A 55,285-nucleotide genomic window follows, 5' to 3' on the forward strand; every position below is an offset into this window, starting at 1 on the left:
CTCTCCAAAAAAGAGTTATGAGTTAGCTCATAAGTTAAAACGTTGGCTCATGTTCTTCTATAATAGAAGCCATGAATAATTTATTGTTTGTTGACGCTTGTTTGTTTAGTTTTCAAAGAACAATTTCATTGTTCGCCGCTCGTAAGCGACTTTCATAATATATCATGCGACCAACTTAATGTCAACCACATTCTTTATTATTTTTCATCGCTGATTCATCGTTTTAGCGATTCGCTCAGCAGCGACGTTTATTAATATAACAGGATAATTTATTCCCGTCAACATCAAATATTAAAAAACCTATCTTTTTGTATCTTACCCTCTGGACGTGCTTTTCTTGGCCGGCATATACTTCAGGCATTCCTTTGGAGGCGCCACTCTTTTAAACAGTGAAAACAAAATTTGATATCGCTCTCTCATTGATCTTTTTACAATATGATCGATGCGTTCATCTCTGAGATCAAACAGAATTTCATCCATCTCTCTTTTTATTAAGTATTCGATTTCCTTTAATTCCTTCTCATTGACCAGAACACCAAGCATACATACACTCCTGTTCGTTTTCACATAGTGATTGTAGTGTTATCTTTTTTCCTGATTTTTATAATCATAATTATCATATCTTTTGAAAGCCTGAATAAAAATTAGACAAGGAGTGCAGTGGACGAGGTGGTGAGAAAAATGAATTTCTTTTATGTGATGAATGCGAAGTCAATTAAAACCGTTTTTGTTATAGTAGTCGCAGCCTTTTTTACAGCATGGTTCTTCTATATGGAAAACATGGTCCAGGTACCGGCTTTTTCTGCAAAAGATGGTCCTAAAGCAATTTATCAGGGAGAAAATGATCTGGCTTTAACCTTTAATATTGGCTGGGGTGATGAGAAGGCTGGACCGATCCTCGATGTGCTGGCCAAGCAAAAAGCTGGAGCGGTTACATTCTTTTTGTCCGGCTCCTGGGCAGAAAGGCATCCTGACCTTGTCAGCAGAATGGTGAAAGAAGGATATGAAATCGGCATGCTAGGGTACGAGTATAAGGATTACACTGAACTCGAGGAAGAAAAAATCAGGCGGGACATCCTGAAGGCGCAGGAAGCTTTTAAGAAGCTGAATGTGAAGAACATTGAATTGCTTCGTGCTCCAACCGGCCACTTTGACCAGCGCACCTTAAAGATTGCTGACCGGCTTGGGTATACGGTCGTCCACTGGAGTCTTGATACAAAGGACTGGACGAATCCGGGAACCACGGTAATTGCCGAAAATGCTGCAAAAGCAAAAAAAGGGGATATCCTGCTGATGCATGCTTCTGATTCCGCCAAACAAACTGCAGAAGCCTTGCCTCTTGTACTTAAAGATATCCGGTCAAAAAATTTAAAAATGGTCACCGTATCCGAGATGATTGCAAATGGTGACTCTAAATCATCAGAAGTAAAATAACCGCCCAACTATGCGTTGGACGGTTTTTTTTGTGCTTTTTTGTTTGTTGTTCTTTTTTTCTCAAGGGCTTTCCGTTCCTCGATGGATTTCTGGTTAAGCTTATGCAGCACCATCAGCTGGTATGCATTGCAGACTAACAGCGGGAAAAGCATAAGATATACCCAGCTTTGCTCATTAACTCGAAGGATCGGTACCCATTCAATTACTGTTACGACAACCATGAAAAACAATGCTGGTATAAAAGCTTCTTTATTTGTTTGTCTTACCTTCAGCATTGCAACGATGATTCCGGCAACAAGGACGATTGCGGCAAGCCCTATATATGGCAGGACGCTTTCACCTTTCTCGGCAAAGACATCATACCTGAGATAAACAAGGTCAAACAGTACAAAGGCAATCAGGAGCATCTGCACTGCGTTCCATAATGATTTAAAAATCCCCAGTCCAAAACGGTGGATCGTCAAATATGCAAAGAACCCCATTTGGCTAAGAATACTAAATATAAGACCGATGCCCATAAGCCATACTAAAATTGAAAGGAATTCAAGAATGTTAAAATCACTTAACAGCTGCTGAAATTCGCTCCAGCGAACAATAAAGCCAACCACAGCGGTCGTTACGGCTCCAACAACCAATGTAGTGACAAACAAGTGTACCCAATTACGGCTAGTCACGATTTTTTCCCCCAGAAACTAAATTAAACTGCACTATTTGATTGTACCAATGCGGGTTTGAAAAATCTAGGTGTCGCTTTTTGTGTATAACAATTTGTCTTATTACTCATCCTAAAATTAGGGCTGTCTATGTGAAAGGGGATCAAGAAATGAAAAAATGGATTAAAGTAGTCCTCCCCGCATCCTTTTTATTATTGGCTGCCGGCTGTGCTCCAACCGAGTCAGGCGGGGGACAGGTTGATTATGAAGAAACAAAGAAAATGGTTGTCGACATCCTGAAAACTGATGATGGCAAAAAGGCGATCCAGGAAGTTATGGGTGACGACGGCATGAAGGAAAAGCTAATCATGGACCAGCCGGTCGTAACCGATACAATCGAGAAGACACTAACATCTGATAAAGGCATGGATTTCTGGAAAAAGTCCTTTGAAGATCCCAAATTTGCGGAAAGTGTCGCAAAAAGCATGAAAAAGGAAAACGAACAACTGCTGAAGGACCTTATGAAGGATCCGGAATATAAAGGCATGATGATTGAGGTCATGAAGGATCCTGAATTAGAAAAAGAATTGACCACGGTCCTTAAAAGCAAAGAGTACAGAGAACACTTGCAGAAAGTAATGACCGAAACGTTTGAAAGCCCACTGTTCAAAGCAAAGCTGCAGGCAATGATTATCAAATCTGCTGAAGAAATTCCGACTCAAAAGCCAGAAGGCGGCGGCGGTGGCGGTGGTTCCGGCGGCGGCGGTTCTGGCGGCGGCGGTTCTGGTGAATCTGGCGGCGGTTCTGGAGGACAATAAAACCACAAATAAAAGCCTCTCCAAAAAGGAGAGGCTTTTAATATTACTTCTTCTCAAGCATTTGTACAACTTCTTGTGCGATGTTTGTATAAATAGCGCCAATTTTATCGTCTTCCTGATAAATGGAAGGAGCAAAATCCTCTTCATTCCAGGTTGGCTGTCCAAGAGGAAGCTTGCCCAGCAGCTTAGTGTTCAGCTCGCCCGCCAGCTTTTCACCGCCGCCCTGACCGAAGACATATTCTTTCTCCTCAGTCAGTCTGCTTTCAAAGTAAGACATATTTTCGATGACACCAAGGATTTCATGTTCTGTTCTAAGTGCCATTGCTCCTGCACGTGCTGCAACGAATGCAGCTGTTGGGTGTGGAGTGGTGACGATGATTTCTTTGCAGGAAGGCAGCATTGTATGTACATCCAATGCAACGTCACCTGTTCCTGGAGGCAAATCCAATAGCAGGTAATCAAGCTCGCCCCATTCTACTTCATTGAAGAAACTATTCAGCATTTTGCCAAGCATTGGGCCGCGCCAGATGATTGGTGCATTATCCTCAACAAAGAAGCCCATGGAAATGACTTTTACACCATGTCTTTCAACCGGGATGATTCTTTCCCCTCTTACAACAGGACGCTTTGTGATTCCCATCATGTCAGGAACACTGAAGCCATAAATATCGGCATCCACAAGTCCAACCTTTTTGCCTAATCGTGCGAGAGAGACAGCGAGGTTAACGGAAACGGTAGATTTTCCGACTCCGCCTTTTCCGCTCGCAATGGCGATGAATGTTGTTTTGCTGTTTGGAGAAAGCAGGCCTTCCTCTTCTTCAGGCGCCGCTGTCTGGAATTTAGATAGAACTTCGGCTGGAAGGTCGAAGAAGCGCAATCCTACTGACGCTGCTCCAGCACTTTTCAAAGTGTTTACGATTACGGTTTGCAGCTGCAGCTGTTCCGCTGTACCTGTTTTCGCAATGCCGATTTTAACGCTTACATGGTTCTTCTCTTCTTTTATCTTTATTTCTTCGATTGCATTTAGCTCTTCAAGTGTTTTATGTAAAAATGGATCTTTAAGGTCTTTTAGACTTTCACGCACCTTAGCTTCAGTTAACATAATGACACCTTCCTCTGTAAAATTTATCTACAATGCCAGTATACCATAATGATAAAATTCCCTAGTGTTAAACCTATCACACATTTCTGAAAGATATTTTTACCAATGAAAAAAGAAGGATCCTGGACCCTTCTTACTTTTCCCAAAATTTTTGTTCGTCAGTAAAATACCTGAGCATTCCCTCATAGATGGAGGCAGCCACTTTCTCCTGGTAGTCTTCCTGTCTTAGGTTTGCAGCTTCTCCTGGATTAGATAGGAAGCCGATTTCAACCAGGACTCCCGGTTTGTTCGTATGCTTGAGAAGGTAAATACTGTTTGCCGCCTTCGCATCACGGTCGGTGTTTTCGAGATTCCGGCGCAATTCATCCTGGATAAGTTTGGCGGCTCGTTTGTTTTCTTTATAATTCGTTGAGTAGAAGGTTTGCGCACCTTTCCACTTCGAGGATGGAATTGCATTTAAATGGATCGTCGCGAAAAAGTCTGCTTCAGAATCGTTAATTAAATCCAGCCGCCTTTTTAAATCCTGGACCTTTCGTTTGCTGTATCCCTTAAGGCCCTTGTCGGCAAGATCCATATCTGTTTCTCGCGTCATGATAACCAGGGCTCCCTGCTGCTGAAGATAATCCCGCAGCTTGAGGGAAACATTCAGTGCGATTTCTTTTTCAAAAGGATCTTCATCACCTGCACCGGGATCTACTCCCCCATGACCGGGATCTAGATAGATGACTTTCCCAGTAAGAGGCAGGTTCCAGGATTCCCATGAATCGTTTTCAGTAAAATCATACTGCAATATAAGGAACAGCACGGCAAGTCCGGCTGCAAACAATCCAATCTTAAGGTTCTTCCGCATGTTCTAAACCATCCTCCCGCTAGTCCCTGATAATAAACTATATGGGACAGGTAGACGGTTTAGAACTATGCTCTTAATGGAGTCTTAGCTTATATTTCTTTTCACCCTTCATAAACCCTTCTCTCCACCAGCTGTCGACATATTGTTCGCACAGATAGTAAAGCTCTTCTGATCCCACACCCTCTTCACCCTTTCCCCAAAACAGGAAAAAGTTATATAAGGTGTCAATCAAATGGCGCTCTTCTTTTTCACAGCGGGGTTTCACGGCTGATATGTTTTCCCCGTAATAGCCAAAACGGCTGAATTTCGCGCCAAGCAGATAAGCTTCGATCGCTACATCGTAGCAGGCTTCTTCAATTCCCGAGTTCATTATGAGGTTTGAGGTAAGCCTTGACGAGCTGAAATATTGTTTCACCCTGTTTTGCAGGATGTTGATGGATAGTTCACGGAGCATTGATCGCTCATATTTCACTTGTTTTTGCTTTCTTTTATCTATAAATGTCGTTACGACGTTCAAAGTTAATTCACCCCTTAGGAAATAGTGTTCAACCTGCAGGAGACTGTAATGCAGCCATTACGGACGTTTCCGTTTCCAGTTTTCACAGACGTTTACTGTATAATATAGTGATCCACCCATTAGGATGAAATGCCCATATTTGGTTATTCTCTTACTATTAAAAACCCTACTATTGAAACTGTTCTTTAATTTTCAGAATTGTTAGACTTATTATTACAACTAGAACTCGCTTCAATTTTATCTCTAAGGAGGGAAAGATATGGAGCAAGATGTTCGCGTTATACCTTACAAGGTGATCGAGGAGTCAGAGGAAATCAAAGAGGTGCCCCAAGGAGTCGAGTTGATTCAGGCACCGAAGCTTTGGGACAGAACCAAAGGGAAAGGCGTTAAAGTTGCTGTTCTTGACACAGGCTGCGAATCAACCCACCCTGATTTAAAGGACCGAATCATTGGCGGAAGGAATTTTACAGATGACGACCGCAGCAATCCTGATATCTACACAGATTATAACGGCCATGGAACACATGTTGCCGGTACAATCGCCGCCCAGGAAAATAATGATGGCGTGATTGGTGTTGCGCCCGAGGCTGGGCTATTGATCGTAAAAGTATTGAACAAGGCTGGCTCTGGAAAATACGAGTGGATCATCAAGGGCATTCAATATGCGATTGAACAAGAAGTGGATATCATCTCGATGTCACTCGGCGGACCCGCTGACGTTCCGGAATTACATGAGGCAATCAAAACCGCTGTTGCTAAAAATATTCTCGTCGTTTGCGCTGCCGGCAATGAAGGCGATGGGGATGACTCAACCAACGAGTTTGCCTATCCAGGTGCCTATAATGAAGTCATCAGTGTCGGTGCGGTAAACCTTGAACGAGGTTCTTCCGATTTTACAAACTCACATAATGAAATTGATGTCGTAGCTCCGGGTGAGCGAATTACTTCCACCTATCTAAACGGAAAATATGCAACCTTAAGCGGAACTTCAATGGCCGCACCGCACGTATCCGGTGCACTTGCATTGATTAAATCATACGCAGAAGCCCAGTTTGAACGGGAACTGTCAGAACCCGAATTATACGGTCAATTGATTAAGCGGACCGTACCGCTAGGCAATTCACCTAAGCTCGAAGGCAATGGACTTGTTTACCTTACTGTACCGGAGCATCTAGCAGAAATCTTTGACCAGAGCTTTAAAACCATGGCCATGGATGCTATATGATCCTGCCATCAGTCGAGTTTTATATTGAAAGCATTGAGAATAGAACGTATTATGAGGCTGAACTGGACTCTGGAATCCGGGACAAGTATTACTGCAATGCAGTTTTTACACCTGAAGAACTTAGCTATCTGCTTATCGAAACCCATACGTCCTATTTGAGATATTCGCCACATGAATATGTATATCCATGGGTGGATCTGCAAGAGAACCTTCAGTTAAAGAGCTTATACTCTGGGCGGGATCTGGATCCGGTGAAGGTAATTAAAGAAGATTTGCAGCAGATAGAAGCTCTGCAAGATGCAGGCATGGCTGCCAATTCCAAGGCTACATTCAATACCGAACACGTTGTGCCCCAATCATGGTTCGATGGCAATGAGCCTATGCGAGGTGATCTTCATCATCTGTTCGCCTGTGAGCCAGGCTGCAACAGCATGAGGAGTAACTTCCCCTATCACGATTTCCAAGGTTATGAGCCAGATATTCAAGCCCAGAGAATCCGGACAGGCTGCGGTATGGCAGAGGAAGGGAAATTCGAGCCAGAATACGGAAAAGGAATTGTCGCCAGGGCTGTATTCTATTTTGCATTAAGATACATGAATGAAGTCGATATTACGAATCGTTTCGACTTTCGCTTGCTGCTGCGATGGCATTTTGTGAATCCAGTTACCGTTTACGAAAAGCATCGAAATTTCTCTATACAGGAACTGCAGGGAAACCGGAACCCTTTTATTGATTTTCCAGAGCAAGCTGAAAAAATGCTTGGACTATAAGTGAAAACCGCCTGCACTCGGGCGGTTTTTGAGTTTTTTATGTGGTTTATCTTCTAACGAGTGCCTTCTTATACTCCTAATACCGACGCGCTTGCTGGATCATTCATGAGTTTATTATCCTAGTTCTCCTCTTTTCTGCTGTCCAATTCTTACCTTCCCGTAACAGATATATAATTTCCTCCCTTAGCAAAACCTAAAAATAAAAAGGAGGATCAAGATGGAGGATCAATGCTTTTATTGCGCAAACTCTTTAGGAGAAACCAGTCATCATGGCATTTTTACCATTGCTGATGAACAGGTAGACAAACCACTCTGTCCAGAGTGCTACCAGGATTGGCTCGAAGGTATAAAAGAATAACGGGAGAAGGCCATAGCAAGATTTATTCAAGTAAACACTCATAGGGAGGAACTTGAATAAATCCTTCAATGCTCGGCTGCCTCATCGCTCCTGACTCGGTCCATTCCGCAAATTTAATTTTCACTGTCTTTTTGGGCCATACCCAGATGGCATTGGCATGGTGCCTCGGTTTCTCGGTAAAGGGATGTTCCTGTACCTGGATTTCTGTCAGCTCTTTTGTAAGCTCCCTCCAGTCACCCTGTGTCATTTTGCCAATTCCGGTATGGCCGACATAATAAAAATTTCCCTCAGCATCATATAAACCAAGCAGGATTGAGTTTATGGTCCGATCTCTCAAAGTAAAACCGCCAATGACAGCAATCGTATCACGATAATTTTTAACCTTAAGCCAGTCGGCCCGTTTCTTCCCTATTGTATATGGGGAATCTAACCTTTTTAAAATGATGCCTTCCATTCCTTTTTCCTTTATCGCATGAAATAAGCCTTGCGTCTCTGTGACTGTAGGAACAACCTGGATATGTGCATTCGGCTTAATGATTTGCTGAAGTATCTCATTCCTGTATTGATAAGGCTTTTGATTAATCCACTCCCCGTCCAGATAGATAACATCAAAAATCATATAGACAATCGGTATAGATTCTGCAGCCATTTCAATCCGCTCTAAAATTCTCAGACCATCCCGCTTCATTACTTGCTGGAACGAAGGCAGACCGTTTTCATCTAAGGCTATTACTTCTCCATCTAAAATTACGGACTGACTGGTACAGTAGTCATTTATCTTTCTGATTTCCGGGTAATGCATCGTTCTCTCATTTTTTTTGCGGTTAAAAAGCTTAACACCGAGATGATCAGCATACGTAAGAATTCTGACTCCATCCCATTTGACCTGCGCCACCCACTCCTCGCCATCCGGAATCGTTTCAGTGCTGACCGGTTCCATTGCAAAAATAGGTTCCAAGTTGATCACCCCAATGAGATAAATAATAGCTAGTATGAGCAAAATAGACGGAAATAATATGTCAGTATCCACCTGGAGGTGAATTTGGTGAATGAGCTATTAGTGGATGGCAAAAGTATTGAAATAGTGAACCCTGATAAAATCCTGTGGGAAGATGAGGGGGTTACAAAAAAGGACTATATAACCTATTTGCTCGAAGTTTCGCCGTATTTGATTCAACATACGATGGAAAGGCTGTTAATGATCTGGATGTATCCGCATGGCATCAATAGCATGAAAATCGAAAAAAGGTCGGTCCCTGAACAGGCGCCCATATGGGTTAGCAGCAAATTTTATAAAAATAAAAAGAGGATATTGCTCAATGACAGGGCTACCCTTATTTGGGCTGCAAACTATGGCGCCCTTGAATTTCACGTGCCATTTGACCGTTATGATAAACCCGGCTATCCTCTCGAAATCGCATTTGACCTTGATCCGCCGGATACGGACAGCTTTCACTTAGTATTGGACGTATCCATCAGACTGAAGCAGCTGCTTGATTCATTAGGTCTTTTATCGGTGCCCAGGACGTCAGGCTCTTCTGGCATGCAAATTTTCGTACCCATCCAGCCGATTTATACTTTCGAAGAAACAAGGAAGATCAATACTTTTATTGCTCATTATTTTGCTGAGCAATTCCCTAAGCAAATTACCCTTGAACGAACCGTTTCAAAAAGGGGAAATAAGCTTTATTTTGATTATTTGCAGCTTTGGAAAGGCCGGACGATGCCTGCAGTGTATTCTGCCAGAGCAAAACCAGGAGCAACAGTCGCCACTCCCCTCACCTGGGACGAGGTAGAAATTGGGATTACGCCAGCCAACTTTACCATATTGAATATGACAAAAAGAATCCAGGAGAAAGGAGACTTGTTCAAAGTCATCACTTCAGCAAAACAAAATCAGTCTCTGGAAGAGATACTAAGGTTTATTAAGAAGAAGGAAATTTAAACTCTTATACCCTGCCCTTTTGCTCCCTAATTGCTTAAAAGCAAGCACTCAGGATTACTTAAGCTGATTTTGGTACCGTTTTATACTATATAGTGAACATCAGCATCAGCAATTTCCTGATACTGGCTATGAGGATTTTTTTTTGGCTGGGCAAACTATTCCTGATTACTGATGAGAGGAATGGTTTCTATGTCAATGGAATGGTTTGACCGAGTAGTCGGAGAGTTGCAGGATCATCTTGAATCCATCTGTGAAAAATATGACCAGGAAGGCCAGATGGCTGTTGAGAGAGGTTCGAAACACCCAAGAATCGAGTTCTTTGTGGATTACGAGGATGGCGAGAGAGATTACTTCTATACCTTGTATTTCGATCCTCACAACGAGGAATTTTATACAGAGACAATAGATGACGAACTTGAGCAGCCGGCAAGAGTCATTCTTTCTGATATTGATGATATCGTCGATGCCGTACACGAAGGGTTTCATGATTACATAAACGATGACGACGAAGATATCGAAGTCGTTTATGAAGCGGATGATGATAACACCATATATGTAGACACCAGCGATGATGATATGGATGATATGGATGACGAAGAACTTTACATGACGGAAATCATCGACGAAGATGACATCCTTGAAGAAATTGATGTGGAATGGGAAACTCCTGAGGTAACTGCATTCTTTATGGAAAATGATGTAGAAGTGACCTATCAGTTTGGATTGGTCCAGGAAACAGGAGACGGTGTCCTTCGCCGCATCAACCGTATTTGGACTGAAGATGACGATCTGATTAAAGACGAAACAAACTTCATCTTTACTAAAGAAGAAGCTCCTACAATTATTGCGATGATCGCAAGCCATATGGATTCCATGCAAGGTTACGAAGATTAGGTGTTAGGCGGGGGCATAGTCGTAATGCCTCCGTTTATTTGTATGAAATCTGATACCTGATATATTTTATTGGGGAAGTTCATTGGCGAAATGGAAATTCTGAACGTTTTTTTCAAGTTCATTATAAAACACCTCATTCCCACCATATAAAAAAGACCCCCAACCAAGGTTGAGAGTCTTTCCGAAGCGTAAAATTAACGCTTTGAGAACTGAGGTGCACGACGAGCGCCTTTAAGACCGTATTTCTTACGTTCTTTCATACGAGCGTCACGAGTAAGAAGTCCTGCACGCTTAAGTGTTGGACGGAATTCTGGGTCAGCTTGAAGTAACGCACGAGCGATACCGTGGCGGATTGCGCCAGCCTGGCCAGTGTATCCACCGCCATTTACGTTAACGTGGATATCGTAGCTTCCTACAGTTTCAGTAGCAACAAGCGGCTGCTTAACTACTTCACGTAGAGCTGCGAATGGGATATAATCTTCAATTTCACGATCGTTGATTGTAATTTTTCCAGTGCCTGGTACTAAACGAACTCGCGCAACGGAGCTCTTACGACGACCGGTACCGATATATTGAACCTGTGCCAAGTTAATTACCTCCTTAATAATTATCCGCGAAGTTCGTAAACTTCAGGTTGTTGTGCTTGATGTGGATGCTCATTGCCAGCATATACATGAAGCTTTTTAAACATTTGGCGTCCAAGAGAGTTCTTTGGAAGCATACCTTTGATTGCAAGTTCAAGCATCTTTTCAGCGTAGTTAGTACGCATTTCAAGAGCTGTTCTTTGCTTCAATCCACCTGGGTGCATTGTGTGGCGGTAGTAGATTTTGTCAGTAAGTTTCTTACCAGTAAGTTCGATCTTTGAAGCGTTGATGATGATTACGTGATCACCAGTGTCAACATGTGGTGTGAAAGTTGGTTTATGTTTACCACGCAGAATAGCTGCAACTTCAGTAGAAAGGCGACCTAGAGTCTTGCCTGCAGCATCAACTACGTACCATTTACGCTCGATATTGTTGGCATTAGCCATAAACGTTGTACGCATGAGTTTCCCTCCTAAATAGTCAAAAAAAAATCAAGTTCATTTGGTATATTTTCAAACACGATAAAGCTCTTCCGGGGCTGATCGTGGGTTTAAAATACATACATATGATATCTTAACCTGTGGTTGAGAGATTGTCAACACCAGGATTAGTTGTCATATCATTTTTTTAAAATTAATTTTCGAATTGAGGATCTTTATTTTCATAAAAGACTTTCCAAAGGTAAAGTCCGTGTCCAGGAGCGGTCTTGCCGGCCCGCGTACGATCCAGGTTCTCGAGCAGCTCTTGCATGCTGCCGGCATCCCTTCTGCCTGTGCCGACTTCCAGCAAGGTCCCGACGAGTATCCTTACCATATTGTACAGGAAGCCATCTCCTGTGAACCGAAATACAAGCAGGCCATTCTCTTCGTAAATATCGATTTCCCGCAATGTTCTCACCCGGTCTTCCACCTCAGTTTTAGCCGAGCAAAAACTAGTGAAATCATGAGTACCCAGCAGCAGTCTGCCCGCTTTCCTCATTGCCCCATAATCTAGTTCATATGGAAATTGGTAGGCATAATTCCGCTGAAATGGATCCCGATGCTTTGCCAGCAGCAAGAAATAACGATACTCCTTGCCAATTGCATCGAATCGGGCATGGAAATCCGGCTGTGCTAACTCCACTGAGCTGACGGCAATATCATCAGGAAGCAGGGAATTGAGCGCAATTTGCCATCTGGATGGCTCAATTTCGAGTTTTGTATCAAAATGGATCACCTGCCCGCGGGCATGTACTCCTGCATCAGTACGGCCCGATGCAATCACCCTGATGCATGTTCCCTTATTCAGCTTCTCCAGGGCCTTTTCCAGCTCTCCCTGGACAGTCCTTTTGCCCGGCTGCACCTGATAGCCGGAAAAGCCGGTACCGTCATATGAAATTGTACATTTAATTCGCGGCATAATGACTACCCTCTTAAAACGATTAATAGAACCGTGACGGCTGCCAGAAAAAGAATCATAGAGGTATCAACCATACCCCATGTCAGCTGGCGATATTTCGTGCGGCCTTCGCCTCCCTGATAGCCTCGTGCCTCCATTGCGACTGCAAGCTCCTCTGCGCGTTTAAACGAGCTGATGAAGAGCGGGATCAACAAAGGTACGATCGCCTTGATCCTTTCCTTGATGGGACCGCTGTTATACTCTACCCCTCGTGCTGTTTGGGCCTTCATGATTTTATCGGTTTCCTGCATGAGCGTTGGGATGAATCTGAGGGAAATAGACATCATCAAGGCAAGCTCGTGTACAGGGAACCTGAATTTCTTCAAGGGATTCAGCAATGTCTCAAGTCCATCGGTAATCTCGATAGGCGTGGTCGTCAGTGTCAAAAGTGACGTCATGAGGATCAGCAGCAGGAAACGCAATGAAATAAATATCCCTTGCCTCAGACCTTCCTCGTAGATTTTCAGCCAGCCTAAATCGAGAATAATTTCCCCTTCTTTTGTCATGAAAATGTGAATTAAAAACGTAAAAAGGACTAGCAGGAAAACTGGTTTAAGCCCGCCATACAAGAATCTGAGAGGAATCCTGGAGAGTCCTACCATAATAAGCGTGTAAGCGGCTAAAATACCATAGGTCAGCACATTGTTCGCGATAAATACGACGATGACGAACAGGAAGACTATGATCAGCTTCGAGCGCGGATCCATCCGGTGAAGGACTGAATCTCCCGGTACATAACGGCCAAAAATCATCTTCTCCATCATTTTGGACCGCCCCCTTTCAGGAACGCCGCGACAATTTCGGCGAGCTCCTCTTCAGAGAGGCTGATCTTGCTGAATTTGGTCTGGAAGGCTTCTTCTATTTTCAGCTGCAAGCCGACTACTTCCGGCACATCAAGCCCAAGCTCCAGCAATGCTTTTGGATCGGAAAATATCTGATCGGGTGTCCCTTTTGTAAAAACCTTGCCCTGGTGCATGACAACAATTTCGTCCGCATATCTGGCTGCGTCCTCCATACTATGGGTGACAAGAACAGTGGATAGGTTTCTTTTTTTATGAAGAGTATAAAATAAGTCCATAATTTCTTTCCGCCCACGCGGGTCCAAACCCGCAGTCGGCTCGTCAAGTACGATGACCTCTGGCTCCATTGCAAGCACACCGGCAATTGCCACGCGCCTCATCTGGCCGCCGGAAAGGTCGAACGGCGACTTTTCAAGAATGTCCTCAGGCATGCCTACGAGTTTGAGAGCCGCCCTTGCACGTTCCTTTGCTTCCTGTTCTGAAACACCGAAATTCATTGGGCCAAACATGATATCCTTTTCAACCGTCTCTTCAAATAATTGATGCTCCGGAAATTGGAAAACGATGCCCACCTTTTCACGGACACCCTTCAAGTTCTTTTCTTTCCGTCCCGCCTTGATTTCTCTGCTGCCGATCAGGACTGAGCCTTTTGTGGGTTTCAACAGTGCATTCAAGTGCTGAAGGACAGTAGACTTTCCCGAACCAGTATGGCCAATGACAGCAAGGTAGGTTCCTGAAGGGATATTAATTGAAACATCAGAAATCGCAAGACGTTCGAACGGGGAATCGGCCTGGTAACGATATTCTACATTTTTGAGTAAGATGTCCATAATTCCGTCACCAGCTCTTCTTCTGTCAAATATGTTTTGGTAAGTCCAATTCCTTTTTGACGGATGATCTTGCTCATTTTTACCGGGAAAGGAATATCCAGACCCAGCTTAACCAGCTCCTCATCCATCTCAAAAATCTCTTCGGGAGTTCCTTCACGGTATAGCTCTCCCTTATTCATGACAATGATTCTGTCGGCTTTCGCAGCCTCCTCGAGGTCATGAGTAATCGATATTACCGTAATCTTCTCGCGTTCTTTCAATTCTCGTACTGTTTCTATTACTTCAGCGCGTCCGCGTGGGTCAAGCATGGATGTCGCTTCATCCAAAATGATGATGGATGGTTGTAAAGCCAGCACACCCGCAATGGCGACACGCTGTTTCTGTCCGCCTGATAGATGGTGCGGCTCTTGATTCAGAAAGGTTCCCATTTTGACTTTATCAAGTGAAGTCTGTACACGCTCTACCATCGTTTCCCGAGGCACTCCGTGATTTTCCAGACCAAAAGCCACATCATCCCTTACAGTCGTTCCCACGAACTGGTTATCAGGATTTTGAAAAACCATTCCTACATTTTTTCTGATTTCCCACACTGTATCTTCAGACAATTGAGTTCCGCATACATTAATTATACCTTCCTGTGGAAACTGAAGCCCATTCAATAATTTTGCCAGCGTCGATTTGCCCGAACCATTATGACCGACAATCGCCAGCCATTCTCCTTCTATAATATCAAAGCTGATATTTTTCAAAGCAGGCGTCTGCTGTCCTTCATAGCTGAAAGTAACGCCTTCTATACTTACAAGTGGTTTGCTCATCTCCGCCCTCCTCTCGACTCTTCTTTACTGTCTCTTCTCTCTTTAATTAGTAATCATTATAAAAAGCTTTGAATATAAAAAAAGCCTGCACCTCTCCCCGCGCGGAAGCGATCCGCAGAGTGCAGGTCCTTAAAGGACTGGGGAGAAGTGCATGAGCTAGACGAGACAGGCAGAACAGCTCCAGTACGCAATTGATCCAAGATCAATCCGCCGCCGATCCAAAGTGCTTGAAGTTCCCTGGAATAACCGGCCGATGTGGCCAGTGAACTCTTCTTTCCCAGTGGCCTGCGCATCATAACGCTCGTTTTTGGCTTGTGCTGCTTTTTTTAAGTTTTCACCAGGGAGATCCCTGTATAGTAAAAAAAGGGGATGAAACAAGTTTGTATAAACTGTCCATCGCCCTTGTTTGAGTGTTTAATGGTATTAAACTAACTCGATAATGACCATTGGCGCACCGTCACCGCGGCGTGGTCCAAGTTTCATAATACGAGTGTATCCACCTTGGCGCTCAGCATAACGTGGAGCGATGTCAGCGAATAGTTTTTGAACTGCATCCTGTTTTGTTTCAGCGTTAGCAACTTCATTGCGAACCCAAGAAGCTGCTTGACGGCGAGCATGAAGGTCTCCGCGCTTTCCAAGAGTAATCATTTTCTCAACAACTGAACGAAGCTCTTTCGCACGTGTTTCAGTAGTTTCAATACGCTCATTGATAATCAAATCAGTTGTTAAGTCACGTAGCATTGCTTTACGCTGGGCACTTGTGCGTCCTAACTTTCTGTATCCCATGAGTGTTTCCCTCCTTTGTTGAAGTCATAAGCTTCAAGTTTAGGTCTGACAGCAAAATGGCTAGTTAATCAATAACTAGTCATCTTTGCGTAGGCCTAAGCCTAGCTCTTCTAGTTTTGCTTTTACTTCTTCTAGTGATTTTCTGCCAAGGTTACGCACTTTCATCATATCTTCTTCTGTCTTGTGAGCAAGCTCCTGGACAGTGTTGATACCAGCACGCTTTAAGCAGTTATATGAACGAACAGAAAGATCAAGTTCTTCAATAGTCATTTCAAGGACTTTTTCTTTTTGGTCTTCTTCTTTCTCTACCATGATCTCAGCATTTTGAGCTTCGTCAGTAAGGCCGACAAAAATATTCAAGTGCTCAGTCAGGATTTTAGAACCTAGTGCAATAGCTTCCTTAGGACCTGTGCTGCCATCTGTCCATACGTCAAATACCAGCTTGTCATAATTCGTCATTTGCCCTACGCGTGTGTTTTCTACTTGATAAGATACTCGTGATACCGGTGTGTAGATAGAGTCGATTGGAATGACACCGATCGGCTGGTCTTCACGCTTGTTTTGGTCAGCAGGATTGTACCCGCGTCCTCTTCTAGCATGCAGGCGCATACGCAATGAACCCTTGCTTGAAAGAGTAGCGATATGAAGATCCGGATTCAGGATTTCAACATCACTGTCATGCGTGATTGAACCCGCAGTGACTGGACCCTCGCCCTGAATATCGATTTCAAGTGTCTTCTCTTCATCAGAGTAGATTTTCAACGCCAATTTCTTAACGTTCAAAATGATTGATGTTACATCTTCTACGACGCCTTCAATTGTTGAGAACTCATGAAGTACTCCATCGATTTGAATCGATGTGACAGCTGCACCTGGGAGTGAGGATAATAGGATACGACGTAAGGAGTTACCCAAAGTTGTACCATATCCACGCTCAAGCGGTTCTACGACAAACTTGCCGTACTTGGCATCATCGCTGATCTCAACCGTTTCGATTTTTGGTTTTTCTATTTCGATCATCAAATATACCCTCCTTCAAAACGTCGAAACCCCGGCAGGCTTTTACCTTACCGAAATTCCCCCATGTATACGTTCCCGTTTGTGCACAACAACTGGATTAATGATTTCTGTATACCTAGAAAATATTTGTATCATATCCCATTATAGACAGGACTACAAATTCTATACAGAAAAATTAAACACGGCGACGTTTTGGCGGGCGGCAGCCGTTATGTGGAACTGGAGTAACGTCTTTGATCGCTGTTACTTCAAGACCTGCTGCTTGAAGAGCACGGATTGCTGCTTCACGGCCAGCACCTGGTCCTTTAACAGTAACCTCAAGAGTTTTCAAACCATGTTCCATAGAAGTCTTAGCTGCAGTTTCTGCTGCCATTTGTGCTGCGAATGGAGTGGATTTACGTGAACCCTTGAAACCAAGCGCACCTGCACTAGACCATGATAATGCATTACCATGTACGTCTGTAATTGTTACGATAGTATTGTTGAAAGTTGAACGAATATGCGCAACTCCACTTTCAATATTCTTTTTGACGCGGCGTTTGCGTGTATTAGTTTTACGAGCCATTTAAATGTTACCCTCCTTTACGGATTATTTTTTCTTGTTAGCTACAGTCTTACGAGGACCTTTACGAGTACGTGCGTTGTTCTTCGTGTTTTGTCCGCGAACAGGCAATCCACGACGATGACGCAAGCCACGGAATGAACCGATCTCCATTAGACGCTTGATATTTAAAGAAATCTCACGGCGAAGGTCACCTTCAACCTTTAACTTGTCGATGATATCACGGATTTTGTTAAGTTCCTCTTCAGTAAGATCGCGAACGCGAGTGTCTTCAGAAACACCAGCCTCAGCAAGAACCTTCTCAGCAGTTGATCTGCCAATTCCGTAAATATATGTTAAAGCAATAACTACACGCTTTTCACGTGGAATGTCTACACCAGCAATACGTGCCATCTAGATGCGCACCTCCTTTATTATTAACCTTGTTTTTGTTTATGTTTAGGGTTTTCACAGATCACCATTACTTTGCCTTTTCTGCGGATGACTTTACACTTTTCACAGATTGGCTTAACAGATGGTCTCACTTTCATTACTCTAACCTCCTTGATAGTACGGAGTCACGGTTTATTTAAAGCGGTAAGTAATTCTTCCGCGAGTCAAATCATATGGAGAAAGCTCAACTGTTACTTTATCTCCAGGCAGGATCCGAATGAAGTGCATTCTGATTTTGCCGGAAACATGAGCCAACACTGTATGACCATTCTCTAATTCTACCTTAAACATTGCATTCGGCAAAGTTTCTATTACTGTGCCTTCAATTTCAATTACATCATCTTTCGCCATGTACTGGTCTCCCTTCTTTATTCAAAGTCGTATTAAATCATGCCCGCAGCTGCGGAATGTAACTTTCTATTTGTGATACGGCATGCAATCGAGAATATTGTTCAGAAATATTCAACCTTATGATTATAACATAAAGCTGTCTCCCCGTCCGCATTGAAAAATCATTTTTGCCTATTTAAAGACTAAAAAACAGAATCAGACGGCTGAACACCGTGATCAGGCTTTTGTCAAAATCTCAAAACCAGTTTCAGTGATCGCAATGGTATGCTCAAAATGGGCACACATCTTACCGTCAACCGTTACAACAGTCCAATTATCGGCTAACGTATTAACATAGCGGCTTCCTGCATTCACCATCGGTTCTATGCACAGAACCATCCCAGGCTTCAGCCTCGGTCCTCTGTTAGGAGGGCCGTAATGAGGAATTTGCGGGTCTTCATGCAATTCTTGCCCAATTCCATGGCCGACATACTCACGAACAATAGAAAAGCCTTCTGATTCCACATACGTTTGAATTGCATGGGAGATGTTCGAAAGACGTTCTCCTGGCTTAGCTTCCTTCAGGCCGATGAACAATGACTCTTCCGTCACATCCAACAGGCGCTGTGCTCCCTCATCAATCTTGCCTACCGGGTAAGTCCAAGCAGAGTCCCCGTGGTATCCGTTGTACTTTGCACCGATATCAATACTGATGATGTCACCTTCATTAAGAACCCGACCGCCAGGTATCCCGTGAACTAGTTCTTCATTAACGGATGCACAGATGCTGCCGCGAAAACCATTATAACCTTTAAAAGAAGGAGTTGCACCTTGTTTGCGGATAAAATCCTCAGCAATTGCATCCAGCTCTTTAGTTGTAATGCCGGGAGCAATATGATTCTTCAGCTCCTGGTGTGTCAGCGCTACAATGCGACCTGCATCCCGCATAATTTCTATTTCACGAGGGGTTTTGCAAATGATCATTAATATAAGCCCCCAAGCAACTCTTCGATATCAGCAAACACAACATTAATGTCCTGCTGACCGTTGATATTGCGTAAGTAACCTTTATCTTCATAGAAGTTTAACAGAGGCTTTGTTTGCTGGATATTAACATCCAGTCGGTTTTGAACTGTTTCTGAATTGTCATCAGCGCGCTGATAAAGCTCGCCGCCACAGCGGTCACAAACGCCTTCCTTTGCAGGAGGGTTGAACACTAGGTGGTAAGTAGCTCCACAGTTTTTACAAATTCTGCGACCTGTCAAACGCTCCATAAGGATACTCTGATCCACATCAATGTTAATGACATAATCGATTTTTTTTCCAAGATCAGCAAGCATGGTGTCCAGAGCTTCAGCCTGGGCAACTGTACGCGGAAATCCATCAAGAAGGAATCCATTCTCACAGTCTTCTTTGCTTAAGCGTTCACGGACGATCCCGATCGTTACTTCATCAGGAACCAGCTCTCCCTTGTCCATAAATGATTTTGCCTGTAATCCAAGTTCCGTTCCTTCTTTGATAGCTGCACGGAACATATCTCCAGTTGAGATATGAGGGATGTTGTATTTACCAACAATTTTATCGGCTTGCGTGCCCTTACCGGCACCCGGAAGCCCCATCAGAACCAAATTCACAAGATTTCCCCCCTCAGTCTCTATTTAAAGATTCAGGGAACACATGTCCCCTAAATCTTATTTTATAAAGCCTTTATAATGGCGTTTTACAAGCTGAGCTTCAAGCTGCTTCATCGTTTCAAGCGCAACGCCCACCACGATCAGCAAGCTTGTTCCGCCAATCTGTACGGATTGAGGCAGACCAGCGAATTTAATGAAAAACACTGGCAGCACAGAGATTACTGAAAGGAAGATAGCACCGACTAAAGTCAGGCGATAAAGCACCCTTGTCAAGTATTCCTGTGTATTTTTGCCCGGACGGATGCCTGGGACATATCCACCCTGCTTCTTCAGGTTCTCGGCAACTTGTTCTGGGTTCACCTGGATGAACGCATAGAAATATGTGAACGCGACGATTAAGGCCACATATACGACCATACCGATCGGCTGTGTGTAATCAAACGTCTTCTGAATCCAGAGTGTCACATCATTCGTGCCGAAGAACTGAGCGATTGTCGGAGGTGTAACGACAAACGAAATCGCGAAGATAACCGGGATGACACCAGCTGCGTTCACTTTCAAAGGAAGGTGAGTGTTCTGGCCGCCAACCGCGTTGTTTCCAGCGCTCATGCGTTTAGCATACTGAATAGGTATTTTACGTGTTGCCTGTTGGATGAAAATAACACCAACGATGATTGCGATAATAGCCACCAGGATCAACAATACAGTCACAATACGAAGGAACAGAGCGTCCCCAGCGTCTGAGAACTGCTGTGCATAAATCTGGTTGACCATTGTCGGAATTCCGGCAACGATACCTGCAAAGATTATGATTGAAATACCATTTCCTACGCCTTTCGCTGTGATCTGTTCGCCCAGCCACATAAGGAATGCAGTTCCGGCTGTCAGGACAACAGCAATCAGCAGATAAGTCGTGATACCGGCATTCTGGATTAATAATCCACCTGCCATATTGTTAAAGCCATAAGACATACCGAGTGCCTGGACAAAACCAAGAACGATCGTGAAATAGCGGGTAAACTGAGCTAATTTACGGCGTCCGACTTCTCCTTGTTTAGACCATTCAGTAAACTTTGGCACAACATCCATCTGCAAGAGCTGGATGATGATTGAAGCAGTGATGTACGGCATGATTCCCATCGCGAAGATTGAGAAGTTCTGAAGTGCACCGCCGCCAAAAGTATTCAGCACTCCGAAGACACTCATGTCATCTTGTGCTTTCAAAATATCTGCATTTACGTTTGGTACAGGAATAAATGTACCAAGACGAAATACAATCAACATTAAAAGGGTGAAGAGAATTTTATTTCTAATTTCACCCACGCGCATAAAATTGGAGATTGTCTGGAACATTAAATCACCTCAGTTTGACCGCCGGCAGCTTTGATCGCTTCCTCGGCTGCAGAGGAGAACTTATGAGCTTTAACAGTTAAATTCTTATCAAGGCTTCCCTTAGCAAGGATCTTAACACCTGCTAGTTCCTTCCTGACAAGACCTGTTTCGATTAAAAGTTCTGGAGTCACTTCTGTTCCGTTTTCGAACACGTTTAGAGCATCAAGGTTAACGACTGCATATTCTTTACGGTTGATGTTTGTGAAACCGCGTTTAGGCAAGCGTCGGAATAAAGGAGTTTGACCACCTTCGAATCCAAGGCGTACACCGCCGCCAGAACGAGCGTTTTGACCTTTATGACCTTTACCAGCAGTTTTACCTTGACCAGAACCGATACCACGTCCAAGACGTTTGCGTTCTTTACGGGAACCTTCTGCAGGCTTTAATTCATGAAGTTTCATGTTGGCACCTCCTTATTTTAAAAAGGTTAAATTATTTTTCGGTTACTGTTACAAGGTGAGAAACTTTGTTGATCATGCCGCGGATTGCTGCATTATCTTGTTGCTCAACTGTTTGGTTCATTTTACGTAAGCCGAGAGCTTTAACTGTTTCGCGCTGATCTTGCGGACGGCCGATCAGGCTGCGAGTGAGGGTAATTTCTAATTTGTTAGCCATTTGATTTCCCTCCTTATCCTAACAGTTCTTCCACAGATTTACCGCGTAGTTTTGCTACGTCCTCTGCACGCTTTAATTGAGATAGTCCGTCAAGTGTTGCACGAACCATGTTAATTGGAGTGTTTGTTCCTAGAGATTTAGACAGGATATCAGCAACACCTGCTAATTCTAGTACCGCACGAACTGGTCCACCAGCGATAACTCCAGTACCTTCAGAAGCAGGCTTCAGAAGGATTTCACCAGCACCAAAGTGTCCGATAACCTGGTGAGGAATTGTAGTACCAACCATAGGTACTTGGATTAGGTTCTTCTTCGCATCTTCGATAGCTTTGCGAATCGCTTCAGGTACTTCTTGTGCTTTACCAGTACCCATGCCGACATTACCGTTTTTATCTCCTACTACTACTAGAGCAGAAAAACGGAAACGACGTCCACCTTTAACAACTTTAGCAACACGGTTAATCGTAACTACGCGTTCTTCAAGTTCAAGTTTGTTTGGATCAATACGACGCATCTTTGTATGTCCCTCCTTTTTCTATTAAAATTCTAAGCCGTTTTCGCGGGCAGCATCAGCAAGTGCCTGGATGCGGCCATGATAAAGGTATCCGCCACGGTCAAATACTACTGACTTATAACCTTTTTCCACAGCACGCTTAGCGATCAATTCACCGATTTGCTTTGCTGCTTCCAGGTTATTGCCTTCAACATTCACTTCTTTATCTAAAGTAGAAGCACTCACTAGAGTTACTCCCTTTACATCGTCGATTAGTTGAGCATAAATGTGCTTGTTAGAACGGAACACATTTAGACGAGGACGAGCTTCAGTTCCGCTAAGTTTCGCACGGACACGAGCGTGTCTCTTACGGCGAGTAGCGTTTTTATCAGCCTTCGTAATCATTTACGTCACTCCTTTCGTTAACCTATGCGGCATTACTTACCTGTTTTACCTTCTTTACGGCGTACATATTCGCCTTCATAACGAATACCTTTGCCTTTGTAAGGCTCTGGCGGACGTACGTCACGGATGTTAGCAGCCAATGCGCCAACACGCTCTTTGTCAGTTCCCTTAATAACGATCTTTGTGTTAGAAGGAACTTCGATTTCAAGGCCTTTTTCTGCCTCGATTTCAACAGGATGAGAGTATCCTACGTTAAGTACTAGCTTGTTACCTTGCTTACTTGCACGGTAACCGACACCTACTAGCTCAAGACCTCTTTCGAAACCTTTAGATACACCCTCAACCATGTTAGCAAGAACCGCGCGAGTCGTACCGTGCAATGCGCGATGTTCCTTGTTTTCAGTTGGACGGGAAATGTTGATTACGTTCTCTTCGACCTTGATTTCGATGTCAGAGTGAAAAGTACGAGACAATTCACCTTTTGGTCCTTTAACTGTTACCTGATTGTTATCAAGAGTAACAGTAACACCAGCTGGAATTTCAATTGGTTTTTTACCTACGCGTGACATTTGTTGCACCTCCATTCATTCAGAAAATCTATTACCAAACGTATGCTAGAACTTCTCCGCCCACTTGCTTAGCGCGAGCTTCTTTGTCAGTTAAAACGCCGTTTGAAGTTGAAACTAGTGCGATACCTAAACCGTTAAGTACCTTAGGTACTTCGTTAGATTTTGCATAAACGCGAAGTCCTGGCTTACTGATTCTCTTAAGACCAGTGATAACACGCTCGTTGTTTGCACCATACTTCAAGAAGATACGGATAATACCTTGCTTGTTGTCTTCGATATATTCAACGTCACGTACGAAACCTTCACGCTTAAGGATCTCAGCGATTTCTTTTTTCATGTTAGAAGCAGGTACTTCTAGTTTTTCGTGACGAACCATATTCGCATTGCGAATACGAGTTAGCAAATCTGCAATCGGATCTGTCATGACCATTTAATTTACCTCCTTCCAGAGCTTTCAGTTTTACCAGCTAGCTTTTTTCACACCAGGAATTTGTCCTTTGTATGCTAATTCACGGAAACAAATACGGCAAAGCTTAAATTTGCGGTATACAGAGTGCGGACGGCCGCAGCGCTCACAGCGAGTGTACTCTTGTACTTTATATTTAGGCGTGCGTTTTTGTTTCGCAATCATTGATTTCTTAGCCACGTTTTCGCCTCCCTCTTATTAGAGATTACTTTTGAAATGGCATTCCGAATTGTGTTAATAGTTCACGAGCTTCTTCATCAGTGTTAGCAGTCGTTACAATAACAATGTCCATGCCACGTACTTTGTTTACTTTATCGTAATCAATTTCAGGGAAGATTAACTGTTCTTTAACACCAAGTGTGTAGTTACCGCGTCCGTCGAAAGACTTCTTGGAGATACCGCGGAAGTCACGTACACGTGGTAAAGATACTGAAATTAACTTGTCGATGAATTCGTACATGCGCTCACCGCGAAGTGTTACTTTCGCACCGATTGGCATACCTTCACGAAGGCGGAAGCCAGCGATTGATTTCTTAGCACGGGTAACGACTGGCTTTTGGCCAGTGATTGTTGCTAATTCCTCAACTGCAACATCAAGAGCTTTAGCGTTGGCAACAGCGTCACCTACACCCATGTTGATTACGATCTTTTCAAGTTTAGGAACTTCCATAATTGACTTATAGTTAAACTTGCTCATAAGAGCAGGAGTAATTTCATTGTTGAACTTTTCTTTTAGGCGGTTCATCGATTGTACCTCCCTTCTTCAATAGACTATTTATCTAGAACTTCACCGGATTTTTTAGCAACGCGTACCTTCTTGCCGTTTTCGACAGTGTAACCAACTCGGGTTGGTGTGCCAGACTTCGGGTCTAAAGGCATTACGTTTGATACATGGATAGGTGCTTCCTGGTTCAAGATTCCACCTTGTGGATTTACTTGAGAAGGCTTAGCGTGTTTTTTCACGATATTGATTCCTTCTACAAGAACACGGCTTTGCTTTGGATAAGCTTCAAGGATGATCCCTGTTTTGCCTTTGTCCTTACCAGAGATGACCATAACTTTGTCACCTTTTTTTACATGCATCTGTGTGCACCTCCTTAAAGGCATTTGAAATAGATTATAGTACTTCTGGAGCTAATGAAACGATCTTCATGAAGTTATTGTCACGAAGTTCACGTGCAACTGGTCCGAAGATACGAGTACCACGAGGACTCTTATCGTCACGGATGATTACACAAGCATTCTCGTCAAACTTAATATAAGTACCGTCAGTACGGCGCATACCAGTTTTTGTACGAACGATAACTGCTCTGACAACGTCACCTTTTTTAACAACGCCACCTGGTGTTGCCTGTTTCACTGTGCAAACGATAATGTCACCAATATTAGCAGTCTTACGGCCAGAACCGCCTAGAACTTTAATAGTAAGTACTTCACGAGCACCTGAATTGTCAGCAACTTTTAAACGTGTTTCCTGTTGGATCATGCGAGTAACCTCCCTTCGGAATAAACCTTAATCCGAACAATTAGATAATAACAGCTTTTTCCACCACTTCTACAAGGCGGAAACGTTTTGTGGCAGATAGCGGACGAGTTTCCATGATACGAACTACGTCGCCGATTTTTGCCTCGTTTTGCTCATCATGAGCTTTGAATTTCTTAGAGTATTTTACACGCTTGCCGTATAAAGGATGCTTTTTGTATGTCTCAACAAGAACAGTAACAGTTTTGTCCATCTTGTCAGATACTACGCGTCCAGTATAAACTTTGCGTTGGTTGCGTTCACTCATTGTGAGAACCTCCTCTCAATTATCTGTTAACGCCGATCTCTCGTTCACGAATTACAGTCTTCATGCGAGCAATCGCTTTGCGTACTTCACGAATGCGAGCTGTGTTTTCAAGTTGTCCAGTCGCTAATTGAAAGCGCAGGTTGAATAGCTCTTCTTTTAATGATTTAACTTTTTGTTCAATTTCAGCAGTGGTAAGGTCACGAATTTCATTAGCTTTCATTAGATTCACCACCAATTTCTTCTCGTTTAACAAACTTGCACTTTACAGGAAGCTTGTGTGCTGCAAGGCGTAATGCTTCGCGTGCGATTTCTTCAGAAACGCCAGCTACTTCGAACATTACTTTGCCTGGTTTTACAACTGCTACCCAACCTTCAGGAGCACCTTTACCAGAACCCATTCGGACTTCTAGAGGCTTTGCAGTATATGGCTTATGAGGGAAAATCTTGATCCAGACTTTACCGCCACGTTTCATGTAACGAGTCATTGCAATACGGGCAGATTCGATTTGACGGTTTGTGATCCAAGAAGCTTCAAGAGCTTGCAAACCGAATTCACCGAAGTTTACTTCAGTACCGCCTTTAGCTTGACCGCGCATCTTGCCACGGTGTTGACGGCGATATTTAACGCGTTTAGGCAATAACATATTATTTGCCTCCTTCCTCAGTTTTCTTCTTCGTAGGAAGGACCTCTCCACGATAAATCCATACTTTAACGCCTAACTTACCGTAAGTTGTATCTGCTTCAGCAGTAGCATAATCGATATCGGCACGAAGAGTATGAAGTGGAACTGTTCCTTCGCTGTATTGTTCTGAACGAGCGATGTCTGCACCGCCTAGACGGCCGGATACCATTGTCTTGATACCTTTAGCGCCAGCACGCATTGCACGTTGGATAACTTGCTTCTGTGCGCGACGGAAAGATACACGGTTTTCCAATTGGCGTGCGATATTTTCAGCAACCAATTTCGCATCGATATCAGCTTTCTTGATTTCAAGAATGTTTATATGAACACGTTTGCCTGTAAGTTCGTTTAGCGCTTTACGAAGTGCTTCAACTTCTGTTCCACCCTTACCGATAACCATTCCTGGCTTCGCAGTGTGAACAGTTACATTCAAGCGGTTTGCAGCACGTTCGATTTCTACTTTAGAAAGAGAAGCATCGCGTAAACGCTTAGTGATGTACTCACGAACCTTAAGGTCTTCGTGTAAAAGATCAGCGTAGTCTTTGCCTGCGTACCATTTTGATTCCCAATCACGGATGATTCCGACACGCAAACCGACTGGATTTACTTTTTGACCCACTGATTATCCCTCCTTCTTTTCTGATAAAACGATTGTAATGTGGCTAGTACGTTTGTTAATTGCACTTGCACGGCCCATAGCACGTGGACGGAAACGTTTCAACGTTGGTCCTTCGTTAGCGTAAGCTTCGGATACGACAAGGTTATTAACATCCATCTCATAGTTGTGCTCTGCGTTTGCTAATGCAGACTTTAACACTTTTTCTACGATTGGAGAAGCTGCTTTTGGGGTAAGGTTTAAAATAGCAACTGCTTCACCAACTTGCTTTCCTCGAATTAAATCTAGAACTAAGCGAGCTTTACGAGGAGCAATACGAACTGTTCTTGCAACAGCTTTAGCTTGCATTTGGATGCCCTCCTCTCATTAACGTCTTGTTTTCTTATCGTCATTACCATGTCCTTTGTAAGTACGAGTTGGAGCGAATTCTCCAAGCTTGTGGCCTACCATGTCTTCAGTGACATAAACAGGTACATGTTTGCGACCATCGTAGACAGCAATCGTGTGTCCGATGAATTGTGGGAAGATCGTTGAACGGCGAGACCAAGTCTTAACAACTTTCTTCGCTTCAGTTTCATTTAACTTTTCGATCTTTGTGATTAAGTGCTCATCAACAAAAGGTCCTTTTTTTAAGCTGCGACCCATGATTGAACCTCCCTTCGTGATTGCCCTACGGTTCCCGTGAACCGTAGATCAATCCCGTTATTTTTTACGACGACGTACAATAAACTTGTCGGATTTATTCTTCTTCTTACGAGTCTTAGCACCAAGAGTTGGTTTGCCCCATGGTGACATTGGAGACTTACGTCCGATTGGTGAACGTCCTTCACCACCACCGTGTGGGTGATCGTTAGGGTTCATTACAGATCCACGAACTGTTGGGCGCTTGCCTAACCAGCGTGAACGACCTGCTTTACCGATGTTGATCAATTCGTGCTGTTCGTTGCCGACTTGACCTACAGTTGCACGGCACTCAGAAAGGATCATACGTACTTCGCCTGAGTTCAAACGAATCAATACATACTTGCCTTCTTTACCAAGAACCTGTGCAGAAGTTCCAGCAGAACGAACTAATTGTCCGCCTTTGCCAGGCTTCAATTCGATGTTGTGTACAACTGTACCAACTGGGATGTTAGCTAGTGGAAGAGCGTTACCTACTTTAATGTCAGCTGTTGGGCCAGACATAACTTCCATACCTACTACTAGGTTTTTAGGAGCTAGGATGTATCTCTTTTCACCATCTACATAATTAATTAACGCAATGTTTGCTGAACGGTTTGGATCATACTCAATTGTGGCAACGCGTCCAGGAATGCCATCTTTTGTACGTTTAAAATCGATGATTCTGTACTGACGCTTATGGCCGCCACCTTGATGACGAACAGTTAACTTACCCTGGTTGTTACGACCGCCTTTTCTGTGCAACGGAGCAAGCAAGGATTTTTCCGGCTTGTCAGTTGTAATTTCAGCAAAATCAGATGCTGTCATATTACGACGACCGTTGGAGGTAGGTTTGTACTTTTTAATCGCCATTTCGTTTCCCTCCTCTTCTTATTGGATTATTATACTTCGAAGAATTCGATTTCTTTGCTGTCTTGAGTAAGTTTAACGATAGCTTTACGACGCTTGTTTGTGTAACCGCCGAACTTGCCCATACGCTTGAACTTACCTTTGTAGTTCATGATGTTAACTTTTTCAACGTTAACGCCGAAAATAGTTTCAATCGCATCTTTAACTTGTGTCTTGTTCGCTCTTGTATCAACTTCGAAAGTGTATTTCTTCTCAGTCATTAGATCTGAAGAACGTTCTGTAATAACGGGGCGCTTAATGATATCACGTGCATCCATTATGCAAGCACCTCCTCTACTTTTTCAACAGCTGCTTTTGTCATGATCAGCTTATCATGATTTAAAACATCTAGTACGTTGATTCCTTCAGCAGTAACTACAGTTACTCCAGGAATGTTGCGTGCAGATAGAGCGACGTTTTCTTCAAGACCTGCAGTTACGATCAATGCTTTCGTGTTAACAGAAAGACCGCTTAGTACACTCTTGAATTCCTTTGTCTTTGGAGCTTCGAAAGCTAGGCTCTCAAGAACAAGGATGTTCTCAGCTTGCACTTTTGATGATAATGCAGATTTGATTGCCAAACGACGAACTTTCTTAGGCAATTTATAGCTGTAGCTGCGTGGAACTGGTCCGAATACAGTACCGCCTCCGCGCCATTGTGGAGATCTGATTGATCCCTGACGAGCACGGCCAGTACCTTTTTGACGCCATGGTTTGCGTCCACCGCCCGCTACTTCAGAACGAATTTTAGTTTTATGAGTTCCCTGACGTAATGAAGCTCTTTGCATAACTACTGCTTCGAACATTACGTGGTTATTAGGCTCGATACCAAATACTGAATCATTAAGTTCGATTTCTCCAACTTGTGAACCAGCTTGGTTGAATAATGCTACTTTAGGCATTCTTGTTTCCTCCTTTCCTGTGAAAATTACTTCGCTTTTACAGCAGTTTTGATTTTTAGAAGGGCTTTTCTAGCACCAGGAACGTTTCCTTTGATTAGAAGAAGGTTACGCTCTGCATCTATTTTAACGATTTGCAGGTTTTGAACAGTGATCTGCTCTCCACCCATGCGTCCAGGTAGCAATTTACCTTTGAATACGCGGTTTGGAGCAACAGGACCCATTGAACCAGGGCGGCGGTGGTAACGAGAACCGTGAGCCATTGGTCCGCGAGATTGTCCGTGACGCTTGATAGCACCTTGGAAACCTTTACCCTTTGAGATTCCTGTAACATCTACGATATCGCCTTCAGCGAAAATATCAACTTTGACTTCCTGACCAACTTCAAATCCTGCTACATCAACGTCGTTGAATTCCTTAACGAAGCGCTTAGGAGCAGTGTTTGCTTTTGCAACGTGTCCTTTTTCAGGCTTGTTTGAAAGCTTTTCACGCTTGTCTTCAAAACCTAACTGGATAGCTTCGTAGCCATCTGTTTCAGCAGATTTCACTTGAAGAACAACGTTTGGAGAAGCTTCTACAACAGTTACCGGGATAAGGTCGCCGTTTTCAGCAAATACTTGAGTCATACCGATCTTTCTTCCTAAGATTCCTTTGGTCATTTCAGTCACACCTCCTGTGATTTATATTGTTTTATTGATTAAAGTTTGATTTCGATATCTACACCTGATGGCAGGTCTAAACGCATTAGTGAGTCGACCGTTTGCGGAGTCGGATTGATGATGTCAATCAGACGCTTATGCGTACGCATTTCGAACTGCTCACGAGAATCCTTGTACTTATGCACCGCACGAAGAATTGTGTAAATTGACTTTTCTGTAGGTAGTGGGATTGGACCAGACACCGCCGCACCAGAACGTTTCGCAGTTTCAACAATCTTTTCTGCAGACTGATCAAGAATCCTGTGATCATAAGCTTTCAAACGGATACGAATTTTTTGTTTTGCCATTACTTTCCCTCCTTTTCGCCTATTTTAAAATAGACATTCTCCGCGAAAATTTCCCACACACTCGCCATGGCAAAGCGGCCGGGTGTGTCAGCAACCTTCCGCATCATCGCAGTCAAAGACCAACATTGTCTATTATACATAAAACACAACGTCAGCGCAACCTAAATTCCGCAAATTCATTATGTTTAACACACTTTTACTATTATAGCGGGCGTAATGGTATTTTACAAGTGTGGAAAGAGATTTCTTACTATTTGGACGGAGAGAAAATAATTCCTTTTGATAGTGGATGATGTTTTTGGAGAAAAAACATGCAGCTTTTATAATTCGATATATTATAGAAGGAACTGATTCGGTTATTACATGCAGTTTATAGTTGGGGTTCGTTTGTTACCTGCCTTTAGATTGTTAGAATAGATTCTTTGGCCTTAAGTTAGAACATGGCATTAATCAATTTCAACTCCTTTCTCTTCTTGGGCAGATGATCCCCTTTTATGTTACCGAAAACCCTTCCTCTATTCTTTTTCGGGCACATGCTTCAGTTTTATGTTACCGTAATCCATTCTCCAATTCTTTTTCGGGCACATATTACTCTTTTATGTTACCGAAATTCCTTCTTCGCTTATTTTTCAGGCAGATGTTCCCCTTTTATGTTACCGTAATCCCTCTTCAGATTATTTTTCGGGCAGATGTTCCCCTTATATGTTACCGAAATTCCTTCTTCGCTTATTTTTCGGGCACATGTTCCCCTTTTATGTTACCGTAATCCATTCTCCAATTCTTTTTCGGGCACATATTACTCTTTTATGTTACCGAAATTCCTTCTTCGCTTATTTTTCGGGCACTTGTTTTCAATTTTTATTATAGTTTTCTTGTATCTATAAAGTTTTTTTGCATAAAAAAAAGCAGCTGGATCGTCATCCAGCTGCTTTTTCCGGATCGTCACCCGGATTTATTTTCTTTTAAAATTACTCTTGGATAGTCGCAACTACGCCAGCGCCTACAGTACGGCCGCCTTCACGAATTGAGAACTTAGTTCCTTCTTCGATAGCGATTGGAGCGATTAGTTCAACAGTCATTTCGATGTTGTCGCCAGGCATAACCATTTCTACGCCTTCAGGAAGGTTACAGATACCAGTTACATCAGTTGTACGGAAGTAGAACTGTGGACGGTAATTAGTGAAGAATGGAGTGTGACGTCCACCTTCTTCTTTTGAAAGAACGTAAACTTCAGCTTTGAACTTTGTGTGTGGCTTAACAGAACCTGGCTTAGCAAGTACTTGGCCACGCTGGATTTCTTCACGTGATACACCACGAAGAAGAGCACCGATGTTGTCTCCAGCTTCTGCATAGTCAAGAAGCTTACGGAACATTTCTACACCTGTTACAGTAGTAGATTTTGGTTCTTCAGTCATACCGATGATTTCTACAACGTCACCGACTTTAACTTGTCCACGCTCAACACGGCCAGTAGCAACTGTTCCACGGCCAGTGATTGAGAATACGTCCTCAACAGGCATCATGAAAGGCTTGTCAGTGTCACGTGCTGGAGTTGGGATGTACTCGTCAACAGCAGCCATAAGTTCGTTGATTTTTTCTTCCCACTCAGGCTCTCCTTCAAGAGCTTTAAGAGCAGAACCTTTGATAACTGGGATGTCATCGCCAGGGAAGTCGTATTCAGAAAGAAGGTCACGTACTTCCATTTCTACTAGTTCAAGAAGTTCTTCGTCATCAACCATGTCACACTTGTTCATGAATACAACAAGGTAAGGTACGCCTACCTGACGAGAAAGAAGGATGTGCTCACGAGTTTGTGGCATTGGGCCGTCAGCAGCAGATACTACTAGGATACCGCCGTCCATTTGAGCAGCACCAGTGATCATGTTTTTAACATAGTCAGCGTGTCCTGGGCAGTCAACGTGTGCATAGTGACGAGTTGCAGTTTCGTACTCAACGTGTGCAGTTGAGATTGTGATTCCACGCTCGCGCTCTTCTGGAGCAGCGTCGATTTGGTCGTAACCGCGTGCTTCACCGCCGCCTACTTTAGAAAGAACAGTAGTGATAGCAGCTGTTAGAGTAGTTTTACCATGGTCAACGTGACCAATTGTACCGATGTTAACGTGTGGCTTAGAACGATCGAATTTAGCTTTTCCCATTAGAAAAATCCTCCTTTGATATATGAAAATTAAGTATATTTTAATGTGCTGCGGAATAGACAGCCTATTCCACAGCGTATGCTTACATTAGTAGTTATACTTGATTAAAAGATGAAAATCAATTATTCACCTTTATTTTTTTTGATGATTTCTTCAGAAACAGATTTAGGAACTTCTTCGTAGTGGTCGAAGTGCATTGAGAATACACCGCGTCCTTGTGTGCTTGAACGAAGAGCAGTTGCATAACCGAACATTTCTGATAGTGGAACCATCGCACGAACAACTTGTGCATTACCACGAGCATCCATACCTTCGACGCGTCCGCGACGAGCAGTAATCATACCCATGATATCTCCAAGGTATTCTTCAGGAATTACAACTTCAACCCTCATGACTGGCTCAAGGATGACTGGCTTACACTTGGAAGCCGCATTCTTAAGTGCCATTGAAGCAGCGATCTTAAACGCCATTTCAGAGGAGTCAACATCGTGGTAAGAACCATCGAATAGTCTTGCTTTGATGTCAACAAGTGGATATCCTGCAAGAACTCCGCGATCAAGAGCGTCTTCAAGACCAGCTTGAACCGCTGGGATGTATTCACGTGGAACAACACCACCGACGATACCGTTCTCGAACTCGAAGCCTTTTCCTTCTTCGTTTGGAGAGAACTCGATCCAAACGTGTCCGTATTGACCACGTCCACCGGATTGACGAGCGAATTTACCTTCAACGTTAGCTGATTCGCGGAAAGTTTCACGGTATGCAACCTGAGGTGCACCTACGTTTGCTTCCACTTTAAATTCACGCTTCATACGGTCAACGATGATGTCAAGGTGAAGTTCACCCATTCCTGCGATGATAACTTGTCCAGTTTCCTGGTCAGTGTGCGCGCGGAATGTAGGATCTTCTTCTTGAAGCTTTTGCAATGCAGTTGTCATCTTGTCCTGGTCAGCTTTTGACTTAGGCTCAACTGATAACTGGATTACTGGTTCAGGGAACTGCATGGATTCCAAGATAACAAGGTTCTTATCATCACATAGAGTGTCACCTGTAGTAGTATCTTTAAGACCTACAGCTGCTGCAATATCACCCGCGTAAACCTTAGAGATTTCCTGACGGCTGTTTGCGTGCATCTGAAGGATACGTCCGATACGCTCACGCTTTCCTTTAGTTGAGTTCTGGACATAAGATCCAGACTCAAGAGTACCGGAGTAAACGCGGAAGAACGTTAACTTACCAACATAAGGGTCAGTCATAACTTTGAACGCTAGAGCAGAGAATGGCTCATTGTCGTCCGCATGACGTTCAACTTCTTCATCTGAATCCGGAAGAGTACCTTTGATTGCTGGTACATCTAATGGAGATGGAAGGTAGTCAATAACAGCGTCAAGCATTAGCTGAACACCTTTGTTTTTGAATGCTGAACCACAGATAACTGGGTAGAATTCAACGTTTGTTGTACCTTTACGGATTGCAGCTTTGATCTCTTCGACTGTAAGCTCTTCTCCGCCAAGGTATTTTTCCATTAGCTCTTCATCCAGCTCAGCTACCGCTTCAATTAGCTTTTCACGGTATTCTTCAGCTTGTGCTTTATATTCTTCAGGAATCTCACCTTCAGTAATTTCAGTACCGAGGTCATTTCCGTAGAAGATAGCTTTCATTTCAACAAGGTCGATGATTGCTTCAAACTCATCTTCAGCTCCGATTGGAAGCTGGATTGGATGAGCATTCGCTTGAAGACGATCATGGATAGTTGAAACTGAGTATAGGAAGTCCGCGCCTAGCTTATCCATTTTGTTAACGAATACTACACGTGGAACTCCATAAGTTGTAGCCTGGCGCCAAACTGTTTCAGTTTGCGGCTCAACACCTGACTGTGCGTCAAGTACAGCTACTGCACCATCAAGTACACGAAGGGAACGTTCAACTTCTACAGTGAAGTCTACGTGTCCTGGTGTATCGATGATGTTTACGCGGTGTTCTTTCCATGAAGCTGTTGTTGCAGCAGAAGTGATCGTGATTCCACGCTCTTGTTCCTGCTCCATCCAGTCCATTTGAGAAGCGCCTTCATGAGTTTCGCCGATTTTATGAATACGGCCTGTATAATATAGAACACGCTCAGTTGTTGTTGTTTTACCAGCATCAATGTGAGCCATGATCCCAATATTACGAGTTTTTTCTAAGGAGAACTCTCTTGCCATTTGGTCTTTCTCCTTCCTAGTATGAGTGTTTTTAGATTGAAGGTAAGATTACCAACGATAGTGAGCGAATGCTTTGTTTGCTTCCGCCATTTTGTGTGTATCTTCACGCTTCTTAACAGAAGCACCAGTGTTGTTAGCAGCGTCAAGAATTTCGTTAGCAAGACGCTCTTCCATTGTTTTTTCCCCACGAAGACGTGAGTAGTTCACCAACCAGCGAAGACCAAGAGTTGTACGGCGGTCTGCACGCACCTCAACTGGTACTTGGTAGTTAGCTCCACCTACACGGCGTGCTTTTACTTCTAGAACAGGCATGATGTTCTTAAGAGCTGCATCGAATACTTCGATTGGCTCCTTGCCTGAACGCTCACGAATGATATCAAAAGCTGAATAAAGGATCTTTTGAGATTTACCTCTTTTACCATCGATCATCATTTTGTTGATTAAACGAGTGATAAGCTTTGAGTTGTAAATCGGATCCGGTAATACGTCTCTCTTTGCAACTGGACCTTTACGTGGCATGTAATTTCCTCCTTTCAGAAAGGGTTAATAGTTTGGTTTATTATTTCTTAGCAGCTTTAGGTCTCTTAGTACCGTACTTAGAACGGCCCTGCATACGGTTGTTAACACCAGCAGTATCTAGAGCACCACGAACGATGTGGTAACGAACACCCGGTAAGTCTTTTACACGTCCTCCGCGGATAAGAACAACACTGTGTTCTTGAAGGTTGTGTCCAATACCAGGGATATAAGCTGTTACCTCGATTCCGTTAGTCAAACGTACACGAGCGTATTTACGCAACGCTGAGTTCGGCTTCTTTGGAGTCATAGTACCAACACGAGTACATACACCACGCTTTTGTGGAGATGATACGTTAGTTTGAGCTTTCTTGAAGCTGTTGTAACCTTTGTTTAGCGCCGGAGATTTTGACTTCTCCTCTTTAGAGCTACGTGGCTTGCGCACTAATTGGTTAATTGTAGGCATGATTGTTTTCCTCCCTTCACATTTTGTGTAAGCCCACACATCCAGGTGGTTCATTTTTTTACAAAAAACAAAGTTCTTGCAGTTCACTGCAAAAACAGTTTTTACTTGGTAATCGCTACAGCTGAAGCACCTACAGCAATCCCGCACGTCTTTCCGAGTTTTTTCATCGAATCGACATAGGATATAGCCGTGTTCATTTCCCTGGCTGTCCGCACTAAGTCTGCCGTCACTTTCGCGTCTGCATCCTCTGCAATCACCAGTTCCATAACTTCGCCTGCTTTCAGGGCTCTGACTGTTTGCTTTGATCCTACTATAATGTTATTAGCTTGAGCTACTTTTTCATAAGACATGATATCCTCCAAAGTAACCGGTAAATAGGAGCACCTTTGAAATATTAACATTTCGCTGGGTTTATGTCAACAATATCAAAAACTTTTTTTCTCAAAAATATTACTTTATTCATAGTAAAGCTCTATATTCTTTAAAAACGCGGCACTTCCTACCATGATAGGAAGCACCGCGCAATTCATGCTATTACTCTACAGTGATGGCATCTTCTTCTTCTTCCTTCAGGATTGGCTCAGCTCTTCTGTAGCGCTGCATGCCAGTTCCAGCTGGAACAAGCTTACCGATGATAACATTTTCCTTCAGGCCGAGAAGCTCATCGCGCTTGCCTTTGATCGCAGCGTCTGTAAGCACTCTTGTTGTTTCCTGGAAGGATGCCGCTGACAAGAATGAATCTGTCTCAAGTGATGCTTTCGTGATACCAAGCAGCACTGGTCGTCCTGTAGCAGGAAGTTTGCCTTCAAGTAACGCTTTGCGGTTAGCATCAGTGAACTGATGGATTTCAAGCAGTGTGCCTGGTAATACATCTGTTTCACCTGCGTCGATGACCCTGATTTTACGCATCATCTGACGAACCATTACTTCTACGTGCTTGTCGCCGATTTCAACACCCTGCATACGGTATACTTTTTGAACTTCTTTCAATAAGTATTCCTGCACGGATTGAACGTCTTTGACTCTTAGGAGTTCTTTAGGGTCAATAGAACCTTCTGTAAGCTCCTGGCCGCGAGCAACATGATCATTAACAGCAACCTTAAGGCGCGCTGTATATGGTGCAGTGTATGTGCGGCTTTCAATTTCACCCTGGACAACGATTTCCTGCTGGCGGTCTCTTCCTTCGTTGATGCCGACTACGACACCTTCAAGCTCAGAGATGACAGCCTGCCCTTTAGGATTACGCGCTTCGAACAATTCCTGGATACGCGGAAGACCTTGTGTGATATCGTCTCCTGCAACACCGCCGGTATGGAAAGTACGCATTGTAAGCTGTGTACCTGGCTCTCCGATTGACTGTGCAGCGATGATACCGACTGCTTCTCCCACTTCAACTTCCTGGCCAGTTGCAAGGTTACGGCCATAACATTTCTTACATACGCCGTGGCGTGTATTACATGTGAAGGCAGAACGAATCCAAACGTCTTCGACTCCTGCTGCTGTAACTTCAGCTGCCAAATCTTCTGTGATCAGGCCGTTTTCTGGAACCATAACAGCTTTCGTTTCCGGATGTTTGATCGCTTTTCTTGCATAGCGGCCAATCAAGCGTTCTTCAAGTGTTTCGATGACTTCAGTGCCATCCTTGAGAGCTTTGATATATAGGCCTCTGTCTGTGCCACAGTCGTCTTCTCGAACGATGACATCCTGGGCTACATCAACAAGACGACGTGTCAAGTAACCTGAGTCAGCAGTCTTAAGCGCTGTATCGGCAAGTCCTTTACGAGCACCGTGAGTGGAGATGAAGTATTCCAATACAGTAAGACCTTCACGGAAACTTGACTTGATCGGCAATTCAATGATACGTCCAGCCGGGTTGGCCATCAGACCACGCATACCTGCAAGCTGTGTGAAGTTGGACGCGTTACCACGGGCGCCTGAGTCACTCATCATGAAGATAGGGTTTGAATTATCGAGTGATTTCATCAGCTTGGCCTGGATATTATCCTTCGCCTGGCTCCAGATAGAGATAACACGATCATAACGCTCATCCTCGGTAATCAAACCGCGTCTGAATTGCTTAAGAACATTATCTACCTTAGTTTGTGCTTCTGAAATGATTTCCTGCTTCTCTTTTAGAACCACGATATCAGCCACACCAACCGTAATACCCGCTTTAGTCGAGTAGGTAAAGCCAAGCCCCTTCATACGGTCAAGCATTTTTGATGTTTCAGTGATTTTGAATTTCTTGAACACTTCAGCAATGATGTTTCCAAGGATTTTCTTCTTGAACGGATCCACCAACGGCATTGACTTGATGACTTCCTTAACATCTGCGCCTTTTTCCACAAAATACTTCTCAGGAGTTTTCTCCTCAAGGTTTTGCTTTGAAGGCTCGTTGATATAAGGGAATGAAGCTGGCAGGATTTCGTTGAAAATCAACTTACCAACAGTCGTAATCAAAAGCTGGCCATTTTGCTCTTCAGTGAATGTCTGATTGCCAAGTGATGATGCGGCAACAGCAACACGTGTATGAAGATGTACATAGCCATTCTGGTATGCAACTAACGCTTCATTCGTATCCTTGAAGACCATCCCTTCACCGACAGCACCTTCCCTTTCAAGAGTCAGGTAGTAGTTACCTAGTACCATATCCTGTGAAGGAGTAACAACTGGCTTACCGTCTTTAGGGTTCAGGATGTTCTGTGCTGCAAGCATCAATAGGCGCGCTTCTGCCTGTGCTTCAGCAGAAAGCGGAACGTGGACAGCCATTTGGTCACCATCGAAGTCAGCGTTATAAGCTGTACATACGAGCGGGTGGAGACGGATTGCCCTTCCTTCTACCAATGTCGGTTCAAATGCCTGGATACCCAGTCTGTGAAGAGTCGGGGCACGGTTAAGTAATACCGGATGCTCCTTAATGACATCTTCAAGTACATCCCAGACTTCCGGCTGGACGCGCTCGATTTTGCGTTTGGCAGACTTTATGTTATGGGCTAAGCCCTTTTGTACAAGTTCTTTCATGACGAACGGCTTAAACAGCTCAAGAGCCATTTCTTTTGGCAGTCCGCACTGGTACATTTGCAGGTTAGGTCCAACTACGATAACTGAACGGCCTGAATAGTCAACACGCTTACCGAGAAGGTTTTGACGGAAACGACCTTGTTTACCCTTAAGCATATGAGAAAGGGACTTCAATGGACGGTTACCTGGTCCTGTTACCGGACGACCGCGGCGGCCGTTATCGATCAACGCATCTACAGCTTCCTGCAGCATACGCTTTTCGTTCTGGACAATGATGCTTGGAGCACCAAGGTCAAGAAGACGCTTAAGACGGTTGTTACGGTTGATTACACGGCGATACAGGTCATTCAGGTCGGAAGTAGCGAAACGTCCGCCATCCAGCTGTACCATCGGGCGAAGTTCCGGCGGGATAACAGGGAGAACATCAAGGATCATCCATGATGGCTCATTTCCTGACCCCCGGAATGCTTCTACTACCTCAAGGCGCTTGATGGCACGAGTACGACGCTGACCCTGTGCAGTTCTTAATTCTTCTTTCAGCATATCCGCTTCTTTATCAAGGTCGATATCAGAAAGCAGCTTTTTGATTGCTTCAGCCCCCATGGAAGCCTGGAACTTATTGCCGTATTTTTCACGGTAAGCACGGTATTCTTTCTCAGACAACAATTGCTTCTTTTCAAGAGCAGTGTCACCAGTTTCCGTTACCACGTATGAAGCAAAGTAAATAATTTCTTCAAGCGCACGCGGAGACATGTCAAGAACTAGTCCCATGCGGCTAGGAATTCCTTTAAAATACCAGATGTGAGAAACAGGAGCTGCAAGCTCAATGTGTCCCATTCTTTCACGGCGGACTTTAGCGCGAGTTACTTCAACACCGCATCGGTCACAGACAACGCCTTTGTAGCGGACTCTCTTGTACTTTCCGCAATGACATTCCCAGTCTTTTGTCGGTCCGAAGATACGCTCACAGAATAAGCCGTCTTTTTCCGGCTTTAAAGTACGATAGTTGATTGTTTCCGGCTTTTTAACCTCACCGAAAGACCATGAACGGATCTTGTCTGGTGAAGCGAGGCCAATTTTCATGTACTCAAAATTATTAACATCTAGCAAGGGGCCTACCTCCCTTTTAATCTAGGGTTTTACCCTTATGGCCATCCAAAAAGGAACACACGTGGACAATACTGTTATTCAACTGTTTGTACACGTGTGCCAATTAGATGGACCTATTCTTTCATTCCTACTTTTTCCGAATCCATTTCTTCTGCTTCAGGAGCAATTGTCAACGTTTCAGCATGCTGCATTTCTTCGTCATCATCGAAGTCGCGCATTTCGATTTCTTTTTCATCGCCTGAAAGGATCTTGACATCCATACCAAGACTCTGAAGTTCTTTCATCAATACTTTGAATGACTCAGGAACACCTGGTTCTGGAACGTTTTCACCTTTTACAATTGCTTCATATGTTTTAACACGTCCAACAACATCATCAGACTTGACAGTTAAGATTTCCTGTAATGTGTAAGCAGCACCGTATGCTTCAAGTGCCCAAACCTCCATCTCCCCGAAACGCTGTCCGCCGAACTGGGCTTTACCGCCAAGTGGCTGCTGTGTAACAAGTGAGTATGGTCCAGTAGAACGAGCGTGAAGCTTATCGTCTACCATGTGAGCAAGCTTAATCATGTACATGACACCGACAGATACACGGTTATCGAAAGGCTCACCTGTGCGGCCATCATAAAGGATGGTCTTAGCGTCCCTCGCCATGCCTGCTTCCTCGATCGTCGCCCAGACATCCTCTTCAGTAGCACCATCGAAAACAGGAGACGCAACATGGATTCCCAGGTAGCGTGCAGCCATACCAAGGTGAAGCTCAAGCACCTGACCGATGTTCATACGTGATGGTACCCCTAGTGGGTTAAGCATGATATCGACTGGTGTTCCGTCCGGCAAGAAAGGCATATCCTCTTCCGGAAGGATTTTGGAGATAACCCCTTTGTTACCGTGGCGTCCCGCCATTTTGTCACCTTCAGAAATCTTACGTTTCTGAACGATGTAGGCACGGACAAGCTGATTTACACCTGGAGGAAGCTCGTCGCCATCTTCACGGTTGAACACTTTGACGTCAAGGACAATCCCGCCGCCGCCATGAGGAACACGCAATGAAGTATCGCGGACTTCCCTTGCTTTTTCACCGAAGATCGCATGAAGGAGACGTTCCTCAGCAGTCAATTCAGTAACCCCTTTTGGTGTTACCTTACCAACAAGCAGGTCTCCATCTTTCACTTCAGCACCGACACGGATTATTCCACGCTCATCAAGGTTTCTGAGTGCATCTTCCCCGACGTTTGGAATATCACGTGTGATTTCTTCAGGTCCTAGCTTCGTATCGCGGGACTCTGATTCATACTCTTCTATATGGATCGATGTATAGACATCGTCTTTAACGAGGCGCTCACTCATGATGATAGCATCCTCGTAGTTATAACCATTCCATGTCATGAAGCCGACAAGGACGTTACGGCCAAGTGCAAGTTCTCCTGCTTCCATTGAAGGGCCATCAGCAAGGATTTCGCCCTTGGTTACACGGTCACCAACACTTACGATTGGGCGCTGGTTGTAGCATGTTCCCTGGTTAGAACGGATGAACTTTAGCATACGGTACTTATCAAGGTCTCCCTTGACTTCCTGTCCGTCTACTTCCTTGACCCGGCGCACCCACACTTCACGTGCTTCGACATGCTCAACGATTCCTTCATGCTTACAGATGACTGCAGCACCGGAATCCTTCGCAGATACGTGTTCCATTCCAGTTCCGACTCTTGGTGCTTCAGGCTGCATCAATGGAACAGCCTGACGCTGCATGTTCGCACCCATTAGGGCACGGTTGGAGTCATCGTTTTCAAGGAACGGGATACATGCAGTCGCTGCGGATACAACCTGCTTAGGTGATACGTCCATATAATCGACGCGGTCACGCACGACAACAGTGTTTTCACCGCGGAAACGGGCAATTACTTCATCATCAACAAAGGAACCATCTTCAGCAAGCCGAGCATTCGCCTGTGCTACTACATAGTTGTCTTCTTCATCAGCTGTTAAGTAATCGAAATGGCTTGTCACTTTACCTGTTTCAGGGTCAACGCGGCGGTACGGAGTCTCGATGAATCCGAAGCGGTTAACCTTCGCGAAACTTGATAATGAGTTGATCAAACCGATGTTTGGGCCTTCCGGCGTTTCAATCGGACACATACGTCCGTAGTGAGAATAGTGAACGTCACGCACTTCAAAACCAGCACGCTCACGTGTTAGACCACCAGGTCCCAATGCAGAAAGACGCCTTTTATGTGTCAATTCAGCCAGCGGATTTGTCTGGTCCATGAACTGTGAAAGCTGGGAGCTTCCAAAGAATTCTTTGATGGACGCAATCACAGGGCGGATATTGATTAATTGCTGCGGTGTAATCGTATTAGTGTCCTGGATGGACATTCTTTCACGGACTACACGCTCCATTCTGGACAAACCAATGCGGAACTGGTTCTGCAACAGCTCACCTACAGAACGAAGGCGTCTGTTTCCTAAATGGTCGATATCGTCCGTGTCACCAACACCATGCAGCAAGTTAAAGAAGTAGCTGATAGATGCAATGATATCAGCAGGCGTGATGTTCTTGATTGGTTCAGGGACATACGCATTTCCTAAAACATTAATTTCTTTTTCGCCCTCAACATCGTTCGGAGAGTAGATTTTAATGCTTTGCAGCGTTACATCCTCTTCAACCACGCCGCCATATGGGCTGAAATTCTTGAAGCCAACATTCTTCTCCAGCGCAGGAATGATTTTATCCAGGGTACGGCGGTCTAAAGTGACGCCTTTCTCCGCGATAATTTCCCCTGTTTCAGGATCTACCAATGTTTCTGCAAGCTTTTGCCCGAATAAACGGTTTTTAATATGAAGCTTTTTGTTGATTTTATAACGCCCTACATTTGCAAGGTCATAGCGCTTTGGATCAAAGAATCTTGATACCAGCAGGCTTTTGGCATTGTCAACTGTAGGCGGTTCGCCAGGACGCAGACGCTCGTAAATTTCAAGAAGCGCCTTTTCCGTGCTTTCCGTGTTGTCCTTTTCAAGAGTATTACGGATATATTCGTTATCTCCGATCAGATCAATGATTTCTTGATCAGAACCGAACCCTAATGCACGCAAAAGAACCGTAACAGGGAGCTTCCTCGTACGATCGATCCTTACATATACAACATCCTTGGCATCTGTTTCATATTCCAACCAGGCGCCGCGGTTCGGGATTACGGTAGCAGTGAACCCTTTTTTCCCGTTCTTATCAAGTTTCCCGCTGTAGTATACACTTGGTGAACGAACAAGCTGGGAAACGATAACCCTTTCCGCACCGTTGATTACAAATGTGCCAGTTTCAGTCATAAGCGGGAAATCGCCCATGAAGACATCCTGGTCCTTTACTTCACCAGTTTCCTTATTCACAAGGCGGACCTTTACTCGCAATGGCGCAGAGTAAGTGACGTCTCTTTCTTTTGATTCTTCGACTGGATATTTCGGTTCGCCAAGACTGTAATCGATAAACTCTAACGATAAGTTACCAGTAAAGTCTTCAATCGGTGAAATGTCCTGGAACATCTCACGGAGGCCCTCATCAAGAAACCACTGATAGGAAGAGGTTTGAATTTCAATCAAATTCGGCAATTCCAAAACTTCACTGATGCGAGCATAACTTCTACGTTGGCGGTGTCGTCCATACTGAACTAGTTGACCTGTCAACTGATTCACCCCTCAAATCAAGCGTTATTATTCATCTATCCCTGTCTTGTCCATGAAGTTTCCTCCATTTCAAAAGACAAAAAGAAAAAGGGTTTTCTCTTAAAAACCACATTTCCTGCAACGAACAATTATTTTGTTAGTTTTCCCTTTATGCCCAAAATTATACAACTTTCGTTTAAATTAGCAGACGAAAAGGAAACTAATATATTGGCATTTTATAATATTAACATAGCGGTTTTCTCACGTCAACATTTAACAGATTTGAGAATAAAGTAACCTTTACTTTTTGCCGCCACTTCTACATCGCCAAATAACTCTTCCATTTTTTCCATTGCCGATGGTGCACCCTGCTTCTTTTGGATGACTACCCATAGCTCTCCGCCTTCAGCTAAATGCTGAAAACTTTGTTCGAAAATTTCATGCACTACCTTTTTGCCGGCACGGATCGGCGGATTGGTAAGAATCGCACTGAATTCCTTTTCTTCCACTCCTGTAAGCCGGTCACTTTCATAGATTTTAATATTATCTATTTTATTATTTGCCGCATTCTCCCCAGCAAGCGTAATCGCTCTTTCATTGACATCCACCATATGAACCGTTGCATCCGGATAAGCTTTAGCCAGTGAAAGGCCGATCGGTCCATAGCCACAGCCAACATCAAGGATTAAGCCACTCTCATTTTTCAATTCAAAGGTATCGATCAGTAATCGGGAACCAAAATCAACTTCCTTTTTTGAAAAAACACCACTGTCGGTTTTGAAGCGGAAGCTGTTTCCTCTCAGTTCACTTTCCCATTTCACAGGATTACTTTCCGTGCTTGGTTTACGGGAGTAATAATGTTCAGTCAAAATTTCTCACCTCCACGGGGACTCATTTGAAGAATGCGATCGCGGATTGCATTGCTACTGCGGTATTATAAACTTTTTGAAATCAAAAAGCAAAATATCGAAAAGCGGAAGCGCCTTGGTCAGCCCCGACAAGCGCTGGGAGCCTGACAGTGAAGTCGTCCTTTGACTTCATTGGCAGGACCGAAATCGAAATGTATAGCCGACTGCCCAGAAACGCAGAAACTGGAGACTCCGACAAAGAAGCGCTTTTTGCTTCTGCCGGCGGAGTTGAAGTTTCGGAGTTTCTAGGAAGCGGAACTAGACAAGCGTCTCGAGGGGCTAGGCGCTGGAGCTGGACATTTCTCGAAGTGCATTTTCAGTTATCTCATTTGCCTTCAAATGCTAAAAGCGAAAAAAAAGCCCGCTTTAGCAGCGAGCTTTTTATTGTAAGGTTGATTACTTAACTTCGACGTTAGCTCCAACTTCTTCAAGCTTAGCTTTGATTTCTTCAGCTTCTTCTTTAGAAACGCCTTCTTTAAGAGCTTTAGGAGCATTGTCAACAACTTCTTTAGCTTCTTTAAGACCAAGACCTGTGATTTCACGTACAACTTTGATAACCTTGATCTTCTGGTCGCCAGCAGATGCAAGAACTACGTCAAATTCAGTTTGCTCTTCAGCAACAGCTCCAGCAGCTCCACCCATCATTGCAACTGGTGCAGCAGCAGTTACGCCGAATTCTTCTTCGATTGCTTTTACTAGATCGTTAAGTTCTAAAACAGTCATGCTTTTAACTGCTTCAATGATTTGTTCTTTAGTCATGATTTGTTTCCTCCTAATAGGTTAATTTTTATTGTTAAACGGTAATTATTTTCAGCTTACGCGCCTTGCTCTTCTTTCTGGTCTGCAACAGCTTTTGCAGCAAGAGCAAGATTGCGGATTGGAGCTTGAAGTACGCTGAGTAGCATAGAAAGTAGACCTTCGCGAGACGGCAGGTCTGCAAGTGCCTTGATTTCTTCTACTGTAACGATGTTGCCTTCAACTACGCCCGCCTTAATTTCAAGCGCTTCGTGCTTTTTAGCGAATTCGTTAAGAATCTTAGCTGGTGCAACAACATCTTCAGTACTGAACGCGATCGCGTTAGGACCAGTTAAAGATGTGTTTAAGTCAGCAAGTTCAGCAGCTTCAGCAGCACGGCGTGTCATAGAGTTTTTGTAAACTTTGAATTCTACGCCAGCTTCACGAAGCTCTTTACGAAGTTCAGTTACTTCAGAAACTGTAAGTCCGCGGTAATCAACAACGATTGTTGATTTGCTTTCTTTTAGTTTGCCAGCAATCTCGTCAACGATTTGCTTTTTTGCTTCAATAACTTTGCTCATCCTTACACCTCCTGTAGATTTCTCATTTATACCGATCAAATAAAAACCTCCGCATCTGGACAGACACGGAGGAAGTATACAATAGTAAAAGTGTTGCTCTATCGTATGACCTCGGCAGGTTATTAAGCTATAAGCCCCTGCTGTCTGCGGTACAAATGTTATTTATTTTCACAACAAGAAGAATTATATCTAACCCTTCTTTAATTGTCAAATACTATTATTTTACAGTTGAAGGATCTACTTTAACGCCAGGTCCCATTGTAGTTGAGATCGTAACGTTCTTCATGTAAGTTCCTTTAGCTGCAGCTGGCTTAACCTTCATCATAGTTTCAAAGATTGTGTTGAAGTTTTCAACAAGCTTGCCATCTTCGAAAGAAACTTTTCCGATAGGTACATGGATGTTACCAGACTTGTCAACGCGGTATTCTACTTTACCAGCCTTGATTTCGTTAACTGCTTTAGTTACGTCGAAAGTAACTGTGCCAGTCTTAGGGTTTGGCATCAAGCCTTTAGGTCCCAATACGCGACCAAGCTTACCAACTTCACCCATCATGTCAGGAGTAGCAACGATTACGTCAAAATCAAACCAGCCTTGCTGGATCTTGTTGATGTAATCTGCATCGCCAACATAGTCTGCGCCAGCAGCTTCTGCTTCTTTTAACTTTTCGCCTTTAGCGAATACTAGAACACGTTGAGTTTTACCAGTTCCGTTTGGAAGCACAACTGCTCCACGGATTTGCTGGTCAGCTTTCTTAGGGTCTACGCCCAGACGGAAAGCAGCTTCAACTGTAGCGTCAAATTTAACAGTGCTTGTCTTTTTAGCAAGCTCAATTGCTTCAGCAGCTGTATATGCTTGAGAGCGGTCTACAAGCTTAGCAGCTTCAAGATACTTTTTACCTTTTTTAGCCATTTTTATTTCCTCCTGTATTGTGGTTTTAACGGAATAACCTCCCACTTTGAAAAGCGGAGGCACCTGGTCAGCCCCGACAGGAATCGGAAGACCAGACAGTAAAGCCGTTCTTTGACTTTACCGCCTGGACTGAAGTTTCCCGAGGGGCTAGGTGCCAGAGCTAGACACGATGAAAAGCACAGGCGCCTCTGCGCCATAGCTAGACAACGAAACGCGGTGACACATCAAAAGTGTCAGAGCTTTAAAAGCGAAGGCGCCATATAGGCGCCGTATCAGACAAAAGGTTGCGAGTGAAATCTAATTCAGCTTCGCAACCCATCAATCCTCTGCAGCAGAAATTAGTCTTCGATAGTGATTCCCATGCTGCGTGCAGTACCTTCAACCATGCGCATTGCTGCTTCAACGCTAGCTGCGTTTAGGTCAGGCATTTTCTGTTCAGCAATCTCACGTACTTTCTCACGCTTGACTGTTGCTACTTTATTACGGTTTGGTTCACCAGAACCAGACTGGATTCCAGCTGCTACCTTCAAAAGAACTGCAGCAGGAGGAGTTTTCGTAATAAATGTAAATGAACGGTCTTCAAAAACCGTGATTTCAACAGGAATGATCAATCCAGCTTGATCAGCTGTACGAGCGTTAAATTCCTTACAGAATCCCATGATATTAACACCGGCTTGACCTAGTGCAGGTCCAACTGGTGGTGCCGGATTGGCTTTACCAGCAGGGATTTGCAATTTAACCATTTTAATTACTTTTTTAGCCACGAGACACACCTCCTTAAAGTCCGTGATGTGGTAATAGGGGATTTTCCCCTCCCACTCATAACAAAAGTCTTTATATAAAATAAAGAACTTGACATATATCTGTCAATCGTCCAAGACATACTGACCTATGAAATATTAACACTTTTTAAAGTTGATTTCAAGCTATTTCAAATTATAATTTTTCAATCTGTGAAAATTCAAGCTCAACCGGAGTATCGCGGCCGAACATATTAACAAGAACTTTAAGCTTAGCCTTATCCTTGTCGATCTCTTCGATTGTGCCCGTGAAGTTTGCGAATGGCCCTTCGCTGACTTGTACGGTCTCGCCAAGCTCGAAGTTCACATCCACTCTCTTCTCTTCAACACCCATGCGCTTAAGGATGAAGGTTACTTCTTCCGGCAATAGAGGAGTAGGTTTTGATCCTGCACCTGAAGAGCCGACGAAGCCTGTGACACCCGGAGTGTTGCGGACAACATACCAGGAATCATCTGTCATGACCAACTCTACCAGGACATAACCAGGGAAAGTCTTTCTTTTGACAACTTTCTTTTTACCATTTTTGAAATCTGTTTCTTCTTCTTCAGGAACGATCACTCGGAAAATCTTATCTTGCATGCCCATTGTTTCAACACGCTTCTCAAGATTTGTCTTAACCTTGTTCTCGTAGCCTGAGTAAGTATGAACTACATACCAGTTCTTTTCCATTATCGAGGACTAAATCGTCCGTCCCTCCCCATTTCCAAATGTTCAGCCATTTGTTCTTTCAGCCATGACATTGAATGCGAATTTTTTCAAGCAAATAAAAAACCCGTTATACGGGCTTTTAAACTTGTCCTGCGTTTATATTTTCCATTATACCATGAGTGCGTAGTGGTTATTCAAGAATTAAGCGAATCAATTCAGAAATACCAAGGTCTAGCACTGCGAAGAATATAGCAGCAAAAGCAACTGTAGACAAAACTGTAATTGTGTAACGAGTCAGTTCCTTGCGTCTAGGCCAGCTGACCTTCCTCATTTCACGTCCAACTTCACTGAAAAAATTAGTGATGCGCTGCATTTTGTAACCTCCAACTTATCGGAATTCCATATGATGATCTATCTGAAAGCCTTATTTCGTTTCTTTATGAACTGTATGGGCACCGCAGTTGCTGCAGTACTTTTTCAGCTCCAGCCGTTCCGTCTGCGTTTGCTTGTTGCTCGTGGTGGAATAATTGCGGGAACCGCATTCCTGACAAGCAAGAGTCACTTTGTTGTTCATTGACACTTACACCCGCTTTAACAGGCTGGTTCCAGTCTTGCTCTATGAAACCGCCATCTATTATATCTTTAAAAAGATAACATGGCTGATAGATTGTGTCAATAAGGGGTTCTGAGATTAAAAGTCAGTTTTATGGCTATTTTTCGTCAATTTCACCTATACTGACAGTTCTCTGAGTTCAAGATACCTTTCAAGCTTTCGCTTCACGCGCTGAAGCGCATTATCGATTGACTTGACATGGCGGTTCAGCTCTTCGGAAATTTCCTGATAGGATTGTCCGTCCAAATATAATGCGAGCACTTTTCGTTCGAGGTCACTCAGCAGCTCTGACATTTTCACTTCAATCTGATCAAATTCTTCCTGATTGATGAATAACTCTTCGGGATCCATCACTTTTGCCCCGGATAAAACATCCATCAGTGTCCTGTCCGATTCCTCATCATAAATGGGCTTGTCCAGGGATACATATGAATTTAGCGGGATATGTTTTTGCCTTGTGGCCGTCTTGATGGCCGTGATGATCTGACGGGTAATGCATAATTCGGCAAATGCCTTGAATGATGTGAGCTTGTCCTCTCGGAAATCACGGATCGCTTTATATAAACCGATCATACCTTCCTGCACAATGTCCTCTTTATCAGCACCAATCAGAAAATAGGACCGCGCCTTCGCGCGAACAAAGTTCCTGTACTTGTGAATCAGAAAATCAAGCGCATCACTTTCTCCTCTGTGCACTGCTTCAACAATTTCTTCATCCTCTAGCAATAAATAAGCGTCATTTAAACGATTCCCGATGTCAGCACTCATTTCGATCCCCCCGCCCGCTATACAGTTAGAAATATTATACAGCAGGCTTTTTTAAGGCGTCAACAGGTCATTGCTCCCCTCTGCGCCATTTTTCAAAAATTTCTGCCACTTCTTTTGTAAGCGGAATCTTTGCGCTTGGCTTCTTTTCCTGGATCACTTTAACCGATTTTTCTATTTTTTTACTGATGAGATTCATTTCATTGAGGAGCTCCCTTGCCGACTTCCTTAAGGCTCCCTGTCCAAAAATCGCCCATTGTTCGGTATAGTCAGAAGTGGCTACATGAATTTGCGTTTTGCGGTTGCTGAGCTCGATCGCGAGCCTTTCAATCCGCTCGTCGGCAGTTTCATTTTCTTTTGTAAAAATAACTTCCACCTTGTAGTTCTTGTACTTTTTTTGTGTTCCTGATACAAAATGAGCGTCAAAAACGATTATGACGCGATAGCCGGTGTAAGCCTGGTATTCAGCCATGACTTCCACCAGCCTGTCCCTGGCCGCAGAGAGTTCTTTCTTCTTCAGACTGACCAGTTCCGGCCACGCGCCGATAATATTGTAGCCGTCTACCAGCAGGATATCCATGCTTATTCCCCTAGCGGCTGCCGTTTGCGGAAAACTTCATACATCAAAAGCGCCGCGGCAACTGATGCATTCAAGGATGTAACATGCCCAACCATTGGCATGCTTAAAAGGAAATCACATTTATCGCGGATGAGCCTTCCCATTCCTTTTCCTTCGCTTCCGATAACAAGACCCAGTGGCAATGTGCCATCCATTTGACGATAATCCTGTTTTGCGGATGCATCAGTTCCGGCGATCCAGACACCTCGTTCCTTCAGTTCGTCGATTGTCTGTGCCATATTCGTGACTCTGACAACCGGAATGTATTCGATGGCACCTGTCGAGGATTTTGCGACTGTTGAAGTCAACCCGACTGCCCGTCGTTTCGGAATGATGATGCCATGTGCACCCGTCGCGTCTGCCGTTCTCATGATTGAGCCGAGATTATGCGGGTCTTCGATTTCATCGAGGAGCAGGAAGAATGGCGATTCATTCTTTTTCTCAGCAGCTGCAAAAAGATCATCGATCTCTGCATATTCATAAGCAGCAACCTGGGCGATGACGCCCTGATGATTGCCATCTGCCAGCTGGTCAATTTTCTTTTTCGGAACGAACTGGACCATGACATTTGCTTCCCTTGCCATTCCGATTACTTGCTGCATCTGTCCGCTCTGTGAACCTTCGGCAACCAAAATTTTATTGATATCACGATCTGATTTCAATGCTTCGATGACCGGGTTTTTTCCGATGATGTAATCCTGGTTTTCGTTTTGTTCCAGCAACTGGTCAGGATTTTGCCTTTGCCTGTTGTCACGTCCAGCACTTGTTTTCTGGACACGCTTTGTATCATGATTCTGATTTTGATCCTGGTTCCTGGCAGGTTTTCTCTTAGGTCTGTCATCAGGTTTCGGCGCTGCATTCCGGGCAGGTTTTCGGTTTTTATCGTCGTCATGTTTCCGCCTGGTGTTCCGGCTCTGATTTTGCTTCTGTTTCTGGCTCATCTGGAACCCTTCCTCCTATCTATTCTTCAGCAAGTGAAAATACTGTCGTAATCAGCTCTTCAATCCGTTTCTCATTGCCCGCTAGATGCAAATAACCGATCAAGGCTTCAAAGGCTGTGCTGTAACGGTATGTCTGGACATCTGTATTTTTCGGGACAGACCCTGACTTCGCATTGCGGCCCCTTTTTACAATTGCCATTTCTTCTTCTGACAGCTCATCCATTTCCATTAGCTTATGGAGATATTTCGCCTGTGCTTTTGCTGATACATATGCGGTCGCTTCCTTGTGCAGCTGGTTTGGCCGAACCTTTCCGCTATGCAGCAGGTGATGCCGGACATACAGTTCGTACACCGCATCACCCATATAAGCAAGCGCAAGGCTGTTCAGTTGTTTTTCATCCACTCTTTTTTCGTAATGCAGCATCATTTTAGCCTCTTTTCCATCTGATGCCCTGCGGAGTGTCCTCGATGATGATCTTCATTTCCTTCAGCTGGTCACGGATTTCATCTGCCAGCTTGAAGTTCCGTTCCTTCCGTGCCTGCGTCCTTTTTTCGATCAGTGCCTCGATTTCTTCATCCAAGAGCTCTTCATCCTTCAGAGATAGACCAAGCACGCCAAACAAAGTTTCAAATTCATTCACGAATGACCTGATCACTTCTGCAGAAGTATTTTTCTCCATCAAGTACAGATTGGAGAGTTTGGATAGGTCAAACAGAACGGATACAGCATTCGCTGTATTGAAATCGTCATCCATTTCCTTGATAAACTGACCGCGGAGTGCAGCGATTTTGTCAAGCCATTCCTGATTATTATCGGTCAGTTCAGCGCTTGCATCCATACGATGCTTCAGGTTTTGGTAAGAAGTCTTCAACCGTTCAAAGGCAGCCTTTGTATTTTCAAGCAGCTCTTCACTGTAATTGATTGGGTTACGGTAATGCACAGACAGCATGAAGAACCTTAATACCTGCGGATCATGAAGCTTGATGATGTCATGGACTGTGACAAAGTTGCCAAGTGACTTGGACATCTTTTCATTATCGATATTAATATAGCCATTATGCATCCAGTAACGGGCAAATGTCTTTCCTGTCAGTGCCTCTGACTGGGCGATTTCATTTTCATGGTGAGGAAATGCGAGGTCCTGTCCTCCTGCATGGATATCGATTGTATCTCCCAGATATTCACGGGCCATCGCCGAGCACTCGATATGCCAGCCCGGACGGCCTTTGCCCCACGGACTATCCCATGAAATCTCACCTTCCTTTGCCGTTTTCCAAAGAACAAAATCCAGAGCGTCCTGTTTCTTTTCACCGATCTGGATTCTCGCTCCTACTTTTAGTTCTTCGATGGACTGGTGGGAAAGCTTCCCATATCCATTGAATTCCCTCGTGCGGTAATAGACATCACCGCCAGACTCATAAGCAAAGCCTTTTTCAATTAGCGCGCTTATAAACTCAATGATCAAATCCATAGTTTCAGTTACCCTCGGGTGGGCATCGGCCTTTTTGCAGCCAAGTGCATGAACATCTTCAAAATAGGCATTGATGAATCGTTGAGCGATTGTCGGTACATCTTCACCGAGCTCGTTCGCAGCCTTGATAAGTTTATCATCCACATCGGTGAAATTAGAGATATATCTGACATCATATCCGCGGAATTCCAGATAGCGGCGCACTGTGTCAAAAACAATTGCCGGGCGGGCATTTCCAATGTGGATATAGTTATAGACAGTAGGTCCGCAGACGTACATCTTAACCTTTCCCTCTTCTAGCGGGATAAACTCTTCTTTATTTCGAGTAAGTGTATTATAGATTTTAATTCCCATTTCCCATGCCCCTTCCTTGATTCACAGCTTCAAGCTCTTCTTTTATTTTGACCAGTTCAAGTTCTTTTCTTAATTTAACCAGTTCCATTTCAATTTCATGACATCGATCTGCTACAGGATCCGGCAAATCGCGATGATTGAAATCCTTTTTGACTCGGATCCCATCCTGAATGACGATTTTACCCGGGATGCCCACAACAGTGGAGTTCGGCGGTACGTCTTTCAGAACAACTGATCCTGCGCCAACCTTGGAATTCTCCCCAATCGTGATAGAGCCTAATACCTTTGCGCCAGTCGCTATCAGCGCATTGTCTTTCACCGTCGGGTGGCGTTTGCCCTTTTCCTTGCCGGTACCGCCCAGGGTCACCCCCTGGAATACCGTGACATTATCACCAATCTCGCATGTTTCGCCAATGACGACGCCCATTCCGTGATCGATGAAGAACCTTCTGCCAATCTTTGCTCCCGGATGGATTTCAACCCCGGTGAAAAAGCGGCTGATCTGCGAGATAGCCCTTGCAATAAAATAAAACTTGCGCTTGTAGAAAGCATGCGCCAAACGATGGGACCAGATCGCATGCAATCCCGCGTAAGTCAAAATCACTTCAAGCGCGCTCCTGGCAGAAGGGTCTTGATCAAATACAACTTCTATATCTTCCTTCATCATTTTAAACATGTTGAAATCCTCCTTTTTAATAAAATTCCATTGCATTTTCGCTCTGGTTGCGAGCACCTTTAGAGCCGAGATTCGGCTATAACCTGATTGCTTTGGATGTATGTGACCGAAATCTTGCTGTTTCAGACTTTTCGGGCATATATTCACCGTTTTTGTGACCGTCACCTTGCTGTTTCGGCTTTTTCGGGCACATGTTCTTCGTTTATATGACCGAAATCTTACTCCTCCGGCTTTTTCGGGCACATGTTCCTCGTTTATGTGACCGAAATCTTGCTCCTCCGGCTTTTTCGGGCACATGTTCTTCGTTTTAATGACCGAAATCTTACTCCTTCGGCTTTTTCGGGCACATGTTCTTCGTTTATGTGACCGAAATCTTGCTCCTCCGGCTTTTTCGGGCACATGTTCCTCTTTTATGTGACCGAAATCTTACTCCTCCGGCTTTTTCGGGCACATGTTCTTCGTTTTAATGACCGAAATCTTACTCCTCCGGCTTTTTCGGGCACATGTTCTTCGTTTTAATGACCGAAATCTTACTCCTTCGGCTTTTTCGGGCACATGTTCCTCGTTTATGTGACCGAAATCTTGCTCCTCCGGCTTTTTCGGGCACATGTTCCTCGTTTATGTGACCGAAATCTTGCTCCTCTGGCTTTTTCGGGCACATGTTCTTCGTTTATATGACCGAAATCTTACTTCTCCGGCTTTTTCGGGCACATGTTCTTCGTTTATGTGACCGAAATCTTGCTCCTCCGGCTTTTTCGGGCACATGTTCCTCGTTTATGTGACCGTCAGCTCCTGAATCCAGCCTTTTCGGGCACATGTTCCACCCGCCGGCCAGTACACCATATAAAAAAGCGCCCCTGTCGTAAACGACAGAGACGCTTGGTATGCGCGGTTCCACTCTGTTTAGGCTGCGCGTTTGAAAGGCGCGGCCTCAACTTTAACCTGTTAACGGGAGGTCCCGCCCAATACTACTGTGGCTATGTTTGCCTTTTCGCACAGGGACTCTGAGGCGCATTTCAAAAAATGAGAGGCCTGAACCACTTTCAGCCGGTGATGGTTCTCTCTAATAAGCGTCATCCTTCTACTTTTCCTCTTCAACACTTTAGTTATATAGAATTACTCTTACTATATTACATTTTTATGTTTCTGTTAACTAAAACATCTTAAAAAAGTTATTAGCCTAAAAGCTTCTGGACTCTTTCCTTAACCTTGTTTTTTCCGATCAGTTCCATGGCGAGCATCAGGTCCGGTCCATGAGTCTGTCCGGTCGCAGCCGCACGAACTGGCATGAACAGCTTTTGGCCTTTATGGCCTGTGCCCTTCTGGACAGCTTTTACTGCCGCTTTGATTGCGTCTGCCTTGAACTCTTCGATCTGCTCGATTTCACCAAGGAACGCTTTCAGCACTTCTGGAACCTGCTCACCTGCAAGAACTTCTTTTGCCTCTTCGTCATAGTTTACCTCATCGCGGAAAAATAAATCAGACATCTCAACGATTTCTGCTCCGAAGCTCATTTTATCGTGATACAAAGAGATGAGGCCGCGAACCCAGGCATCCTCTTCTTCCGTACGATTCTCGCTGACTTTGCCCGCTTTGATGAGATGTGGAAGTGCAAGCTCAACAACCCGGTCCAGATCAGCTTTTTTCATATACTGGTTATTCATCCAGGCAAGCTTCTGCTGATCAAATAACGCCGGAGACTTTGAAAGCCTTGCCGGATCGAAAATTTCGATAAACTCTTCCTTTGTGTAGATCTCCTCCTCGCCTGATGGAGACCATCCAAGCAGGGTAATGAAGTTAAACAATGCTTCAGGCAAGTAGCCAAGCTCCTCATACTG

At 44.0% G+C, this 55,285-nt stretch carries 72 protein-coding genes and 2 other annotated features (1 of these 74 cut by a window edge); of the genes, 8 read left to right on the plus strand and 64 right to left on the minus strand.

Features of this window, described 5'->3' with window-relative positions; translation table 11 throughout:
* Nucleotides 1-315: 315 nt before the first annotated feature.
* The gene (locus tag B5X77_RS00595) at nt 316-543 is read right to left on the minus strand and encodes a hypothetical protein (protein ID WP_079504224.1); all 228 of its coding nucleotides are present in this window, start codon (nt 541-543) and stop codon (nt 316-318) included.
* 138 nt (nt 544-681) lie between these two features.
* Between B5X77_RS00595 and B5X77_RS00600 the strand changes: the two genes are divergently transcribed.
* A complete protein-coding gene (locus B5X77_RS00600) occupies nt 682-1,434 on the plus strand; it encodes a polysaccharide deacetylase family protein (RefSeq protein WP_079504225.1) in 753 nt (250 codons plus the stop codon).
* A gap of 8 nt (nt 1,435-1,442) precedes the next feature.
* Here the strand turns inward: B5X77_RS00600 and B5X77_RS00605 are convergent, their stop codons facing one another.
* Entirely contained in the window at nt 1,443-2,108 is a 666-nt protein-coding gene (locus B5X77_RS00605) for a KinB-signaling pathway activation protein (RefSeq protein ID WP_079504226.1), read from the minus strand.
* A gap of 149 nt (nt 2,109-2,257) precedes the next feature.
* Here B5X77_RS00605 and gerD point away from each other — a divergent pair, with 149 nt between their 5' ends.
* On the plus strand, nt 2,258-2,905 hold the full coding sequence (gene gerD / locus B5X77_RS00610; protein WP_176167187.1) for a spore germination lipoprotein GerD: 648 nt from the start codon (nt 2,258-2,260) through the stop codon (nt 2,903-2,905).
* 43 nt (nt 2,906-2,948) lie between these two features.
* Here gerD and B5X77_RS00615 read toward each other — a convergent pair whose 3' ends face one another.
* The 3 genes from B5X77_RS00615 to B5X77_RS00625 form a co-directional block, all read right to left on the minus strand.
* On the minus strand, nt 2,949-4,007 hold the full coding sequence (locus B5X77_RS00615) for a P-loop NTPase (protein ID WP_079504228.1): 1,059 nt from the start codon (nt 4,005-4,007) through the stop codon (nt 2,949-2,951).
* Between the two features lie 133 nt (nt 4,008-4,140).
* Nucleotides 4,141-4,857: an N-acetylmuramoyl-L-alanine amidase CwlD gene (gene cwlD, locus B5X77_RS00620; RefSeq protein WP_079504229.1), complete on the minus strand. Its 717-nt coding sequence runs from the start codon at nt 4,855-4,857 to the stop codon at nt 4,141-4,143.
* A 73-nt stretch (nt 4,858-4,930) separates the two neighbouring features.
* Nucleotides 4,931-5,374, minus strand: a complete 444-nt coding sequence (locus tag B5X77_RS00625; RefSeq protein ID WP_079504231.1) for a YbaK family protein — start codon at nt 5,372-5,374, stop codon at nt 4,931-4,933.
* A gap of 259 nt (nt 5,375-5,633) precedes the next feature.
* Between B5X77_RS00625 and B5X77_RS00630 the strand changes: the two genes are divergently transcribed.
* From B5X77_RS00630 to B5X77_RS23110, 3 genes are all read left to right on the plus strand, one after another.
* Nucleotides 5,634-6,599, plus strand: coding sequence for a S8 family peptidase (locus B5X77_RS00630; RefSeq protein ID WP_079504232.1), 966 nt, complete (start codon nt 5,634-5,636; stop codon nt 6,597-6,599).
* On the plus strand, nt 6,596-7,369 hold the full coding sequence (locus B5X77_RS00635; protein WP_079504233.1) for an endonuclease I family protein: 774 nt from the start codon (nt 6,596-6,598) through the stop codon (nt 7,367-7,369). Before B5X77_RS00630 ends, B5X77_RS00635 begins: the two co-directional genes overlap by 4 nt.
* A gap of 217 nt (nt 7,370-7,586) precedes the next feature.
* Nucleotides 7,587-7,727: a hypothetical protein gene (locus tag B5X77_RS23110; RefSeq protein WP_176167188.1), complete on the plus strand. Its 141-nt coding sequence runs from the start codon at nt 7,587-7,589 to the stop codon at nt 7,725-7,727.
* Between the two features lie 22 nt (nt 7,728-7,749).
* On the opposite strand, the gene ligD (B5X77_RS00640) is transcribed toward B5X77_RS23110, so the two are convergent.
* Nucleotides 7,750-8,694 carry a non-homologous end-joining DNA ligase gene (gene ligD, locus B5X77_RS00640; RefSeq protein WP_306807278.1) on the minus strand — a complete coding sequence of 315 codons (945 nt, stop codon included), beginning with the start codon at nt 8,692-8,694 and terminating at the stop codon, nt 7,750-7,752.
* A gap of 78 nt (nt 8,695-8,772) precedes the next feature.
* Between ligD (B5X77_RS00640) and ligD (B5X77_RS00645) the strand changes: the two genes are divergently transcribed.
* Both ligD (B5X77_RS00645) and B5X77_RS00650 read left to right on the plus strand, forming a co-directional pair.
* Nucleotides 8,773-9,672: a non-homologous end-joining DNA ligase gene (ligD, locus tag B5X77_RS00645; protein ID WP_257391688.1), complete on the plus strand. Its 900-nt coding sequence runs from the start codon at nt 8,773-8,775 to the stop codon at nt 9,670-9,672.
* A gap of 189 nt (nt 9,673-9,861) precedes the next feature.
* Nucleotides 9,862-10,566, plus strand: coding sequence for a hypothetical protein (locus B5X77_RS00650; RefSeq protein WP_079504236.1), 705 nt, complete (start codon nt 9,862-9,864; stop codon nt 10,564-10,566).
* 194 nt (nt 10,567-10,760) lie between these two features.
* Here the strand turns inward: B5X77_RS00650 and rpsI are convergent, their stop codons facing one another.
* The 44 genes from rpsI to B5X77_RS00870 form a co-directional block, all read right to left on the minus strand.
* Entirely contained in the window at nt 10,761-11,153 is a 393-nt protein-coding gene (gene rpsI / locus B5X77_RS00655; RefSeq protein WP_023626399.1) for a 30S ribosomal protein S9, read from the minus strand.
* 20 nt (nt 11,154-11,173) lie between these two features.
* Nucleotides 11,174-11,611, minus strand: coding sequence for a 50S ribosomal protein L13 (rplM, locus tag B5X77_RS00660; protein ID WP_079504238.1), 438 nt, complete (start codon nt 11,609-11,611; stop codon nt 11,174-11,176).
* Nucleotides 11,612-11,783: 172 nt separating this feature from the next.
* A complete protein-coding gene (truA, locus tag B5X77_RS00665) occupies nt 11,784-12,548 on the minus strand; it encodes a tRNA pseudouridine(38-40) synthase TruA (protein WP_079504239.1) in 765 nt (254 codons plus the stop codon).
* A gap of 5 nt (nt 12,549-12,553) precedes the next feature.
* Entirely contained in the window at nt 12,554-13,351 is a 798-nt protein-coding gene (locus tag B5X77_RS00670) for an energy-coupling factor transporter transmembrane component T family protein (RefSeq protein ID WP_079504240.1), read from the minus strand.
* A complete protein-coding gene (locus B5X77_RS00675; protein WP_079504241.1) occupies nt 13,348-14,217 on the minus strand; it encodes an energy-coupling factor ABC transporter ATP-binding protein in 870 nt (289 codons plus the stop codon). The genes B5X77_RS00670 and B5X77_RS00675 overlap by 4 nt, the downstream gene beginning before the upstream one ends.
* Complete coding sequence (locus tag B5X77_RS00680; RefSeq protein WP_079504242.1) at nt 14,193-15,032, minus strand: energy-coupling factor ABC transporter ATP-binding protein; 840 nt, start codon at nt 15,030-15,032, stop codon at nt 14,193-14,195. The genes B5X77_RS00675 and B5X77_RS00680 overlap by 25 nt, the downstream gene beginning before the upstream one ends.
* A 423-nt stretch (nt 15,033-15,455) precedes the next feature.
* Nucleotides 15,456-15,818 (minus strand): 50S ribosomal protein L17, encoded by a 363-nt coding sequence (gene rplQ, locus B5X77_RS00685; RefSeq protein WP_079504243.1) that lies wholly within the window; start codon nt 15,816-15,818, stop codon nt 15,456-15,458.
* A 75-nt stretch (nt 15,819-15,893) separates the two neighbouring features.
* Nucleotides 15,894-16,838: a DNA-directed RNA polymerase subunit alpha gene (locus tag B5X77_RS00690; protein WP_079504244.1), complete on the minus strand. Its 945-nt coding sequence runs from the start codon at nt 16,836-16,838 to the stop codon at nt 15,894-15,896.
* 175 nt (nt 16,839-17,013) lie between these two features.
* Nucleotides 17,014-17,403, minus strand: a complete 390-nt coding sequence (gene rpsK, locus B5X77_RS00695; RefSeq protein ID WP_023626407.1) for a 30S ribosomal protein S11 — start codon at nt 17,401-17,403, stop codon at nt 17,014-17,016.
* A gap of 24 nt (nt 17,404-17,427) precedes the next feature.
* A complete protein-coding gene (gene rpsM, locus B5X77_RS00700) occupies nt 17,428-17,793 on the minus strand; it encodes a 30S ribosomal protein S13 (RefSeq protein WP_079504246.1) in 366 nt (121 codons plus the stop codon).
* A 23-nt stretch (nt 17,794-17,816) separates the two neighbouring features.
* The gene (gene rpmJ / locus B5X77_RS00705) at nt 17,817-17,930 is read right to left on the minus strand and encodes a 50S ribosomal protein L36 (protein ID WP_003156543.1); all 114 of its coding nucleotides are present in this window, start codon (nt 17,928-17,930) and stop codon (nt 17,817-17,819) included.
* A 34-nt stretch (nt 17,931-17,964) separates the two neighbouring features.
* Nucleotides 17,965-18,183 (minus strand): translation initiation factor IF-1, encoded by a 219-nt coding sequence (gene infA, locus B5X77_RS00710; protein ID WP_009791305.1) that lies wholly within the window; start codon nt 18,181-18,183, stop codon nt 17,965-17,967.
* Between the two features lie 216 nt (nt 18,184-18,399).
* Nucleotides 18,400-19,146 (minus strand): type I methionyl aminopeptidase, encoded by a 747-nt coding sequence (gene map, locus B5X77_RS00715; protein ID WP_079504247.1) that lies wholly within the window; start codon nt 19,144-19,146, stop codon nt 18,400-18,402.
* Entirely contained in the window at nt 19,146-19,796 is a 651-nt protein-coding gene (locus B5X77_RS00720) for an adenylate kinase (protein ID WP_079504249.1), read from the minus strand. Before B5X77_RS00720 ends, map begins: the two co-directional genes overlap by 1 nt.
* 57 nt (nt 19,797-19,853) lie before the next feature.
* Nucleotides 19,854-21,149, minus strand: a complete 1,296-nt coding sequence (gene secY, locus B5X77_RS00725) for a preprotein translocase subunit SecY (protein WP_079504250.1) — start codon at nt 21,147-21,149, stop codon at nt 19,854-19,856.
* Nucleotides 21,149-21,589 carry a 50S ribosomal protein L15 gene (rplO, locus tag B5X77_RS00730; RefSeq protein ID WP_079504251.1) on the minus strand — a complete coding sequence of 147 codons (441 nt, stop codon included), beginning with the start codon at nt 21,587-21,589 and terminating at the stop codon, nt 21,149-21,151. The genes secY and rplO overlap by 1 nt, the downstream gene beginning before the upstream one ends.
* A gap of 31 nt (nt 21,590-21,620) precedes the next feature.
* Nucleotides 21,621-21,803, minus strand: a complete 183-nt coding sequence (gene rpmD, locus B5X77_RS00735) for a 50S ribosomal protein L30 (protein WP_079504252.1) — start codon at nt 21,801-21,803, stop codon at nt 21,621-21,623.
* Nucleotides 21,804-21,816: 13 nt separating this feature from the next.
* Nucleotides 21,817-22,317 carry a 30S ribosomal protein S5 gene (gene rpsE / locus B5X77_RS00740; RefSeq protein ID WP_079504254.1) on the minus strand — a complete coding sequence of 167 codons (501 nt, stop codon included), beginning with the start codon at nt 22,315-22,317 and terminating at the stop codon, nt 21,817-21,819.
* Nucleotides 22,318-22,341: 24 nt separating this feature from the next.
* Complete coding sequence (gene rplR, locus B5X77_RS00745) at nt 22,342-22,701, minus strand: 50S ribosomal protein L18 (RefSeq protein WP_079504255.1); 360 nt, start codon at nt 22,699-22,701, stop codon at nt 22,342-22,344.
* Nucleotides 22,702-22,733: 32 nt separating this feature from the next.
* Complete coding sequence (gene rplF / locus B5X77_RS00750) at nt 22,734-23,270, minus strand: 50S ribosomal protein L6 (RefSeq protein ID WP_079504256.1); 537 nt, start codon at nt 23,268-23,270, stop codon at nt 22,734-22,736.
* 31 nt (nt 23,271-23,301) lie between these two features.
* Nucleotides 23,302-23,700, minus strand: a complete 399-nt coding sequence (gene rpsH, locus B5X77_RS00755) for a 30S ribosomal protein S8 (RefSeq protein ID WP_079504257.1) — start codon at nt 23,698-23,700, stop codon at nt 23,302-23,304.
* Nucleotides 23,701-23,730: 30 nt separating this feature from the next.
* Nucleotides 23,731-23,916, minus strand: coding sequence for a 30S ribosomal protein S14 (gene rpsN / locus B5X77_RS00760; protein ID WP_009499044.1), 186 nt, complete (start codon nt 23,914-23,916; stop codon nt 23,731-23,733).
* 25 nt (nt 23,917-23,941) lie between these two features.
* Nucleotides 23,942-24,481 (minus strand): 50S ribosomal protein L5, encoded by a 540-nt coding sequence (rplE, locus tag B5X77_RS00765; RefSeq protein ID WP_041966519.1) that lies wholly within the window; start codon nt 24,479-24,481, stop codon nt 23,942-23,944.
* A 26-nt stretch (nt 24,482-24,507) separates the two neighbouring features.
* Nucleotides 24,508-24,819, minus strand: coding sequence for a 50S ribosomal protein L24 (rplX, locus tag B5X77_RS00770; RefSeq protein ID WP_079504258.1), 312 nt, complete (start codon nt 24,817-24,819; stop codon nt 24,508-24,510).
* Nucleotides 24,820-24,853: 34 nt separating this feature from the next.
* Nucleotides 24,854-25,222: a 50S ribosomal protein L14 gene (gene rplN / locus B5X77_RS00775; RefSeq protein ID WP_079504259.1), complete on the minus strand. Its 369-nt coding sequence runs from the start codon at nt 25,220-25,222 to the stop codon at nt 24,854-24,856.
* 40 nt (nt 25,223-25,262) lie between these two features.
* The gene (gene rpsQ, locus B5X77_RS00780) at nt 25,263-25,526 is read right to left on the minus strand and encodes a 30S ribosomal protein S17 (protein WP_023626421.1); all 264 of its coding nucleotides are present in this window, start codon (nt 25,524-25,526) and stop codon (nt 25,263-25,265) included.
* A 19-nt stretch (nt 25,527-25,545) separates the two neighbouring features.
* A complete protein-coding gene (gene rpmC, locus B5X77_RS00785; protein WP_079504261.1) occupies nt 25,546-25,746 on the minus strand; it encodes a 50S ribosomal protein L29 in 201 nt (66 codons plus the stop codon).
* A complete protein-coding gene (gene rplP, locus B5X77_RS00790; RefSeq protein WP_023626423.1) occupies nt 25,736-26,170 on the minus strand; it encodes a 50S ribosomal protein L16 in 435 nt (144 codons plus the stop codon). Before rplP ends, rpmC begins: the two co-directional genes overlap by 11 nt.
* Before the next feature lies 1 nt (nt 26,171).
* Nucleotides 26,172-26,828, minus strand: coding sequence for a 30S ribosomal protein S3 (gene rpsC / locus B5X77_RS00795; RefSeq protein ID WP_079504263.1), 657 nt, complete (start codon nt 26,826-26,828; stop codon nt 26,172-26,174).
* A gap of 3 nt (nt 26,829-26,831) precedes the next feature.
* Nucleotides 26,832-27,173 (minus strand): 50S ribosomal protein L22, encoded by a 342-nt coding sequence (rplV, locus tag B5X77_RS00800; RefSeq protein WP_079504264.1) that lies wholly within the window; start codon nt 27,171-27,173, stop codon nt 26,832-26,834.
* Nucleotides 27,174-27,191: 18 nt separating this feature from the next.
* Complete coding sequence (gene rpsS, locus B5X77_RS00805; protein ID WP_023626426.1) at nt 27,192-27,470, minus strand: 30S ribosomal protein S19; 279 nt, start codon at nt 27,468-27,470, stop codon at nt 27,192-27,194.
* A gap of 57 nt (nt 27,471-27,527) precedes the next feature.
* The gene (gene rplB / locus B5X77_RS00810; RefSeq protein ID WP_079504265.1) at nt 27,528-28,358 is read right to left on the minus strand and encodes a 50S ribosomal protein L2; all 831 of its coding nucleotides are present in this window, start codon (nt 28,356-28,358) and stop codon (nt 27,528-27,530) included.
* A gap of 29 nt (nt 28,359-28,387) precedes the next feature.
* The gene (gene rplW / locus B5X77_RS00815; RefSeq protein WP_041966523.1) at nt 28,388-28,672 is read right to left on the minus strand and encodes a 50S ribosomal protein L23; all 285 of its coding nucleotides are present in this window, start codon (nt 28,670-28,672) and stop codon (nt 28,388-28,390) included.
* A complete protein-coding gene (gene rplD / locus B5X77_RS00820) occupies nt 28,672-29,295 on the minus strand; it encodes a 50S ribosomal protein L4 (RefSeq protein WP_079504266.1) in 624 nt (207 codons plus the stop codon). The genes rplW and rplD overlap by 1 nt, the downstream gene beginning before the upstream one ends.
* A 26-nt stretch (nt 29,296-29,321) precedes the next feature.
* Entirely contained in the window at nt 29,322-29,951 is a 630-nt protein-coding gene (rplC, locus tag B5X77_RS00825; RefSeq protein ID WP_079504267.1) for a 50S ribosomal protein L3, read from the minus strand.
* 38 nt (nt 29,952-29,989) lie between these two features.
* On the minus strand, nt 29,990-30,298 hold the full coding sequence (gene rpsJ / locus B5X77_RS00830; RefSeq protein ID WP_009791329.1) for a 30S ribosomal protein S10: 309 nt from the start codon (nt 30,296-30,298) through the stop codon (nt 29,990-29,992).
* A gap of 968 nt (nt 30,299-31,266) precedes the next feature.
* The gene (gene tuf, locus B5X77_RS00835; protein ID WP_079504268.1) at nt 31,267-32,454 is read right to left on the minus strand and encodes an elongation factor Tu; all 1,188 of its coding nucleotides are present in this window, start codon (nt 32,452-32,454) and stop codon (nt 31,267-31,269) included.
* A 122-nt stretch (nt 32,455-32,576) separates the two neighbouring features.
* Nucleotides 32,577-34,655, minus strand: a complete 2,079-nt coding sequence (fusA, locus tag B5X77_RS00840) for an elongation factor G (RefSeq protein WP_079504270.1) — start codon at nt 34,653-34,655, stop codon at nt 32,577-32,579.
* Nucleotides 34,656-34,703: 48 nt separating this feature from the next.
* Nucleotides 34,704-35,174 carry a 30S ribosomal protein S7 gene (rpsG, locus tag B5X77_RS00845; RefSeq protein WP_023626435.1) on the minus strand — a complete coding sequence of 157 codons (471 nt, stop codon included), beginning with the start codon at nt 35,172-35,174 and terminating at the stop codon, nt 34,704-34,706.
* Nucleotides 35,175-35,214: 40 nt separating this feature from the next.
* The gene (gene rpsL / locus B5X77_RS00850) at nt 35,215-35,637 is read right to left on the minus strand and encodes a 30S ribosomal protein S12 (protein ID WP_023626436.1); all 423 of its coding nucleotides are present in this window, start codon (nt 35,635-35,637) and stop codon (nt 35,215-35,217) included.
* 101 nt (nt 35,638-35,738) lie between these two features.
* Nucleotides 35,739-35,987, minus strand: a complete 249-nt coding sequence (locus B5X77_RS00855) for a 50S ribosomal protein L7ae-like protein (protein ID WP_079504271.1) — start codon at nt 35,985-35,987, stop codon at nt 35,739-35,741.
* A gap of 184 nt (nt 35,988-36,171) precedes the next feature.
* Nucleotides 36,172-39,768: a DNA-directed RNA polymerase subunit beta' gene (gene rpoC / locus B5X77_RS00860; protein ID WP_079504272.1), complete on the minus strand. Its 3,597-nt coding sequence runs from the start codon at nt 39,766-39,768 to the stop codon at nt 36,172-36,174.
* A gap of 113 nt (nt 39,769-39,881) precedes the next feature.
* The gene (gene rpoB, locus B5X77_RS00865; RefSeq protein WP_079504273.1) at nt 39,882-43,445 is read right to left on the minus strand and encodes a DNA-directed RNA polymerase subunit beta; all 3,564 of its coding nucleotides are present in this window, start codon (nt 43,443-43,445) and stop codon (nt 39,882-39,884) included.
* Nucleotides 43,446-43,690: 245 nt separating this feature from the next.
* Nucleotides 43,691-44,293, minus strand: coding sequence for a class I SAM-dependent methyltransferase (locus tag B5X77_RS00870; RefSeq protein ID WP_079504274.1), 603 nt, complete (start codon nt 44,291-44,293; stop codon nt 43,691-43,693).
* 149 nt (nt 44,294-44,442) lie between these two features.
* Between B5X77_RS00870 and B5X77_RS00875 the strand changes: the two genes are divergently transcribed.
* On the plus strand, nt 44,443-44,736 hold the full coding sequence (locus B5X77_RS00875; protein WP_079504275.1) for a hypothetical protein: 294 nt from the start codon (nt 44,443-44,445) through the stop codon (nt 44,734-44,736).
* On the opposite strand, the gene rplL is transcribed toward B5X77_RS00875, so the two are convergent.
* The 14 genes from rplL to gltX form a co-directional block, all read right to left on the minus strand.
* Nucleotides 44,729-45,091 (minus strand): 50S ribosomal protein L7/L12, encoded by a 363-nt coding sequence (gene rplL / locus B5X77_RS00880; RefSeq protein WP_079504276.1) that lies wholly within the window; start codon nt 45,089-45,091, stop codon nt 44,729-44,731. The two genes, B5X77_RS00875 and rplL, sit on opposite strands and share 8 nt — an antisense overlap.
* 56 nt (nt 45,092-45,147) lie before the next feature.
* Entirely contained in the window at nt 45,148-45,648 is a 501-nt protein-coding gene (rplJ, locus tag B5X77_RS00885) for a 50S ribosomal protein L10 (RefSeq protein ID WP_079504278.1), read from the minus strand.
* Nucleotides 45,649-45,679: 31 nt separating this feature from the next.
* Nucleotides 45,680-45,816 (minus strand) — a sequence feature (ribosomal protein L10 leader region).
* 49 nt (nt 45,817-45,865) lie between these two features.
* Nucleotides 45,866-46,558, minus strand: coding sequence for a 50S ribosomal protein L1 (gene rplA / locus B5X77_RS00890; protein WP_079504280.1), 693 nt, complete (start codon nt 46,556-46,558; stop codon nt 45,866-45,868).
* 338 nt (nt 46,559-46,896) lie between these two features.
* Nucleotides 46,897-47,322, minus strand: coding sequence for a 50S ribosomal protein L11 (rplK, locus tag B5X77_RS00895; RefSeq protein WP_139378273.1), 426 nt, complete (start codon nt 47,320-47,322; stop codon nt 46,897-46,899).
* A gap of 172 nt (nt 47,323-47,494) precedes the next feature.
* Nucleotides 47,495-48,028: a transcription termination/antitermination protein NusG gene (gene nusG / locus B5X77_RS00900; RefSeq protein WP_079504282.1), complete on the minus strand. Its 534-nt coding sequence runs from the start codon at nt 48,026-48,028 to the stop codon at nt 47,495-47,497.
* Nucleotides 48,029-48,197: 169 nt separating this feature from the next.
* Nucleotides 48,198-48,380: a preprotein translocase subunit SecE gene (secE, locus tag B5X77_RS00905; RefSeq protein ID WP_079504284.1), complete on the minus strand. Its 183-nt coding sequence runs from the start codon at nt 48,378-48,380 to the stop codon at nt 48,198-48,200.
* Between the two features lie 51 nt (nt 48,381-48,431).
* Nucleotides 48,432-48,581: a 50S ribosomal protein L33 gene (gene rpmG / locus B5X77_RS00910; RefSeq protein ID WP_079504286.1), complete on the minus strand. Its 150-nt coding sequence runs from the start codon at nt 48,579-48,581 to the stop codon at nt 48,432-48,434.
* A 156-nt stretch (nt 48,582-48,737) separates the two neighbouring features.
* Entirely contained in the window at nt 48,738-49,388 is a 651-nt protein-coding gene (gene sigH / locus B5X77_RS00915) for an RNA polymerase sporulation sigma factor SigH (RefSeq protein WP_079504287.1), read from the minus strand.
* Between the two features lie 67 nt (nt 49,389-49,455).
* A complete protein-coding gene (locus B5X77_RS00920; RefSeq protein ID WP_079504288.1) occupies nt 49,456-49,965 on the minus strand; it encodes an NYN domain-containing protein in 510 nt (169 codons plus the stop codon).
* A 2-nt stretch (nt 49,966-49,967) separates the two neighbouring features.
* Nucleotides 49,968-50,723: a 23S rRNA (guanosine(2251)-2'-O)-methyltransferase RlmB gene (rlmB, locus tag B5X77_RS00925; protein WP_079504305.1), complete on the minus strand. Its 756-nt coding sequence runs from the start codon at nt 50,721-50,723 to the stop codon at nt 49,968-49,970.
* A 241-nt stretch (nt 50,724-50,964) separates the two neighbouring features.
* Nucleotides 50,965-51,369, minus strand: coding sequence for a Mini-ribonuclease 3 (locus B5X77_RS00930; protein WP_079504306.1), 405 nt, complete (start codon nt 51,367-51,369; stop codon nt 50,965-50,967).
* 4 nt (nt 51,370-51,373) lie between these two features.
* Complete coding sequence (gene cysS / locus B5X77_RS00935) at nt 51,374-52,771, minus strand: cysteine--tRNA ligase (protein WP_079504290.1); 1,398 nt, start codon at nt 52,769-52,771, stop codon at nt 51,374-51,376.
* Nucleotides 52,761-53,447, minus strand: a complete 687-nt coding sequence (gene cysE, locus B5X77_RS00940) for a serine O-acetyltransferase (protein ID WP_079504307.1) — start codon at nt 53,445-53,447, stop codon at nt 52,761-52,763. Before cysE ends, cysS begins: the two co-directional genes overlap by 11 nt.
* An 868-nt stretch (nt 53,448-54,315) precedes the next feature.
* Nucleotides 54,316-54,554: a binding site (T-box leader), on the minus strand.
* Between the two features lie 68 nt (nt 54,555-54,622).
* On the minus strand, nt 54,623-55,285 hold the final stretch of the coding sequence (gene gltX / locus B5X77_RS00945; protein ID WP_079504291.1) for a glutamate--tRNA ligase. Its footprint extends 795 nt past the window's final position; the window shows 663 of its 1,458 coding nt (coding positions 796-1,458); its start codon lies off the right edge, out of view; the stop codon is at nt 54,623-54,625.

The organism is Mesobacillus jeotgali, assembly GCF_900166585.1.
GTDB lineage: Bacteria > Bacillota > Bacilli > Bacillales > Cytobacillaceae > Mesobacillus > Mesobacillus jeotgali_A.

Excerpts from the sequence above, each read along its gene's own strand:
- B5X77_RS00595 (WP_079504224.1), bottom strand. The coding sequence starts at position 543 with ATGCTTGGTGTTCTGGTCAATGAGAAGGAATTAAAGGAAATCGAATAC.
- B5X77_RS00600 (WP_079504225.1), top strand. The coding sequence starts at position 682 with ATGAATTTCTTTTATGTGATGAATGCGAAGTCAATTAAAACCGTTTTT.
- gerD (WP_176167187.1), top strand. The coding sequence starts at position 2,258 with ATGAAAAAATGGATTAAAGTAGTCCTCCCCGCATCCTTTTTATTATTG.
- B5X77_RS00615 (WP_079504228.1), bottom strand. The coding sequence starts at position 4,007 with ATGTTAACTGAAGCTAAGGTGCGTGAAAGTCTAAAAGACCTTAAAGAT.
- cwlD (WP_079504229.1), bottom strand. The coding sequence starts at position 4,857 with ATGCGGAAGAACCTTAAGATTGGATTGTTTGCAGCCGGACTTGCCGTG.
- B5X77_RS00630 (WP_079504232.1), top strand. The coding sequence starts at position 5,634 with ATGGAGCAAGATGTTCGCGTTATACCTTACAAGGTGATCGAGGAGTCA.
- B5X77_RS00635 (WP_079504233.1), top strand. The coding sequence starts at position 6,596 with ATGATCCTGCCATCAGTCGAGTTTTATATTGAAAGCATTGAGAATAGA.
- B5X77_RS23110 (WP_176167188.1), top strand. The coding sequence starts at position 7,587 with ATGGAGGATCAATGCTTTTATTGCGCAAACTCTTTAGGAGAAACCAGT.
- B5X77_RS00650 (WP_079504236.1), top strand. The coding sequence starts at position 9,862 with ATGTCAATGGAATGGTTTGACCGAGTAGTCGGAGAGTTGCAGGATCAT.
- rplM (WP_079504238.1), bottom strand. The coding sequence starts at position 11,611 with ATGCGTACAACGTTTATGGCTAATGCCAACAATATCGAGCGTAAATGG.
- truA (WP_079504239.1), bottom strand. The coding sequence starts at position 12,548 with ATGCCGCGAATTAAATGTACAATTTCATATGACGGTACCGGCTTTTCC.
- B5X77_RS00670 (WP_079504240.1), bottom strand. The coding sequence starts at position 13,351 with ATGATGGAGAAGATGATTTTTGGCCGTTATGTACCGGGAGATTCAGTC.
- B5X77_RS00675 (WP_079504241.1), bottom strand. The coding sequence starts at position 14,217 with ATGGACATCTTACTCAAAAATGTAGAATATCGTTACCAGGCCGATTCC.
- B5X77_RS00680 (WP_079504242.1), bottom strand. The coding sequence starts at position 15,032 with ATGAGCAAACCACTTGTAAGTATAGAAGGCGTTACTTTCAGCTATGAA.
- rplQ (WP_079504243.1), bottom strand. The coding sequence starts at position 15,818 with ATGGGATACAGAAAGTTAGGACGCACAAGTGCCCAGCGTAAAGCAATG.
- B5X77_RS00690 (WP_079504244.1), bottom strand. The coding sequence starts at position 16,838 with ATGATCGAAATAGAAAAACCAAAAATCGAAACGGTTGAGATCAGCGAT.
- rpsK (WP_023626407.1), bottom strand. The coding sequence starts at position 17,403 with ATGGCTCGTAAAACTAATACACGCAAACGCCGCGTCAAAAAGAATATT.
- rpsM (WP_079504246.1), bottom strand. The coding sequence starts at position 17,793 with ATGGCACGTATTGCTGGTGTAGACATTCCACGTGAAAAGCGTGTAGTT.
- rpmJ (WP_003156543.1), bottom strand. The coding sequence starts at position 17,930 with ATGAAAGTGAGACCATCTGTTAAGCCAATCTGTGAAAAGTGTAAAGTC.
- infA (WP_009791305.1), bottom strand. The coding sequence starts at position 18,183 with ATGGCGAAAGATGATGTAATTGAAATTGAAGGCACAGTAATAGAAACT.
- map (WP_079504247.1), bottom strand. The coding sequence starts at position 19,146 with ATGATCATTTGCAAAACCCCTCGTGAAATAGAAATTATGCGGGATGCA.
- secY (WP_079504250.1), bottom strand. The coding sequence starts at position 21,149 with ATGTTCCAGACAATCTCCAATTTTATGCGCGTGGGTGAAATTAGAAAT.
- rplO (WP_079504251.1), bottom strand. The coding sequence starts at position 21,589 with ATGAAACTTCATGAATTAAAGCCTGCAGAAGGTTCCCGTAAAGAACGC.
- rpmD (WP_079504252.1), bottom strand. The coding sequence starts at position 21,803 with ATGGCTAACAAATTAGAAATTACCCTCACTCGCAGCCTGATCGGCCGT.
- rpsE (WP_079504254.1), bottom strand. The coding sequence starts at position 22,317 with ATGCGTCGTATTGATCCAAACAAACTTGAACTTGAAGAACGCGTAGTT.
- rplR (WP_079504255.1), bottom strand. The coding sequence starts at position 22,701 with ATGATTACGAAGGCTGATAAAAACGCTACTCGCCGTAAGAGACACGCT.
- rplF (WP_079504256.1), bottom strand. The coding sequence starts at position 23,270 with ATGTCACGCGTAGGTAAAAAACCAATTGAAATTCCAGCTGGTGTTACT.
- rpsH (WP_079504257.1), bottom strand. The coding sequence starts at position 23,700 with ATGGTCATGACAGATCCGATTGCAGATTTGCTAACTCGTATTCGCAAT.
- rplE (WP_041966519.1), bottom strand. The coding sequence starts at position 24,481 with ATGAACCGCCTAAAAGAAAAGTTCAACAATGAAATTACTCCTGCTCTT.
- rplX (WP_079504258.1), bottom strand. The coding sequence starts at position 24,819 with ATGCATGTAAAAAAAGGTGACAAAGTTATGGTCATCTCTGGTAAGGAC.
- rplN (WP_079504259.1), bottom strand. The coding sequence starts at position 25,222 with ATGATCCAACAGGAAACACGTTTAAAAGTTGCTGACAATTCAGGTGCT.
- rpsQ (WP_023626421.1), bottom strand. The coding sequence starts at position 25,526 with ATGAGTGAACGCAACCAACGCAAAGTTTATACTGGACGCGTAGTATCT.
- rpmC (WP_079504261.1), bottom strand. The coding sequence starts at position 25,746 with ATGAAAGCTAATGAAATTCGTGACCTTACCACTGCTGAAATTGAACAA.
- rplP (WP_023626423.1), bottom strand. The coding sequence starts at position 26,170 with ATGTTATTGCCTAAACGCGTTAAATATCGCCGTCAACACCGTGGCAAG.
- rplV (WP_079504264.1), bottom strand. The coding sequence starts at position 27,173 with ATGCAAGCTAAAGCTGTTGCAAGAACAGTTCGTATTGCTCCTCGTAAA.
- rpsS (WP_023626426.1), bottom strand. The coding sequence starts at position 27,470 with ATGGGTCGCAGCTTAAAAAAAGGACCTTTTGTTGATGAGCACTTAATC.
- rplB (WP_079504265.1), bottom strand. The coding sequence starts at position 28,358 with ATGGCGATTAAAAAGTACAAACCTACCTCCAACGGTCGTCGTAATATG.
- rplW (WP_041966523.1), bottom strand. The coding sequence starts at position 28,672 with ATGGATGCACGTGATATCATTAAGCGCCCCGTTATTACAGAACGTTCT.
- rplD (WP_079504266.1), bottom strand. The coding sequence starts at position 29,295 with ATGCCTAAAGTAGCATTATTCAACCAAGCTGGTTCACAAGTTGGAGAA.
- rplC (WP_079504267.1), bottom strand. The coding sequence starts at position 29,951 with ATGACCAAAGGAATCTTAGGAAGAAAGATCGGTATGACTCAAGTATTT.
- rpsJ (WP_009791329.1), bottom strand. The coding sequence starts at position 30,298 with ATGGCAAAACAAAAAATTCGTATCCGTTTGAAAGCTTATGATCACAGG.
- tuf (WP_079504268.1), bottom strand. The coding sequence starts at position 32,454 with ATGGGAAAAGCTAAATTCGATCGTTCTAAGCCACACGTTAACATCGGT.
- fusA (WP_079504270.1), bottom strand. The coding sequence starts at position 34,655 with ATGGCAAGAGAGTTCTCCTTAGAAAAAACTCGTAATATTGGGATCATG.
- rpsG (WP_023626435.1), bottom strand. The coding sequence starts at position 35,174 with ATGCCACGTAAAGGTCCAGTTGCAAAGAGAGACGTATTACCGGATCCG.
- rpsL (WP_023626436.1), bottom strand. The coding sequence starts at position 35,637 with ATGCCTACAATTAACCAATTAGTGCGCAAGCCACGTAGCTCTAAAGAG.
- B5X77_RS00855 (WP_079504271.1), bottom strand. The coding sequence starts at position 35,987 with ATGTCTTATGAAAAAGTAGCTCAAGCTAATAACATTATAGTAGGATCA.
- rplL (WP_079504276.1), bottom strand. The coding sequence starts at position 45,091 with ATGACTAAAGAACAAATCATTGAAGCAGTTAAAAGCATGACTGTTTTA.
- rplJ (WP_079504278.1), bottom strand. The coding sequence starts at position 45,648 with ATGAGCAAAGTTATTGAAGCAAAAAAGCAAATCGTTGACGAGATTGCT.
- rplA (WP_079504280.1), bottom strand. The coding sequence starts at position 46,558 with ATGGCTAAAAAAGGTAAAAAGTATCTTGAAGCTGCTAAGCTTGTAGAC.
- nusG (WP_079504282.1), bottom strand. The coding sequence starts at position 48,028 with ATGGAAAAGAACTGGTATGTAGTTCATACTTACTCAGGCTACGAGAAC.
- secE (WP_079504284.1), bottom strand. The coding sequence starts at position 48,380 with ATGCAGCGCATCACTAATTTTTTCAGTGAAGTTGGACGTGAAATGAGG.
- rpmG (WP_079504286.1), bottom strand. The coding sequence starts at position 48,581 with ATGAACAACAAAGTGACTCTTGCTTGTCAGGAATGCGGTTCCCGCAAT.
- sigH (WP_079504287.1), bottom strand. The coding sequence starts at position 49,388 with ATGAGTGCTGACATCGGGAATCGTTTAAATGACGCTTATTTATTGCTA.
- B5X77_RS00920 (WP_079504288.1), bottom strand. The coding sequence starts at position 49,965 with ATGGATATCCTGCTGGTAGACGGCTACAATATTATCGGCGCGTGGCCG.
- B5X77_RS00930 (WP_079504306.1), bottom strand. The coding sequence starts at position 51,369 with ATGCTGCATTACGAAAAAAGAGTGGATGAAAAACAACTGAACAGCCTT.
- cysS (WP_079504290.1), bottom strand. The coding sequence starts at position 52,771 with ATGGGAATTAAAATCTATAATACACTTACTCGAAATAAAGAAGAGTTT.
- cysE (WP_079504307.1), bottom strand. The coding sequence starts at position 53,447 with ATGTTTAAAATGATGAAGGAAGATATAGAAGTTGTATTTGATCAAGAC.